Annotated in this window: 47 protein-coding genes and 1 pseudogene (2 of these 48 running past the window's edge); 13 read left to right on the forward strand and 35 right to left on the reverse strand. The window is 61.3% G+C overall.

The window, feature by feature from the left end; genetic code table 11:
• From KW062_RS03460 to KW062_RS03550, 20 genes and pseudogenes are all read right to left on the reverse strand, one after another.
• A protein-coding gene (locus tag KW062_RS03460; protein WP_027617584.1) for an urease subunit beta crosses the window boundary here: on the reverse strand, window positions 1-248 show its 5' portion. The gene continues 58 nt to the left of window position 1, outside the view; 248 of the gene's 306 nt are visible here — the first part of the coding sequence; its start codon is at window positions 246-248; the stop codon falls past the left edge of the window.
• On the reverse strand, window positions 245-781 hold the full coding sequence (locus KW062_RS03465; protein ID WP_027617585.1) for a GNAT family N-acetyltransferase: 537 nt from the start codon (window positions 779-781) through the stop codon (window positions 245-247). The genes KW062_RS03460 and KW062_RS03465 overlap by 4 nt, the downstream gene beginning before the upstream one ends.
• A gap of 6 nt (window positions 782-787) precedes the next feature.
• Complete coding sequence (locus tag KW062_RS03470; RefSeq protein ID WP_105753983.1) at window positions 788-1,321, reverse strand: GNAT family N-acetyltransferase; 534 nt, start codon at window positions 1,319-1,321, stop codon at window positions 788-790.
• Between the two features lie 9 nt (window positions 1,322-1,330).
• Window positions 1,331-1,633 (reverse strand): urease subunit gamma, encoded by a 303-nt coding sequence (ureA, locus tag KW062_RS03475; RefSeq protein WP_007907366.1) that lies wholly within the window; start codon window positions 1,631-1,633, stop codon window positions 1,331-1,333.
• A gap of 37 nt (window positions 1,634-1,670) precedes the next feature.
• Window positions 1,671-2,510 (reverse strand): urease accessory protein UreD, encoded by an 840-nt coding sequence (locus tag KW062_RS03480; protein ID WP_105753982.1) that lies wholly within the window; start codon window positions 2,508-2,510, stop codon window positions 1,671-1,673.
• A 30-nt stretch (window positions 2,511-2,540) separates the two neighbouring features.
• Window positions 2,541-3,239: an urea ABC transporter ATP-binding subunit UrtE gene (gene urtE / locus KW062_RS03485; RefSeq protein WP_027617588.1), complete on the reverse strand. Its 699-nt coding sequence runs from the start codon at window positions 3,237-3,239 to the stop codon at window positions 2,541-2,543.
• A gap of 27 nt (window positions 3,240-3,266) precedes the next feature.
• A complete protein-coding gene (gene urtD / locus KW062_RS03490; RefSeq protein ID WP_027617589.1) occupies window positions 3,267-4,127 on the reverse strand; it encodes an urea ABC transporter ATP-binding protein UrtD in 861 nt (286 codons plus the stop codon).
• Window positions 4,124-5,203 (reverse strand): urea ABC transporter permease subunit UrtC, encoded by a 1,080-nt coding sequence (urtC, locus tag KW062_RS03495; protein WP_027617590.1) that lies wholly within the window; start codon window positions 5,201-5,203, stop codon window positions 4,124-4,126. Before urtC ends, urtD begins: the two co-directional genes overlap by 4 nt.
• The gene (urtB, locus tag KW062_RS03500) at window positions 5,203-6,705 is read right to left on the reverse strand and encodes an urea ABC transporter permease subunit UrtB (protein WP_027617591.1); all 1,503 of its coding nucleotides are present in this window, start codon (window positions 6,703-6,705) and stop codon (window positions 5,203-5,205) included. Before urtB ends, urtC begins: the two co-directional genes overlap by 1 nt.
• Before the next feature lie 157 nt (window positions 6,706-6,862).
• A complete protein-coding gene (gene urtA, locus KW062_RS03505; protein WP_027617592.1) occupies window positions 6,863-8,128 on the reverse strand; it encodes an urea ABC transporter substrate-binding protein in 1,266 nt (421 codons plus the stop codon).
• A 353-nt stretch (window positions 8,129-8,481) separates the two neighbouring features.
• On the reverse strand, window positions 8,482-8,631 hold the full coding sequence (locus KW062_RS03510; protein WP_155953782.1) for a hypothetical protein: 150 nt from the start codon (window positions 8,629-8,631) through the stop codon (window positions 8,482-8,484).
• A 175-nt stretch (window positions 8,632-8,806) separates the two neighbouring features.
• Window positions 8,807-10,189, reverse strand: a complete 1,383-nt coding sequence (locus KW062_RS03515; RefSeq protein ID WP_027617593.1) for a PepSY-associated TM helix domain-containing protein — start codon at window positions 10,187-10,189, stop codon at window positions 8,807-8,809.
• A 102-nt stretch (window positions 10,190-10,291) separates the two neighbouring features.
• Window positions 10,292-12,421, reverse strand: a complete 2,130-nt coding sequence (locus tag KW062_RS03520) for a TonB-dependent copper receptor (protein WP_105753981.1) — start codon at window positions 12,419-12,421, stop codon at window positions 10,292-10,294.
• A 91-nt stretch (window positions 12,422-12,512) separates the two neighbouring features.
• Window positions 12,513-12,968, reverse strand: a complete 456-nt coding sequence (locus KW062_RS03525; protein WP_256350885.1) for a DUF2946 domain-containing protein — start codon at window positions 12,966-12,968, stop codon at window positions 12,513-12,515.
• 24 nt (window positions 12,969-12,992) lie between these two features.
• Entirely contained in the window at window positions 12,993-13,487 is a 495-nt protein-coding gene (locus KW062_RS03530) for a copper chaperone PCu(A)C (RefSeq protein WP_033866021.1), read from the reverse strand.
• Between the two features lie 47 nt (window positions 13,488-13,534).
• The gene (locus tag KW062_RS03535) at window positions 13,535-13,936 is read right to left on the reverse strand and encodes a DUF2946 domain-containing protein (RefSeq protein WP_105753979.1); all 402 of its coding nucleotides are present in this window, start codon (window positions 13,934-13,936) and stop codon (window positions 13,535-13,537) included.
• A gap of 111 nt (window positions 13,937-14,047) precedes the next feature.
• A pseudogene (locus KW062_RS28790) lies at window positions 14,048-14,134 on the reverse strand (addiction module antidote protein); the annotation flags it as partial.
• 85 nt (window positions 14,135-14,219) lie between these two features.
• Window positions 14,220-14,942: a cobalt-precorrin-6A reductase gene (locus tag KW062_RS03540; RefSeq protein WP_105753978.1), complete on the reverse strand. Its 723-nt coding sequence runs from the start codon at window positions 14,940-14,942 to the stop codon at window positions 14,220-14,222.
• A complete protein-coding gene (locus tag KW062_RS03545; RefSeq protein ID WP_105753977.1) occupies window positions 14,939-16,036 on the reverse strand; it encodes a cobalt-precorrin-5B (C(1))-methyltransferase in 1,098 nt (365 codons plus the stop codon). Before KW062_RS03545 ends, KW062_RS03540 begins: the two co-directional genes overlap by 4 nt.
• Complete coding sequence (locus KW062_RS03550) at window positions 16,029-17,240, reverse strand: bifunctional cobalt-precorrin-7 (C(5))-methyltransferase/cobalt-precorrin-6B (C(15))-methyltransferase (protein ID WP_027617600.1); 1,212 nt, start codon at window positions 17,238-17,240, stop codon at window positions 16,029-16,031. The genes KW062_RS03545 and KW062_RS03550 overlap by 8 nt, the downstream gene beginning before the upstream one ends.
• A gap of 118 nt (window positions 17,241-17,358) precedes the next feature.
• Between KW062_RS03550 and cobG the strand changes: the two genes are divergently transcribed.
• From cobG to KW062_RS03575, 5 genes are all read left to right on the forward strand, one after another.
• Window positions 17,359-18,681, forward strand: a complete 1,323-nt coding sequence (gene cobG, locus KW062_RS03555) for a precorrin-3B synthase (RefSeq protein ID WP_105753976.1) — start codon at window positions 17,359-17,361, stop codon at window positions 18,679-18,681.
• Window positions 18,674-19,300, forward strand: coding sequence for a precorrin-8X methylmutase (locus KW062_RS03560; protein ID WP_105753975.1), 627 nt, complete (start codon window positions 18,674-18,676; stop codon window positions 19,298-19,300). The genes cobG and KW062_RS03560 overlap by 8 nt, the downstream gene beginning before the upstream one ends.
• Window positions 19,300-20,031: a precorrin-2 C(20)-methyltransferase gene (locus tag KW062_RS03565; protein WP_027617603.1), complete on the forward strand. Its 732-nt coding sequence runs from the start codon at window positions 19,300-19,302 to the stop codon at window positions 20,029-20,031. Before KW062_RS03560 ends, KW062_RS03565 begins: the two co-directional genes overlap by 1 nt.
• Window positions 20,031-21,728 carry a precorrin-3B C(17)-methyltransferase gene (gene cobJ / locus KW062_RS03570; protein ID WP_105753974.1) on the forward strand — a complete coding sequence of 566 codons (1,698 nt, stop codon included), beginning with the start codon at window positions 20,031-20,033 and terminating at the stop codon, window positions 21,726-21,728. The genes KW062_RS03565 and cobJ overlap by 1 nt, the downstream gene beginning before the upstream one ends.
• Before the next feature lie 260 nt (window positions 21,729-21,988).
• Window positions 21,989-28,942: a TcdA/TcdB pore-forming domain-containing protein gene (locus KW062_RS03575; RefSeq protein ID WP_158261836.1), complete on the forward strand. Its 6,954-nt coding sequence runs from the start codon at window positions 21,989-21,991 to the stop codon at window positions 28,940-28,942.
• 43 nt (window positions 28,943-28,985) lie between these two features.
• On the opposite strand, the gene KW062_RS03580 is transcribed toward KW062_RS03575, so the two are convergent.
• The gene (locus KW062_RS03580) at window positions 28,986-29,633 is read right to left on the reverse strand and encodes a hypothetical protein (RefSeq protein ID WP_105753972.1); all 648 of its coding nucleotides are present in this window, start codon (window positions 29,631-29,633) and stop codon (window positions 28,986-28,988) included.
• Between the two features lie 185 nt (window positions 29,634-29,818).
• Between KW062_RS03580 and KW062_RS03585 the strand changes: the two genes are divergently transcribed.
• Window positions 29,819-30,655: a hypothetical protein gene (locus tag KW062_RS03585; protein WP_256350886.1), complete on the forward strand. Its 837-nt coding sequence runs from the start codon at window positions 29,819-29,821 to the stop codon at window positions 30,653-30,655.
• Between the two features lie 60 nt (window positions 30,656-30,715).
• Here KW062_RS03585 and KW062_RS03590 read toward each other — a convergent pair whose 3' ends face one another.
• The 13 genes from KW062_RS03590 to KW062_RS03650 all read right to left on the reverse strand — a co-directional run bounded on the left by KW062_RS03590 (window position 30,716) and on the right by KW062_RS03650 (window position 47,408).
• Window positions 30,716-31,312 carry a MarC family protein gene (locus tag KW062_RS03590; RefSeq protein ID WP_027617608.1) on the reverse strand — a complete coding sequence of 199 codons (597 nt, stop codon included), beginning with the start codon at window positions 31,310-31,312 and terminating at the stop codon, window positions 30,716-30,718.
• 60 nt (window positions 31,313-31,372) lie between these two features.
• Entirely contained in the window at window positions 31,373-34,153 is a 2,781-nt protein-coding gene (locus tag KW062_RS03595; RefSeq protein WP_105753970.1) for a hybrid sensor histidine kinase/response regulator, read from the reverse strand.
• A gap of 99 nt (window positions 34,154-34,252) precedes the next feature.
• On the reverse strand, window positions 34,253-35,548 hold the full coding sequence (gene purD / locus KW062_RS03600; RefSeq protein WP_027617610.1) for a phosphoribosylamine--glycine ligase: 1,296 nt from the start codon (window positions 35,546-35,548) through the stop codon (window positions 34,253-34,255).
• A 94-nt stretch (window positions 35,549-35,642) separates the two neighbouring features.
• Window positions 35,643-37,250, reverse strand: coding sequence for a bifunctional phosphoribosylaminoimidazolecarboxamide formyltransferase/IMP cyclohydrolase (gene purH / locus KW062_RS03605; RefSeq protein WP_105753969.1), 1,608 nt, complete (start codon window positions 37,248-37,250; stop codon window positions 35,643-35,645).
• Between the two features lie 82 nt (window positions 37,251-37,332).
• Window positions 37,333-37,653, reverse strand: coding sequence for a DNA-binding transcriptional regulator Fis (fis, locus tag KW062_RS03610; RefSeq protein ID WP_027617612.1), 321 nt, complete (start codon window positions 37,651-37,653; stop codon window positions 37,333-37,335).
• Window positions 37,650-38,660: a tRNA dihydrouridine synthase DusB gene (dusB, locus tag KW062_RS03615; protein ID WP_027617613.1), complete on the reverse strand. Its 1,011-nt coding sequence runs from the start codon at window positions 38,658-38,660 to the stop codon at window positions 37,650-37,652. Before dusB ends, fis begins: the two co-directional genes overlap by 4 nt.
• A gap of 186 nt (window positions 38,661-38,846) precedes the next feature.
• Window positions 38,847-40,103 carry a DUF3426 domain-containing protein gene (locus KW062_RS03620; protein ID WP_027617614.1) on the reverse strand — a complete coding sequence of 419 codons (1,257 nt, stop codon included), beginning with the start codon at window positions 40,101-40,103 and terminating at the stop codon, window positions 38,847-38,849.
• A gap of 30 nt (window positions 40,104-40,133) precedes the next feature.
• The gene (gene prmA, locus KW062_RS03625) at window positions 40,134-41,012 is read right to left on the reverse strand and encodes a 50S ribosomal protein L11 methyltransferase (RefSeq protein WP_027617615.1); all 879 of its coding nucleotides are present in this window, start codon (window positions 41,010-41,012) and stop codon (window positions 40,134-40,136) included.
• Between the two features lie 202 nt (window positions 41,013-41,214).
• Window positions 41,215-42,573: an acetyl-CoA carboxylase biotin carboxylase subunit gene (gene accC, locus KW062_RS03630; RefSeq protein ID WP_027617616.1), complete on the reverse strand. Its 1,359-nt coding sequence runs from the start codon at window positions 42,571-42,573 to the stop codon at window positions 41,215-41,217.
• 17 nt (window positions 42,574-42,590) lie between these two features.
• A complete protein-coding gene (gene accB / locus KW062_RS03635) occupies window positions 42,591-43,052 on the reverse strand; it encodes an acetyl-CoA carboxylase biotin carboxyl carrier protein (RefSeq protein ID WP_027617617.1) in 462 nt (153 codons plus the stop codon).
• A gap of 50 nt (window positions 43,053-43,102) precedes the next feature.
• The gene (gene aroQ, locus KW062_RS03640) at window positions 43,103-43,555 is read right to left on the reverse strand and encodes a type II 3-dehydroquinate dehydratase (RefSeq protein ID WP_027617618.1); all 453 of its coding nucleotides are present in this window, start codon (window positions 43,553-43,555) and stop codon (window positions 43,103-43,105) included.
• Between the two features lie 170 nt (window positions 43,556-43,725).
• Window positions 43,726-45,687 (reverse strand): methyl-accepting chemotaxis protein, encoded by a 1,962-nt coding sequence (locus KW062_RS03645; RefSeq protein ID WP_027617619.1) that lies wholly within the window; start codon window positions 45,685-45,687, stop codon window positions 43,726-43,728.
• A 50-nt stretch (window positions 45,688-45,737) separates the two neighbouring features.
• Window positions 45,738-47,408 carry a response regulator gene (locus KW062_RS03650; RefSeq protein WP_105753967.1) on the reverse strand — a complete coding sequence of 557 codons (1,671 nt, stop codon included), beginning with the start codon at window positions 47,406-47,408 and terminating at the stop codon, window positions 45,738-45,740.
• Between the two features lie 283 nt (window positions 47,409-47,691).
• Between KW062_RS03650 and KW062_RS03655 the strand changes: the two genes are divergently transcribed.
• The 6 genes from KW062_RS03655 to KW062_RS03680 all read left to right on the forward strand — a co-directional run bounded on the left by KW062_RS03655 (window position 47,692) and on the right by KW062_RS03680 (window position 54,562).
• Window positions 47,692-48,759 carry a DUF2333 family protein gene (locus KW062_RS03655; protein ID WP_027617621.1) on the forward strand — a complete coding sequence of 356 codons (1,068 nt, stop codon included), beginning with the start codon at window positions 47,692-47,694 and terminating at the stop codon, window positions 48,757-48,759.
• Window positions 48,760-48,762: 3 nt separating this feature from the next.
• The gene (locus KW062_RS03660) at window positions 48,763-49,320 is read left to right on the forward strand and encodes an NUDIX hydrolase (RefSeq protein WP_027617622.1); all 558 of its coding nucleotides are present in this window, start codon (window positions 48,763-48,765) and stop codon (window positions 49,318-49,320) included.
• A 204-nt stretch (window positions 49,321-49,524) separates the two neighbouring features.
• Window positions 49,525-49,896, forward strand: a complete 372-nt coding sequence (locus tag KW062_RS03665; RefSeq protein WP_105753966.1) for a translation initiation factor Sui1 — start codon at window positions 49,525-49,527, stop codon at window positions 49,894-49,896.
• Window positions 49,897-50,120: 224 nt separating this feature from the next.
• Window positions 50,121-52,034, forward strand: coding sequence for an arginine decarboxylase (gene speA / locus KW062_RS03670; protein ID WP_027617624.1), 1,914 nt, complete (start codon window positions 50,121-50,123; stop codon window positions 52,032-52,034).
• A gap of 234 nt (window positions 52,035-52,268) precedes the next feature.
• On the forward strand, window positions 52,269-53,783 hold the full coding sequence (locus tag KW062_RS03675) for a contractile injection system protein, VgrG/Pvc8 family (RefSeq protein ID WP_105753965.1): 1,515 nt from the start codon (window positions 52,269-52,271) through the stop codon (window positions 53,781-53,783).
• On the forward strand, window positions 53,780-54,562 hold the full coding sequence (locus KW062_RS03680) for a DUF4123 domain-containing protein (RefSeq protein ID WP_105753964.1): 783 nt from the start codon (window positions 53,780-53,782) through the stop codon (window positions 54,560-54,562). Before KW062_RS03675 ends, KW062_RS03680 begins: the two co-directional genes overlap by 4 nt.
• Here KW062_RS03680 and KW062_RS03685 read toward each other — a convergent pair.
• A complete protein-coding gene (locus KW062_RS03685; protein WP_027617627.1) occupies window positions 54,553-55,899 on the reverse strand; it encodes an MATE family efflux transporter in 1,347 nt (448 codons plus the stop codon). The genes KW062_RS03680 and KW062_RS03685 overlap by 10 nt on opposite strands.
• 141 nt (window positions 55,900-56,040) lie before the next feature.
• On the opposite strand from KW062_RS03685, the gene KW062_RS03690 reads away from it, so the two are divergent.
• Window positions 56,041-57,671 carry the start of an alpha-2-macroglobulin family protein gene (locus KW062_RS03690; protein WP_105753963.1) on the forward strand. 3,271 nt of this gene lie beyond the right edge of the window, so the window shows 1,631 of its 4,902 coding nt (coding positions 1-1,631); the start codon lies at window positions 56,041-56,043; the stop codon falls past the right edge of the window.

Genomic DNA, 57,671 nt, shown 5'->3' on the forward strand with positions numbered 1-57,671 from the left:
TCGACCAGCTCGACTTCTCGACTCTGCCCTGGCTCGAAGCGCACGGCGGTGCCGGCGGGGATGTTCAGGCGCATGCCACGGCTGGCGGCGCGGTCGAACATCAGCGCGTCGTTGGTCTCGAAAAAGTGATAGTGCGAGCCGACCTGGATCGGCCGGTCGCCACGGTTGGCCACGGTCAGGCTCAGGGTGCGGCGACCGGCATTGAGTTCGATCTCGCCGGGTTGGATCCGGTATTCGCCAGGAATCATGCAGGTTGTCCCAGGGTCTTGAAGTAGATGGCGGTCGGCGCGTAATGGCCGGCCGGACTTTGGCAGTAGTTCGGCAACTCGCCGACACGGGTATAGCCCAACGCCTGATAGAAAGCCTCTGCCGCCGAACCGGCTTCGGTGTCCAGATAAAGTAGGCCGCGCTGATGCTGGCGGGCGGCGAGCTCCAGGGTGCTCATCAATTGCTGTCCCAAGCCGCGCCGGCGCGCCTGGTGCAACACCAGGAGCTTCTGCACTTCGGCGCGATTGCGCCCGTTGGCTTTCTGGCATAGCCCCAGTTGCACGCTGGCGAGGACTTTTTCGTCGTCGACCACCACCACCCACAGCAACAGGCTGCCGTGCTCAACATCGGCCTGCACGCTGTTGATGTAGGCGTGCGCCTGGGTCTCATCGAAATCAGCGAGGAAACCAATCGACGCACCGTGCTCCACCGCATCAAGCAGCAGGTTGATAAGACCCCGGCGATACTGCGCAAAGCTCTCGGCGTTGACCCGGCGTAGTTGGGCAGCGTTCATCGTGGCTTACTCCTTGTTGAAGAAGGGAGGCTCTGAGCCTGGGTTGAGGGTCAGTTGCATGAAGGTCAGGTCCAGCCAGCGGCCGAACTTGGTGCCCACTTGTGGCATCTGCCCGGTGGTGATGAAGCCGATCCGCTCATGCAGACGGATGGACGCGGCGTTACCGCTTTCGATGGCCGCCACCATCACATGTTTGTCGCAGCCTCTGGCGCGCTCGATCAGTGTCTCCATCAGCCGTGGGCCGAGGCGGTTGCCGCGCTGGTCGCTGCGCACATACACCGAGTGTTCGACGGTGTGGCGGAAACCGTCGAACGGCCGCCAGTCGCCGAAGGAGGCGTAGCCCAGCACGCGCTCGGCGGTGTCGACGATCACCAGGATCGGATAGCCCTGGGCTTGGCGCGCACTGAACCAGGCCTGGCGATTGCCGAGGTCGACGGCCTGCTCATTCCAGATCGCCGTCGTATTGAGCACGGCGTCGTTATAGATGTCGCGAATCGCCGGCAGGTCGGCGTGCAGGGCATCGCGGATGGCATAAGTCATGAGCGGATCTCAGGCGATGGGTTGATGGACGGTGACCAGCTTGGTGCCGTCGGGAAAAGTGGCTTCGACCTGGATCTCGGGAATCATTTCCGGGATGCCTTCCATCACCTGTTCACGGCTCAGCAGGGTCGTACCGAAGTGCATCAACTCGGCCACGGTCTGGCCGTCGCGCGCGCCTTCGAGCAGTGCGGCGGAGATATAGGCCATGGCTTCCGGGTAGTTCAGTTTCACGCCGCGAGCCAGCCTGCGCTCGGCCACCAGGCCGGCGGTGAAGATCAACAGCTTGTCTTTTTCGCGTGGGGTCAGGTCCATCGTTGAGAATCCATGGTCGGCAGATAAAGGGGCATATTCAGGTGTTCCATATGCGTGGCGCGAGTGCTTCACGGCCCAGCAACGCCGGGCGCAACAGCCTCCACAGCGCAATCAGCCAGCCGCGCGCCAGCAATGCTTCACTGGCCAGGCAGCGCGCAACCAGCAGGCCCGGCAACTGGGTCAGGTCGCCGCGTACTGGATGATCCAGCGCACGGCAACGTTCCAGTAGTTCGCTGTCGATCTCGCCGGTGACCAGCAAGGTGGCGAACACCGGCTGACCGTCCAGGCCGATTGGCGAGTCGAGCAAACCGTCGTTGCCGACAATGCGTTGGCGCTCATGCCAGAGCAACTGGCCGTCGCGTCGGATGTTCAATTGCGACTGAAAGTGCCCGCGTTCGAAGCGTTCGTCACTGGCGGGGCGGCCGAGGGCAATCACGTCCCAATAAAACAATCGGGCGTCGCCCTGCAGGTCGATCGAAGTGCTCAGTTCCGCTTGGGCTGCGCTGAAGACGATGGTTTCCTGGGGCAACCATTCCAGTGTGGCACCGGCCGCCACCGTCACCTCGAGTTGCTGATAGGCGGGGCTGTTGGCGCGATACCACTTGGCGGCGCCGGGGCTGGTCAGTTGCGCCCAGGCGTCGCGCTCGACGCTGGCGCTGATGTCCAGCCGGTCGCCACCGGCGATGCCGCCAGGCGGGTGCACGATGATGTGCTGGCAGACCTGCGGGCCCTCGGCGTACAGGTGTTTTTGCACCCGCAGCGGTCCGCTGTGGCGGCGCAGGGTCGGCCGGGTGCTGTCACCGAAGCGGGCGTAGCCGAGTTGCAGTTCGGCGTGCCAGCTGGGCGTGAATAGAGCATGAGGGGCAGGGGCAGTCATATTTTCTAATTATCGTCAGGACGCTACAGACTAAATCGTTACCAGGCCGCGTACACCTTCGGCCTCCATGTTTTCGCCGCGACCTTGCTGGACGATTTCCCCGCGCGACATCACCAGGTACTGGTCGGCCAGTTCGGCGGCGAAATCGTAGAACTGCTCCACCAGCAGGATCGCCATGTCGCCGCGCGCCGCCAGTTGCTTGATCACCGCGCCGATCTCCTTGATCACCGAGGGTTGAATGCCTTCGGTGGGTTCATCGAGGATCAGCAGCCGCGGGCGGCTGGCCAGGGCTCGGCCGATCGCCAACTGTTGCTGTTGTCCGCCGGACAGGTCGCCGCCGCGTCGCTGCTTCATTTGCAGCAATACCGGGAACAGCTCGTAGATGAACGCCGGGACCTCCTTGGCTTCGCTGCCGGGGAAGCGTGACAGGCCCATCAGCAGGTTTTCTTCGACCGTCAGTCGCGGAAAGATTTCCCGCCCCTGGGGCACATAAGCGATCCCGGCCTGCACGCGCTGGTGCGGCTTGAAACCGGTGATGGCCTTGCCCTCCCAGTTCACCGCGCCTTCTTTGGCTGGCAACAGCCCCATCAGGCATTTGAGCAGGGTGGTCTTGCCCACGCCATTACGCCCCAGCAGGCAGGTGACTTCGCCGACTTTCACCTCAAACGTCAGGCCGCGCAGGATGTGGCTACCGCCATAGTATTGGTGCAGTTTTTCGATTTGCAGCATGTTCAAATTCTCCTCCTACAGATCGATTTATCGGCCCAGATAAACCTCAATCACCCGCTCATCATCCTGCACCTGCGCCAGCGAGCCCTCGGCCAGCACACTGCCCTGGTGCAACACGGTGACGTGGTCGGCAATCGAGCCGACGAAGCCCATGTCGTGCTCCACCACCATCAGCGAATGCTTGCCGGCCAGGCGCTTGAACAGTTCGGCGGTGAACTCGGTCTCGGCGTCGGTCATGCCGGCCACCGGTTCGTCGAGCAGCAACAGTTGCGGGTCCTGCATCAGCAGCATGCCGATTTCCAGGAACTGCTTCTGGCCGTGGGACAGCAGGCCTGCCTGGCGCTGAGCCGACGCAGTCAGGCGGATGGTGTCGAGCACTTCGTCGATGCGATCTTTCTGTTCGCCGCTGAGCCGCGCCCGCAGGCTGGCCCACACCGACTTGTCAGTCTTCTGCGCCAGCTCGAGATTCTCGAACACGCTCAGGGCTTCGAACACCGTCGGCTTCTGAAACTTGCGACCTATCCCGGCCTGGGCGATTTGCACTTCGCTCATCTGGGTCAGGTCCAGGGTTTCACCGAACCAGGCCTTGCCGTGAGTGGGCCGGGTCTTGCCGGTAATCACGTCCATCAAAGTGGTTTTTCCCGCGCCATTGGGACCGATGATGCAGCGCAATTCGCCAACACCGATGTACAGGTTGAGGTTATTCAGGGCCTTGAAACCATCGAAGCTGACGCTGATGTCCTCCAGCGTGAGGATGGTGCCGTGGCGGGTATTCAGGCCTTTTTCGGTGCGCTGGCCGAGGCCGATGGCGTCGCGGCTGCTGCCGGCATCCTTGTTCGGTTCGAGGATGGGTTCGAGCATGAACTCGGCGGTCGCGGTGACTCTCATTGCTCACCTCTTTTTTTCATCAGGCCAATCACGCCTTTGGGCAGGTACAGGGTCACCACGATGAACAGGGCGCCAAGGAAGAACAGCCAGTATTCGGGGAAGGCCACGGTGAACCAGCTCTTCATGCCGTTCACCACGCCGGCGCCCAGCAGCGGGCCGATCAGCGTGCCGCGACCGCCCAAGGCGACCCACACCGCCGCCTCGATCGAGTTGGTCGGCGACATTTCACTGGGGTTGATGATGCCCACCTGCGGTACGTACAGCGCGCCGGCCAGGCCACACAACACCGCGCTCAGGACCCAGACGAACAGCTTGAAGCCGCGTGGATCGTAACCGCAAAACATCAAGCGGTTTTCCGCATCGCGCAGCGCGGTGAGCACCCGGCCGAACTTGCTGCGAGCCAGGCGCCAACCGATGAACAGGCTGCCCACCAGCAGCAGCACCGTGGCGAGAAACAGCACGGCACGGGTGCCGGGTTCGGTGATGCCGAAACCGAGGATGCTGCGGAAATTGGTGAAACCGTTGTTGCCGCCAAACCCGGTCTCGTTGCGGAAGAAAAGGAGCATGCCGGCGAAGGTCAGGGCCTGGGTCATGATCGAGAAATACACGCCCTTGATCCGTGAACGGAAGGCAAAGAACCCGAACACCAGCGCCAGTAGACCCGGTGCCAGCACCACCAGGCACAGGGCCCAGAGAAAGCTGCTGGTGCCGGCCCAATACCAGGGCAGCTCGGTCCAGGACAGGAAGGTCATGAACGCCGGCAAGCCATCGCCGGCGGCCTGGCGCATCAGGTACATGCCCATGGCATAGCCGCCGAGGGCGAAGAACAGGCCGTGGCCGAGGGACAGCAGACCGGCATAACCCCAGACCAGGTCCAAGGCCAGGGCGACAATCGCGTAGCAGAGAATCTTGCCGACCAGAGTCAGGGTGTAGGCCGAGACGTGCAGCGCACTGTCGGCCGGCAACAGCGACAGCAGCGGCAAGCTCAGCAGCAGGGCGAGCACCACGATGCCCGTGGCGATCGTCAGCCGTGGTCCGGCTTTTTGCGTGGCGGTAATGAGCAGGGGCTGGTTCATCAGTCGATTACCCGTCCTTTGAGTGCGAAGAGGCCTTGCGGGCGTTTCTGGATGAACAGAATGATCAGCGCGAGGATCAGGATCTTGCCCAGCACCGCACCGATCTGCGGCTCGAGGATTTTGTTGGCGATCCCCAGGCCAAAGGCGGCGAACACGCTACCGGCCAGTTGTCCGACGCCACCGAGCACCACTACCAGGAAAGAATCGATGATGTAGCTCTGGCCGAGGTCGGGGCCGACGTTGCCGATCTGACTCAGCGCCACGCCACCGAGGCCGGCGATTCCCGAACCGAGGCCGAAGGCGAGCATGTCCACGCGCCCGGTGGGCACGCCGCAGCAGGCGGCCATGTTGCGGTTCTGCGTCACCGCGCGCACATTCAGGCCGAGACGGGTCTTGTTCAACAGCAACCAGGTCAGCACCACCACGAACAGGGCAAAGCCGATGATCACGATGCGGTTGTACGGCAACACCAGGTTGGGCAGCACCTGCACTCCACCCGACAACCAGGCCGGGTTGGCCACCTCGACGTTCTGCGCGCCGAACAGCAGGCGCACCAACTGGATCAGCATCAGGCTAATGCCCCAGGTGGCGAGCAGCGTTTCCAGAGGCCGGCCGTAGAGGTGGCGAATCACTGTGCGTTCCAGGGCCATGCCGATCCCGGCCGTCACGCAGAAGGCCACCGGCAGGGCGAGCAGGGGATAGAACTCGATGGCGTTGGGGGCGAAGCGTTGCAGCAACAACTGCACCACATAAGTGGAGTAGGCGCCGAGCATCAGCATCTCGCCATGGGCCATGTTGATCACCCCCAGCAAGCCGAAAGTGATGGCCAGACCGAGGGCTGCCAGCAGCAGAATCGACCCCAGGGACATGCCGCTGAAAGCCTGGCCGAGCAACTCACCTACCAGCAGCTTGCGCTTGACCTGGCCGAGGCTGGTCTGCGCGGCGGTGAGCACCCCGGCATCGCTTTCGACGCCTGGTTCCAGCAGGCCTTCGAGGCGCGTGCGGGCCAGTGGGTCGCCGGTTTCACCGAGCAGGCGCACGGCAGCCAGGCGCACTGCCGGATTACTGTCGACCAGTTGCAGGTTGGCCAGGGCCAGGCTCAGGGCGGCGTGAACGCCTTCGTCCTGCTCGGCGGCCAGACGTTGATCGAGGAACGGCAACTGCGCCGGTTTGGCGCTCTTCTGCAGTTGCTGCGCAGCGCCAAGACGCAATTGTGCGTCCGCCGCGAGCAGTTGATGACTGGCCAAGGCAGTGTCGATCAGACCCCGCAGGCGATTGTTCAGGCGCAGGGTTTTCGGCTGGCCATCGATGCTCATCTCGCCGCGCTGCAAGCCTTCGATCAGTTCGATGCGCGCCGGGTCGGGCTGTGCGGCCCAGGCTTCAAGCAGTTTGGCTTGCTGCGCGGGATTGGCGGCGGCGAAGTCTTCGGCGTCGCCGGCGTGGGCGGCCATCGGCAATAACAGGGCGATGGCGAGAATGAATCGGTAGAGGGCAGTGGGCATTTCAAATGTCCTGGTCATGCGCGGACCTTGTAGGAGCCGGCTTGCCGGCGAAGGGGACCTGACATTCACCATCAAGTCGCCTGTCAGGCCCTCATCGCGAGCAGGCTCGCTCCTACAGTAGGTGTATGTCGGCCTGAGGGGCCGACACCCAGTGGCTTCAGTTACTCTTCACCGCATAATCCGGCTTCTTGTCATTGCCGGCGATGAACGGGCTCCACGGCTCGGCGCGTACTGGACCTTCGGTCTGCCAGACCACGTTGAACTGCCCATCGGCCTGGATCTCGCCGATCATCACCGGCTTGTGCAGGTGGTGGTTGGTCTTGTCCATGGTCAGGGTGTAGCCCGACGGGGCGGCGAAGGTCTGGCCGGCGAGGGCCTCGCGAACCTTGTCGACATCGGTGGACTTGGCTTTCTCTGCGGCCTGCGCCCACATGTGGATGCCGACATAGGTAGCTTCCATCGGGTCGTTGGTCACCGCTTTATCGGCCCCCGGCAGGTTGTGTTTCTTGGCGTAGGCTTTCCAGTCGGCGACGAACTTCTGGTTCACCGGGTTATCCACTGATTCGAAGTAGTTCCACGCCGCGAGGTTGCCCACCAGCGGCTTGGTGTCGATACCGCGCAGTTCTTCTTCGCCCACCGAGAAGGCCACCACCGGTACGTCGGTGGCCTTCAGGCCCTGGTTGGCCAACTCTTTATAGAACGGCACGTTGGAGTCGCCGTTGACCGTGGAAATGACTGCGGTTTTGCCGCCGGCCGAGAACTTCTTGATGCTGGCGACAATGGTTTGGTAATCGCTGTGACCGAACGGGGTGTAGACCTCTTCGATGTCTTTGTCGGCGACGCCTTTGCTGTGCAGGAACGCGCGCAGGATTTTGTTGGTGGTGCGCGGGTAGACGTAGTCGGTGCCCAGCAGGAAGTAGCGCTTGGCACTGCCGCCTTCCTCGCTCATCAGGTATTCCACCGCAGGAATCGCTTGCTGGTTCGGCGCGGCGCCGGTGTAGAAGACGTTCGGCGACATTTCTTCGCCTTCGTACTGCACAGGGTAGAACAGCAGGCCGTTGAGCTCTTCGAACACCGGCAACACCGATTTACGCGACACCGAGGTCCAGCAACCGAAGACCACGGCGACCTTGTCCTGCGTCAGCAACTGCCGGCCCTTTTCGGCGAACAGCGGCCAGTTGGAGGCCGGGTCGACCACCACCGGTTCGAGCATCTTGCCGTTGACCCCACCCTTGGCATTGATCTCGTCGATGGTCATCAAGGCCATGTCCTTGAGCGAGGTTTCGGAGATCGCCATGGTCCCGGACAACGAGTGCAGGATGCCAACCTTGATGGTCTCGGCGGCCTGGACAGTCCAGGTCATGCCCATCGCGGCAATCGATGCCGATAGTGTGAAAGCCTTGAGCAAGCTGCGACGCTTCATTGTGCGATCTCCATGAACATTTTGAATTTTTCTGGGTTGGCAGATGCGGACTACTGAAGGGGCTTTAGCAAGGGTTGTGCCCGGTCGCGAAAAGACCGGGAAATGTCGCTTTGAAGCGAGAGGGAGGGCGCGCGGCGCACCGAGATGGGGCTTTCGCGGGGCCGCGTGCGCGGGTGTGCGCGGCATTGGTGCTTGGCGGTTGTAGAGCGCGCGATCAAAGGCGCCCGACGGTCGGCAGGGTTATTGTTTGATGCAGGTCTCCATGCCATGGCCGCCGCCTTCATACTCCGGGCCGTAATAGAACTTGCTGAAGGAAACGTTGCCGTCGGCCGTCGTTTCAACGATGGCGATACCTACGCCGTAGCTTTCAGCGAGGGATCGGTATGAGAGAAGTAAACCGCCAGGGCATTGTCCTTGCCGGCGGCAAAACCGTTGTAAAGCGAGTTGTCGGTAGGGGCGGGGAGTGAAATGAATGCAAGGGAGGCTGCGATCTTCTTTATCAAGTTGACCTCCTTTTTTTAGGAAAGATGGGGGTCAATGTTTGCGATCGCAGGTTATTAAGTTGAATTAAAGAGTGTCGAGAGCAAGCTCGCGACAAGATTTTTCTACCTCATTAAAGTTTACAAGTTGCATGGCCGGGCTTCTTCCAGCGCCGGCCATTGCAGATTTTTCGGCGGCTCAGGATGAAGAGGAAGCCGACTCGACTCGTCGATTGCCCCAAGCCTGCAGCATCCGATCCAGTACCCACACCACCACCAGCGAAGCGCCCACCAGCGGGAAGGCCACGGCCAGTGCAAGCATGATGAACACACCGGTTTTCCAGGTGGGCAGGTCATGCCGCAGCGGCGGTACGCCGAACTTGCCTTGTGGGCGGCGCTTCCACCAGATCACCACGCCGCTGACGGCGCTGAGCAGGATCATCAGGCAAATCAGCAACACAATGAGTTGATTGACCAGGCCGAACATCTTGCCTTCATGCAGCATCACGCCCATTTCCGTGGCGCGGGCCACCGGGCCGTAATGTTCCCAGCGCACGTCGGCCAGCACCTTGCCGCTGTACTGGTCAATGTGCAGGGTCGCATCGTTGCGCGGATCGTCGGCGAACACGGCGATGGTGAATACGCCGCTGGCCGTTGTCGGGAAGGTGATGCTGTAGCCCGGCTCGACCTGGCGTTGCACGGCAATCGCCTGGACGTCCTGCAGGCTGACGGTGGGTGCCGCCGGTGCATGGCTGGCGTTGTTGTGAGCCATGTGTTCGGCATGATCACCGGACATCGGCATCGGCGTATTTTCCACGGCCCAGGGCACGGTCTGGCGAGCGGCGGTATTGAGGTCGCGGGCTTGCTCATCGGAGGTCGGCACGTTGTCCCACATGGCGGCCGGAAATTTGTTCCAGACCTCTGAGTAAGTCTTGCCCCAGAAACCGGTCCAGGTCATGCCGCTGAGCAGCATCACCAGCAACAGCGTCGCGCCCCAGAACCCGGTGACGGCATGCAGGTCACGCCACAGCACCCGGCCACGACTGCTCAGGCGCGGCCACAAAATACCCGCGCCGCCCTTGCCCCGTGGCCACCAGAGGTAGACGCCGGAAACCACCAGCACCACGCCCCAGCCGGCGGCCATTTCCACCAGCCGGTCACCGACGGTGCCAATCATCAGCTCGCCGTGAATCGCCCGGGCGATGGCCTGCAGGTTGTACTTGGCGTCCTGATCGCCAAGGATCTCGCCCCGGTACGGATCGACGAACACATTGAGTTCACTGTCCGCGGTCTTGACCACAAACTGCGCGCTGCGCTCGGCGTCGACGGCAGGCAGGTACTGGGTGACCTGACCTTTCGGGTAAGCCGCTTGCACCCGGCTGAGCATGTCGTCGGCGCTGAGGCTGTGATGGCCGGCCGGTACATTCATCAGGTTGCCGTACATCAGCGGATCGAGTTGCGGCTTGAACAGGTAGAGGGTGCCGGTCAAAGCCAGCATCACCATGAAAGGGGCAACGAACAGCCCGGCATAAAAATGCCAGCGCCAGGCCAGGTTGTAGAAGGACACTTTAGGTTGGCTCATCATTAGCACTCCGCTCGGCTATGCATCTTTTATGTTGTTGTGTCGGTTCGCGAGTTACCCGGCGCCTGCGAACGGGATTGTCCGCAGGTGCCGGCGAAGCCTTTAGAAGCTCATATCCACCTTGGTCCAGAAGGTGCGCCCCGGTTCATTGATCGCTTGTGGATCGCTGGCCGGGTAGCCGAACCCGGCATTCCCGGCCAGGTTCAGATGTTCGGCGTAGTCCTTGCCGAACAGGTTGTCGATACCGCTGCTGACCTTCCAGTGCTGGTCGATGCGGTAAGCGCCATTGAGGGAGAACACCGCGAAGCCCGGACTCTTGTCATAGTCCTTGCCCACCACGTTGCCCTTGTTCTGATCGATACGGTTTTGCGGCGCGACTACCCGCCACAAGGCCCCGGCACTCCAGGTGTCCTGGCTGTAGGTCAGGCCGAAGCGCGCGTCCAGCGGCGGCATCTGTGGCAGTGCGGTGTCGTGGGTGGTGTCCTTGCCCCAGGCGTAGGCCAGGGTGGCGTCGGCTTTCCAGTTGCTGGTCAGGTTGTAAGCCGCACCGAGTTCACCGCCCATGATTCGCGCATTGATGTTTTCGGCGCGCGAGCTGGTGCCCATGGCAGTCGGGGTGTAGTCGAACAGGATGTAGTCATGCACGGTGCCGGCATAAGCCGAGACCCAGGCTTCGAGGTCGCGGCTTTTGTACTGCAGGCCGATGTCCAGTTGCGTGGTTTTCTCCGGCTTGATCGAGTCGAACGCATTCAACGAGCCCACCGGCCCCGAGTTCGGCGAGAACAGCTCCCAGTAATCCGGGAAGCGCTCGGCATGACCGAGGCCGGCGTAGAGCGTGGTCGGGCTGTCCGCCAGATCATGCTCGTAGCGGATGAAACCGCTGGGCAGGGTGTCGGCGCGGGTATCGTCGGCGGTCGGGTTGGGCATGCTCATCATCCCGGAGCCGATACTCTGGCGGAAATCCTTGGCCGAGGCGCGGTCCAGGCGCGCGCCACTGATCAGCCGATCACGCTCGGCGGCGTACCAGGTCAGCTCGCCGAACACCCCGTAGTTATGGAAGTCGGCGTCCTTGGTGTAGGGCAGGTCCTTGTAGGTGTCGATGCCCATGGCGCTGCGCTGGCGATGTTCGTTGGTCTGCGCATCGAGACCGCTGATCAATTGCAGATCGGCCCAGCGCCAGGTGGCCTTGACGCGGGCGCCGAGGGTGCGGCGGTCGACGTTGGAGGCCATGGGGCCGGCCATCATTCCGGTGCCGGACGGCGTGCGCAGGGTGTAGTTGTCCATGACGTGGTCGGCGTAGTTGTAGTAGACCTGCGCCTCGATTTGCTCCAGCACGTCGCTGATGTTCGACTGCTGGAAACGCAGACCCAGGCTCTCGCGTTTGAACTGCGAACCGTCCATGCCGCGTCCGGCATAACGTGCTTCGCCGTCGCCCTTGCCGGCGGTCAATTCGAGCAAGGTGTCGGCGTTCGGCGTCCAGCCCAGCGCCACGTCACCGTTCCACTTGTCGTAGCGCGACGGCACGGTGTCGTTGTTGCCGTCCTTGTAGTCGTCGGAGTGTGCGGTGTTGCCGATCACCCGCACGTAGCCCTGCGGACCGCCGGCGGCAGCGTCCACGACCTTGTCGAAGCGCCCGCTGGAGCCGCCCAGCACGCTGGCGTTGATCCGGCTGCCGAGTTCGCCGAACTGTTCCGGCTCACGGTCGAACAGGATGGTGCCGGCCGAGGCACCGGGGCCCCAGAGCACGGTTTGCGGGCCCTTGATCACGGTCAGGGTGTCGTAAGTTTCCGGTGAAATGTACGAGGTCGGCGCATCCATCCGCCCGGGGCAGGCGCCCAGCAGCATGCTGCCATTGGTCAGGATGTTCAGCCGCGAGCCAAACATGCCGCGCAGCACCGGGTCGCCATTGGTGCCGCCATTGCGCACCAGGGCAAAGCCGGGAATGGTTTTCAGGTAGTCGCCACCGTCGCTGGCCGGCACTGGTTGGCGCGGGTCCTTGGGGTTGGTGACGACGGTCAGTGGCGAGCTGGGAGCGATGCCGGTGATCACCGTCGGGCTCAGCTCTTCGCTGTGTCGGGCATGCTCGGCCGCGGTTTCGCCGGCATGGGCCATGGGCGCCAGCAGCGCGCCGCAGAACACCGCGAGGGCGTGTTTGAGGCGAATGCGTGCAGCATCCGGCTTGAGGGAAAGCTGAGCGTCGCTCAGCCGTGAGTCAGCAGAAAACCTGGACATTGAAGGTTCCATCAATCAGTCGTAAACACACGACCCGCAGCCCGTGGCGGTGATGCGCAACAGGTGGCCGTGTCAGTGGTGGCGTGGGTGTCTACGTGACGATGGGCGGGGCGCGGGTGCGAGCGCCGGGGAATACCGTTTGCCGGGCATGGCCCTGGCGCGGCGAGAGGCTGAGGAAGGTGTGGACCAGCGGCGAATCAAAGATCGCCAGCACTTGGCTGCCCGGCAGTGCAGGACAACTGAACAGCAGGCTGCAGTAGCCGCACTTTTCCCAGATGGCGTGGTGTTCGGCTTGCGGGGGGCAGTGCTCGGCAGAGGCTTGGGTGTCGTGTCCGGCGTGGGCATCGGACGGCATGTCCATGTCCGCGTGCATGTCCATCGACATGCTCATGGACATCGGCGCGCGCTGATCCATCGGCATCGACTGAGAAATCAGCGGACCGATAAAAATCATCAGCATGGCGAACAGGCTGACCCAACTACCACGCGCGACCGTCATCGAGGTCTGGCGTGGCGGGGTGCGCCTGTGGCCGGGTGAGCGCCGCATGTTCACGGACGGTTCAGCCTGTGGTTACTGAGCGTGCTGGTGGGCGTCGTTGCCGGCGGGCGGTTGCTTTTGCACCGCAACCTCGACCGTCACATCGCCTGAATGCTTGAAGTGTAGTGTCAGCGGGAAGCGCTTGCCATCCGTCAGCAGGCTGCGATCTTTCAGCTCCAGGAGCATTACGTGGTAGGCCATCGGGGCGAAGGTGACTTTGCCGCCAGCGGGGATTTCCACGTTGGCGACCTGCTGCATTTTCATCAGGTTTTCTGTCATCACGTGCTCGTGTAACTGGGCCAGACCGGCAATCGGCGAGCTGACGCTTTCCAGTTGATCGGCGCTTTTGCCGTTGTTGTGAATGACGAAATAGGCCGCCACGGTGGGGGCATTGGGTGGCAACTCTTGCGACCACGGATGGGCGATCTCGAGTTCGGCGAGTTTGTACTCGTGGGCATTGGCAAAACAGGCAGGCAGCAGCAGGGCGGCGAGCAGCAGGGCTTGCTTCACCAGGGATGGTTTCAACATGGCAGTTCTCCTGAACGATTTAAAACGCAGTAAGGGTGCGAATCGAATCAGGCGACGGGAGAGGCGCGGGGGTTGAGGCTCGGCCATTGCTGGCGGGGCGTCAGTGTATCAAGCGTCGATGCCGGCAAGCTTCGGTTGGATTCGAAGTGGGCAAAGTACAGTTGCGGTGAATGGCCGGGCAGCGCCACCAGCGGCGCGGAGCCGGAGCAGCACCAGCAGTGCTGCATGTTGGAGTGCTGCTCGTTCGACGGTGTTTTTTGTTCAAGGCTGCCGAGGGAGATCGCGACCATCCGCGTACCCGTAGACGAGCAGAAACTGCCCCACAACAATTGCTCGGTCGGTGACTGACTGCTGGCCTTGGCCATTGCACCGGACATCGGCATGGCGAGCATGTTGAACAGCACTGCGAAGCAGGCGATCCAGGCAAATGCTAGCCGTTGTCGGGACATGGTCACATCCGGTTATGGGGTCATCAGGCGGCGTATTTAGCCTGATTGGGGTGGATAAGTAAAAAACCGCTGTGCGGTGTGGTGTCGCAGCACCCTTGCACGGCGGTCAACGTGAAGCTTGAGGCCAAGGGCCTTCATGACCTTGATGATAGTCGTAAATTCCAGATTGCCACTACTGCCCGGCGCTTTGTGCAGGGTGGGGGACTGTAGTGCGGGCGATTGAGTCTTGCTATGCGATGCGCGCCGAAGGGCCTGTAAGAGTTTTCCGTTTTTTGACCTGCCGTCAGCGATGATCTGCCAGCGCCTTCAACACCTCGCCCACGCTGGCAAACGCCCGATCAACCTCCGGCAGTACCGGACGCTTGAGAATCAGCACCGGCACCTCGCGTTCACGGGCCACTTCCAGTTTGGGCTCGGTGGCGCTGCTGCCGCTGTTCTTGCTGATCAGCACATCGATGCGGCGACGCTCGAACAGGGCGCGCTCGTCTTCCAGGTGGAAAGGGCCGCGGGCGCCGATGATCTCGCAGCGCGGGTTGCCGGGGTAGACCTCCAGCGCGCGCAGGGTCCAGAACTGCTCGGCGGGAATGTCGTCGAGGTGCTGCAGTGGCTCGCGACCGAGGGTGAACAACGGACGCTTGAACGGCTGCAGGGCGTCGGTCAGCTCGGCCCAGTCAGCGACTTCGCGCCAGTCGTCACCGGCCTGGGCTTGCCACGCCGGGCGGCGCAGCGCCCAACACGGGATGCCACTGTGTTGCGCGGCGGTGACCGCGTTCTGGCTGATTTGCGCCGCGTAGGGATGCGTGGCGTCGAGCAGCAGGTCGATGCCCTGTTCCTCAATGAACCGGGCCAGGCCTTGGGCGCCGCCATAGCCGCCAACCCGTACCTGGCACTTCAGGTCGGTGGGCACGCGGCCGACCCCGGCCAGGCTGTAGATATGCGGCGCCTCCAGCGTGCGGGCAATGGCCAGGGCCTCGGTGACGCCGCCGAGCAGCAACAGGCGCTTCATTGCAGGACTCCGGCATGCCCGACAATCCCGCCCTGGCGGTCGATGGCAAACACCTCGACCTGAACCTGGGCCGGGACCACGCTGCGGGCGAAATCCAGGGCGTGCTGGCACACCGCATCACCGAGGGCGATCCCGGCGGCGCTGGCCATGGCCAGGGCCTGCTGACTGGTATTGGCCTCGCGAATCTCTTGCGCCAGGCCCTCTTCGGCGCCGCACTCCAGCGCCCATTGCGCCAGTTGCGGCAGGTCGATGCTTGAATGTCGGCTGTGCAAATCCATATGCCCGGCAGCGAGTTTGCTGATCTTGCCGAAACCGCCGCACAGGCTGAGTTTGTCCACAGGCACTTTGCGCAGGTGCTTGAGTACCGCGCCGACAAAGTCGCCCATTTCGATCAGGGCGATTTCCGGCAGGTTGTAGACCCGGCGCATGGTGTCCTCGCTGGCATTGCCGGTGCACGCGGCGATATGCAGGTAACCGTTGGTCTTGGCGACGTCGATGCCCTGGTGGATCGAGGCGATGTAGGCCGCGCAGGAAAATGGTCGGACGATGCCGCTGGTGCCGAGGATCGACAGCCCACCGAGGATGCCCAGGCGTGGGTTCATGGTTTTCAGCGCCAGGGCCTCGCCATCGCGAACATTCACCGTGACCTCGAAACCACCCTGATAGCCAAGCTCCAGGGCCAGCGCCGACAGGTGATCGCTGATCATCTTGCGTGGAACCGGGTTGATTGCCGGCTCGCCGACGGCCAGCACCAGCCCGGGGCGAGTGACTGTTCCGACCCCGCCACCGGCCACGAAACGAATGCCCGGTGCGGCCAGCAGCCGGACTTGGCTGTACAGCAGGGCGCCGTGGGTCACGTCCGGGTCGTCCCCGGCATCCTTGAGTGTGCCGGCTTCTGCGCCGGCTGGCGTCAGGCGGCAGAACTCCAGGCGCATCGTCACCTGCTTGCCCTTGGGCAGCGTGATCTGCACCGCATCACTGCTCACTCCGCCGAGCAGCAAGCGTGCTGCAGCGAGGCTGGTGGCGGTGGCACAGCTGCCGGTGGTCAGGCCGCTGCGCAAGGGCGCGGGTTGTTCGGCGGTTTCGTCACGCATCGAGAGGTTTGACCAGATCGAGCAGGGTAATCGGCAGCGCCTGGCGCCAGGTGTCGAACTCGCCCAGAGGCTGCGCCTGGGCGATATGAATCCGTGTCAGCTCACCGCCGTGGCGCTCGCGCCAGGCCATCAGGGTCATTTCGCTTTGCAGGGTGACGGCATTGGCAACCAGGCGGCCACCGGGCTTGAGCTGTTCCCAGCAGGTTTGCAGCACGCCGTCGCGGGTCACGCCGCCGCCGATGAAAATCGCGTCCGGCCGCTCGAGCCCGGCCAACGCAGCAGGTGCGCTACCGCGAATCAGTTGCAGCCCGGGCACGCCGAGGGTGTCGCGGTTGCGTTCGATCAGTGCTTGGCGGCCGGCATCGGTTTCAATGGCCAGGGCGCGGCAACTGGGGTGGGCGCGCATCCACTCGATGCCGATCGAGCCGGAACCGGCGCCGACATCCCACAGCAGTTCGCCGGGCGTCGGCGCCAGGCGCGCCAGGGTCACTGCGCGCACATCGCGCTTGGTCAATTGACCGTCGTGCTGGAACGCCGAGTCCGGCAAACCGGCCAGGCGCGACAGGCGTGGCGTGGCGGGTTCGGCAAGGCACTCGATGGCGATCAGGTTCAAGTCGGCCAGCGCCGGGTCGGTCCAATCGCTGGCGATACCTTCGATACGTCGCTCGGCCTCACCGCCCAAGTGTTCCAGCACCGTCAGACGGCTCGGGCCGAAACCGCGCTCGCGCAACAGGGCAGCCACCGCCGCCGGGCTGTGGCGGTCGTTGCTCAGGACCAACAGGCGCACGCCGCTGAAAAGTTGCGCATTGATTGCCGCCACAGGCCGGGCTACCAGCGATACCGTGACCGTGTCCTGCAGCGGCCAGCCCATGCGCGCCGCCGCCAGGGCGCAGGATGAAGGGGCGGGGAGAACCAGCATTTCGTCGCCGGGGATCTGCCGCGCCAGGCTGGCACCGACGCCAAAAAACATCGGGTCACCGCTGGCCAGCACGCAGACTGGCTCGCCGCGCCGCGCCAATAGCGGCTCCAGAGAGAACGGACTGGGCCAGAGTTGGCGCTCGCCACGAATGCACGCCGGCAATAGATCGAGCTGGCGCTGGCCGCCGACTATCCGCGTGGCACCCAGCAGCGCGCGGCGGGCGAGCTTGCCCAGCCCCTTGAAGCCGTCTTCACCGATGCCTACGACTGTCAGCCAGGGGGTCATCTAAATTCCTCAAACAGGCAGGATCCGACAGGCAGGCTTTTCATGCTGTCGGACAAAGCAGGCATAATACCGCGCCTTCGCCTGCGAAGCGCTTCAACCTCACAGCCGGTCGCCCCCTTTGAACGAGCCTCAGCAGCACACCACCTTACGCCCCTCGGCCTGCCCGGGGTTGCTGCGTATCGTCCAGGCACTGGATGGCGGGATCTGCCGGATCAAGCTCAACGGCGGGACGATCACGGCGGTCCAGGCGATCGCGGTGGCCGAGGCTGCCGAGCGGTTTGCCGGCGGTGTGATCGAGGCGACCAATCGCGGCAACTTGCAGATTCGCGGGGTTGGCGGCGAGTCCCAGTGCTTGATCGACAGCCTGCTGGCCGCCGGCCTGGGGCCGCGTTCGATGGCCGGTGACGATGTGCGCAACCTGATGCTCAGCCCGACGGCGGGGATAGATCCGCACAGCGTGTTGGACACCCGGCCATTGGCGGCGCGGATTCTTGCCAGCCTGCAAGACAACCCGGTGTTTCACGACCTGTCGGCCAAGTTCGCTGTGCAACTGGATGGCGGTGAGGCGCTGGCGATGCTTGAGCACCACCATGACCTCTGGTTGAGCGCCGTCGAGCGTGAGGGGGAAGGCATGCTGGCATTTGGTCTGGCGGGTTGCCCGACAGACATACCGCTGGCTGCCGTGCGCGTCGAAGACGGCCATGCCCTGGTGATCGCGGTACTGGAGCTGTTCCTTGAGCGTGCGCGACCGGAGCAGACCCGCATGCGCCATTTGCTGACGGAGTGTTCCGCAGAGTCGTTGCTGCAGTCTTTAGCCGAGCACGTCGCGGTGCATCCCCTCGATCAATGGCAGCGTGCGCCGGCCGAGCCCCATCGGCACATCGGCACGCATGCGCAACGCGAGGCGAGCCTGGTGCATGTCGGCGCGGTGCCGCCGCTGGGGCGCCTCAACCCTGCGATGCTCAAGGGCGCAGCGCGCCTGAGCGAGGCTTTCGGAGACGCCAGCCTGCGCCTGACCCCATGGCAGAGCCTGCTGCTGCCGAACATTCGCGTCCAGGATGCGCCGATGCTGAGTCAGCAACTGCAGGACCTCGGATTTGTCCTGGATGCTGCACAACCCCTGGCCCATATGCTCGCCTGCACCGGTTCGGCCGGCTGCGCCAAAGGCCTGGCCGACACCAAGCGTGACGCCGTGCAACTGGCCACGCTGCTGCAACGTCCCGACATCGAACGGCACGTGCACCTGTCCGGTTGCCCGCGTTCCTGCGCCTCGGCACATACGGCGCCCGTCACCTTGCTGGCGGTGGGCGCCGGTCATTACGACCTTTATTTTCGCGATGCGCGGCAGCCGGGTTTCGGCGCCCTGCACGCACGCAACCTTACTATCGACGCGGTCGGCGCCTTGCTCGACGCCCGCTCACGGAGCCCCCTTGATGCTTGATTACATCCGCGACGGTCAGGAGATCTATCGCAACTCCTTCGCGATCATTCGCGCCGAGGCGAACCTGGACCGGATCCCGGCCGACCTGGAAAAACTCGCGGTGCGGGTGATCCATGCCTGCGGCATGGTCGAAGCCATCGACGGTCTGCAGTTTTCCGAAGGTGCGGGCAAGGCCGGGCGCGCTGCGCTGGCCGCGGGTGCACCGATCCTGTGCGACGCGCGCATGGTCAGCGAAGGCGTGACCCGCGCGCGCCTGCCGGCCAACAACCCGGTGATCTGCACCCTGCGCGACGACAGCGTGCCGGATTTGGCCCGCGAATTGGGCAATACCCGTTCCGCAGCGGCGCTTGAGCTGTGGCGTCCGCACCTGGAAGGCAGCGTGGTGGTGATCGGCAATGCCCCGACCGCGTTGTTTTACCTGCTGGAAATGCTCGATGCCGGCGCCCCCAAACCGGCCTTGATCCTCGGCTTTCCGGTGGGCTTTGTCGGTGCCGCCGAATCCAAGGCCATGCTCGCGGCGGACAGCCGGGGCGTGCCATTTGTGATCATGCAAGGTCGGCTGGGCGGCAGCGCCATGGCTGCCGCAGCGGTCAATGCCCTCGCCACGGAGATTGAATGATGCAGCAACCCGGACGTTTGATCGGCCTTGGCGTCGGCCCCGGTGATCCCGAACTGATTACCGTCAAGGCCTTGCGTTTGCTGCGTGAGTCGCCGGTGGTGGCCTACTTCGTGGCCAAGGGCAAGAAGGGCAATGCCTTCGGCATCATCGAGGCCCATCTGCAGGACGCGCAGAACCTGCTGCCGTTGGTGTATCCGGTGACCACCGAGACGCTGGCACCGCCGTTGTCTTACGAACAAGTGATCAGCGACTTCTACGATGGCGCCGCCGAGCAACTGGCCGAGCATCTGGACGCCGGACGCGACGTGGCGGTGATCTGCGAGGGTGACCCGTTCTTCTACGGCTCCTACATGTACCTGCATGATCGCCTGGCCCAGCGCTACGAGGCGCAGGTGGTGCCGGGTGTCTGCTCGATGCTCGGTGGCGCTTCGGTGCTGGGGGCGCCGCTGGTGTATCGCAATCAGAGCCTGTCGGTGCTGTCCGGGGTGTTGCCGCATGAGGAACTCAAGCGGCGCCTGGCCGATGCCGATGCGGCGGTGATCATGAAGCTGGGGCGCAACTTGCCAAAAGTCCGTGAGGTCCTGGTAGAGCTGGGCCTGGCCGACCGTGCGCTGTACGTCGAGCGCGCGACCATGGCCAACCAGAAGATCGTGCCGCTGGATCAGGTCGAACCAATGTCGTCGCCGTACTTCTCGTTGATCATCGTTCCCGGCGAAAGGTGGCAAGGCTGATGACTGATTCCACGCCGGCCATTGTCATCCTCGGCCAGGGCAGCCTGGCCACCGCGCGCCGCATTCAGCAGCTCTATCCTGCTGCGCAGATCCACGGCCTCGCGGCTCGGGTCGAAGGCGCCGACAGCACTTATCTGGAGTTCGGTAGCACCCTGCGCAAGCTGTACCAGCACGACACACCGATCATTGCGCTGTGCGCGGCGGGTATCGTCATCCGCACCCTGGCCCCGCTGTTGCTGGAAAAGGGCGCCGAACCGCCGGTGCTGGCGGTGGCCGAAGACGGCAGCGCTGTGGTGCCGCTGCTCGGTGGCCTCGGTGGGGTGAATGACATGGCGCGGGAGATTGCCGCCGCCCTTGAAGTCGCGCCAGCCATTACCACCAGTGGCGAGCTGCGCTTCGGCACCTGCCTGCTCAATCCGCCCAGCGGTTATGCCCTGGCTGATCTGGAGCAGGGCAAGCGTTTCGTTTCCGACCTGCTAGCCGGCCACAGCGTGCGCATCGAAGGCGTTGCGCCCTGGCTGGATCAGGCGCAATTGCTTGAGGATCCGCAGGCACAGCGCTCGATTCACATCGGCAGCGCCGAGCGTGAAGCGAACCGTCATGAATTGCTGATTTACCCACGGAGTGTGGCGGTGGCGGTGAGCGCGGGTGCAGGGGCCGAGGACATTCGCGCGGCACTGCAACGGGCAGGCGTAGCGGTGCAGGCAGTGGCCTGTCTGCTCGCGTCCGAGGACGAAATGGCCAGCCCGGACCTGCGCGAAGCGGCGTCGGCGCTCGGCGTTTCGCTGCGTTTTGTCGCTGCAGCGAGCAGCGCTGGTGCGCTGGCCCGGTCTGCGGTGCCGGAAGCGAAGGTCATCGAGTCGGGAGAGGTGATTGCCATCGCGATTGCTGCCCAGCCATTGCAGGTGAACCAGGTCGGTCGTGCCCGTGGCCGTCTTGCGGTGATTGGCCTCGGCCCGGGGGCCGCCGAGCTGATGGTGCCGGCGGTGAAGGCCGAGCTGGCGCGGGCCACCGACGTCCTCGGCTATGAAACCTATGTGCGCATGGCCGGTCCGTTCCGTGCCGATCAGGTGCAGCATTGCACCGATAACCGCGAAGAAATGCAGCGTGCCCGCCATGCTTTCGAGCTGGCGGCGCAAGGGCGCTCGGTGGTCGTGGTGTCGTCCGGTGATCCAGGCGTATTCGCCATGGCAGCGGCCGTGCTTGAGGCGTTGCACGAGTCCAGCGAGCCGAGCTGGCACCGTGTCGAGCTGGAAATTTTGCCGGGCGTCTCTGCCTCGCTGGCCACCGCCGCGCAAGCCGGTGCGCCACTGGGCCATGACTTCTGCGTGATGTCGCTGTCGGACAACCTCAAGCCCTGGTCGATCATCGAAAAACGCCTGGACCTGGCCGCCGAGGCCGATCTGGCGCTGGCGTTCTACAACCCGATCTCGCGTTCGCGTCCCTGGCAGCTGGGGCGGGCCCTGGAAATCGTCGCCCAACACCGAACCGCTGCAACGCCGGTAGTACTGGGGCGTGATATCGGGCGTCCGGGTCAGACGTTGCGCACCACCACCCTGGGGGCACTGACCCCGGATCAGGTGGACATGCGCACCATGGTCTTGATCGGCTCGTCCACCACCTGCGTGTTTCCCCGTGCCGAGGGTGGCGACTGGGTGTATACGCCGCGTTGGTACGGTGAGAAGCCGCTCTCCTGAATGAAGACGCCCCTGAATAGGGGCGTTATTCAATGTCTAGTTATGTTTAGCGTTATGGGTGACTTTGAGTGAGTCGCGAAGCTGTACATGTGCTGAATTCAATCGAATTTGTCCTTGTTGGTTGGGTGCGTTAGTTTCGATTCGGTCCAAAAAGATAGGCTAATAAACTTGTCAATAAAGTGGTGGGTATCTTTCGATGTCGACCGCCTTGATCAGTGCCTGTGTTTATGGGGGATCGATTAACTTTCAAGGAAGATATTATGGGTGACAATTTAGTTGGCATTGGAGAGCCTGGTGATAATGCTTTTTCAGAGGCGATGTTTTATCAGCTGACGGTGGAGTTGGCGGAGTTTGAGGAAGATCCGGTTTATCAGGCGTTATTTCAATATTACAGGGGCGTAAATCAAAGCGCAGAAGTGGCGGATAAACTGGCGGCTGCAACACTTCTGAATAACTCGATCAATTCGCTGTTTCAACGTCGATCTTCACCCCCTGGCGATAGTGCCAAGCAAAGTCTGCAAGCGCTCGAGCAGTTAACCTCAAGGCTCAACGCGACAATGTCCATGCTGTCCCCGGCGCATGAGCCGGTTCCCAAAATCATGCATTTTGTCAGGGTGGGTGGCAGTAAGGTCACTGACATTCAGCGTGACTACATGAACATCTGGCGCAAGGTTCTGGCTGCCGAGGGCTATCGCTTCAATCTCTGGTATGACAGCGATGCGCTGCTGGCTTTCAAGATGAATCGAGTGATTCGCGATAGCGCCAAGGCGGATGCGATGGAGTCCGCTGCAACCGAGGAGACTGACCCTACACGGCTGGCGGAATTGATTGAGCATCGTGCCCGGGTTCTCAAACGACAAATGTGGGATTACCTGCAACAACCGCAGTGGGCCGGGCGAGCGGATGAGGCGCGTATTGATCTGATGGTCCGAGTCTATGGCGAGGATCGGGCGACGCTGGAAGCGTTTCGTCAAGACTGCCTGGACAGTCACCTGGCCCTGATTGGACCGGATCTGCAGCTGCGCGACGCCGGTCTGGAGTTCCGGGATCACCCGTTGCGAGATATCTATCAGCGTGAAGTCGCGATGCGTGGCAATTTTGCGGCGGCCAGTCATGTTGTGCGTTTGCAGGCTCTTTATAAGGAGGGAGGACGCTACAGCGATATGGAGTATTTGCCGCCGCTGGTCGATAAGCCGGGGGGCGTCGATATCAGTGAGTTCTCTGGTGAGGCAAAAATCGGTGTATTGCAGCTGTTGCTCAATTATGACGACAGCTTGATGCCCGGCCGGGGTCATCCAGACCATGCTGACAGGACGGCACTCATCCCCACAGAACTCCAGGAGCCCCTGCTGGCATTTGCACGTGGCAAGCCAGGGCTCGATAAAATATTTGTTGCACCCCGGGACCAATCGGCTCCGCACGATGGATTGCGCATGGGCACGGCATATGGTGCCGCCAGTGACGGGGAAATGAACGAGCATGTTCTGGCGCAGCCGAACAGCGCAATGATTGAGTCGACCCAGCAGGTGATTCGTTCCAATTATGATGTTCTGTTGGAAGTTGAGCGCCGACTGACTGAAGACGCTAGCAGTTGGGGCGATAACGATAGTCTGAACAAGGTCGTGGCCGACGTTATCAACGAGAAAGAGGTGGAAGTCTGGCCGACGCCTGCACGTCAGATGCACTTGAAGAAGTTGCGTGAGGCCTTGCTCAGCTACCACCAGGAAGGCATTCATGTCGATGCCCATAGTGCGATCTTTATGACCGGCTCGCCGGCCTCATCCAAGGGGATCGCTGACTACATTGAGGCGCATATCGAGGGTGAGCATGCGCTCGCTGTTCGCAGTCGGCTGAAGTTGTTAGAGGGCTACAACTATTACACCGAAGCAGCATTCAGCACCGACGGGGCCATAAACGGCGAAGAGCGGCGCTGGCTTGCCTCTGAGCAAGAGAGATGGACATCCGGCGAACTCACGTCGCGTTACTTGGGTAACCTGTCGGAATTGCTCAACGAACAAACCCTCGAATTCGATGGCGGCTGGCCTGTCGTCGAAGGTAAACCGGTGTTGCTGACTTCCGTCCTGCAGCAACTGCTCCATGAGCTGCATGGTCAATTCGTGGACGTGATGAATGAGCACGTGAGCGGTAAGAGACGCTTTCGCTACAGGTTTTTCATTGGTCCCATTGAGCGTGCCCAAATCCGCGCGCAGCCTGACGTAAAACTGCCACCCTCGACGGACACCCAGTCACTCGGCTATCTCAACGCAGCGTTCAGCCGGATGGCTGCCGGAGATCTGCTGATCGAACAATTGAGCCCCGCGCACCGCGTCGTGCTCGGCGGCTTGTTCGGGGCCACGAGTCTGGATGAGGTGGGTTTTGCTCGGGCGTGGGAGGCGGCTTGTTTGCTGGCGAAAAACACTGAGGGTCGCAGCAGCAGTGAACGCTACATGCAGATTGAGCAGCAGCTTCGCGAGCAATCCGGCGCTGACTTCATGCTCGGACTCAACACGGGCATGCCACTCACTTCGATCGAGTGGAGTTCCTGGACGTCAAGAGTTGGGATGTTGTTCGACCCCTTGAGTGTTCGTCAGTGGTTAGAAAACGCCAACGGGATTGAGTCCGCGGCCAGGCGAGAATATCGATTATCCATACTTCAACGTGGCGCTCCCGTTCGTAGGCGGATGTTGGGAGCCGGGGCTGTTTCGGTCAAGCAATTGCCCCAGGGATTGCTGGTAAGTGGCACTGGCGATCCGTGGCGGCGCTGCTATCCATTGGCGCTGGTCATGGCCGCAGTTCTTGAGCAGGGGGACGCAGTCGAGCTCACATGGATAGGTAAACTGGTCAACGCCGACCTGGCTCAGGATGATCCGCAAACCCATCATTTACTGCGAGTGCTGGATGACCTGCGCAGCGTTCCCATGTCGCAGTTTGGTCAGAAGCGCACAGCGATGGATTTGCCTCGGGTGATGCAGATCCTGGAGGAGAAAGCCGACGGTGCGAGCCTGATGCTCAACACTGACAGGCACTCACTGCTGATCAGCAAGCACATGGTCGACGACCACGCGGTCTATCGCTTCTATGACCCCAATTTTGGTCTCTACGGGTTTGAGCGAGCGGAGGATCTACAGCCAGGTATCGAAGCTTTTTTCGCCGACCAGAAACTTGCGCTGCTCTACGGGATTGAAGATCTGTCCAGCGCCACCTTCGACGTGCTTGAGCTCGACGGTTCGAGGATCTGCGCTGAGCCCTTGCCGTCACAGCTGACTGTCGGCGAGTTGTTGGGCGATCACACCGTTGAGCCTTGGCAGCATCACGCCGCGTTAAGCACCCTGGCGTTATCGCATCACCCGCATCTGGCACGTGCGATGACTGAGCTGGATGGTCGCCGCTGGGCGCAACGGATCAAGCAGGCCACCCGGGAATTGCTGGCCAGGCACGGCCTGAAACAGGAGTACGTGCCGCTGTACCAAACAGTAGAACCGGCCGGTGAAGGGAAATGGACAATGACGCTGGTCAATCGCCGAAGGCCAGGCGAAAGTTTGAGCGTAACGCTTGAGGACCCCATCTGGTTCAATGCCAGGAACTGGCTGCACGAACAGTTCATGGATATGGCCAAAACGCTGCCCGTTGACGTCACCCCTCAGGAGTCTGCGGCCATCCCAACGCTCGACGCCGGCTTGAGAATCGCGGCGCTGTTGCTGACTTTACGGCAGCAGGGAAGCGCTGGCGAGAAGGAGGGAGAATCGATGGTGTTGGGGGTGCGTCTGCAAAGCTATTTGACGTACATCCAGCAGGCTCATGGTCACATTTCCACTGTTGTCGAGGTTGTGACGCAAATACAGCAAGTACTGCTCGATCAGCGGTTGATCACGTCCACGGTCACCAGCGCAACGAAGCATTCCTTTCGACTTCTCGTGCTCGGAAAGGCGGGCTTTGTCTTGGGGCTTATTGGTGTCGGGTTTGATGTTTACGAGCTAGTGACCGCTAAAGATGCCACGGGCATAGCCGTGGCCGCGGTTAATCTGACCTTCAGTTTGACTACGGTTGCATTGCAGGGCTCTGCCCTGGTCGCAGGTGGAACCTTTGCCGCTGTTGCAGGCCCGCTGGCGGTTGTTGTGGGTGGCGTCGGCTTTGGTGTGGGGGCTCTGACCAGAAACTACAGCTCGAATCTGGCGCGAGCACAAGCCGTCGCGATTTACATCAACAAACTCAGACTGGCTCTCGCCGACGGCGGTGGCACGACACAGCAGGGCGTCTTCCACCCGATACCTGAGGCAGTCATCCTGCAACTGGACCTGCGCAGTCGCCAGGTCACACTCGGTAGCCACTGCTTATTCCGTGGCCGATCGGTGACTTTGGGACTGCCAATGGTGGAGGAAGATATAGCGACGGCAATCGATATGCGAGAACGCTGGGGTCTGACTGAGAGAGCTGAGTTCGTGAAGGGCGTTCACAGCGCCATCTTGCCGGTTACACCAAAATGCTACTTCAATTATGACTATCAACTCCTGCCGGGAGGGGCTAATCGCCACGACCTGGGCTTTGATGACTTCCGCGACCTGGAGTACGACAGCGACGGCAATCGCACCTTCTGGTTCGACCCCTGGATACCTTTCGAGTACGTCGTTTACAAACTCTTCCCGGTCTATAAGCCGACCCTGATCAAGGTCCTGCTTGATGAGCAGTGCCGGTCTTTGTATGTCCCGCAAATCCCTAAAGAGTGGCGAGGGAAAGTGTCGTATGAAATTGAGGCGTCGACAGGGCAATATTCACTGTCATTGAACGAGGGCGTGTCGAGGGTAGACCTGCGCTCGCAACAGGCGCCCGAAGCAGTTGATTGGGTGATTCGTGTGACTTGGTTGAGCGAAAAGGATGTGTTTTTCGTGGCGCAGGGTCTGGATCTGTCAGGCGGCATCCAGGTGCGTGTGGCGCCGGATACCAAGCTGATCCTGGAACTGGATGAAGGGCTATTTTGCCAGGTGGATTGGGTCACTCAGCAGTTGATCCCGGCGGCCCAGCAGCTACCGGACAACAACAAGGTGGATGCAGTGCGCAAGCGCTTGAATCTGCTGACCCGCGAACATCACCCAAGCAGCCCTTATCTGTCACTGCATCACCTCAAAGTACCTTTTACCCATCCAGACTCTTCTGTCTATACCCATGCCTATTACGAGGTGGCGAAAGAGCGCATTCTGTACGGGCGCGACTTCCCTCAGTCGTTCGCCAAAGAGGTTCGCTTGGCGGCGGTCATGGCTGATGGCGCCTACTTCTACCACCTTGAAGCCCCCACCGTATGGCGGGTCGATACCGTCAGTGCCCAGGTCACTCGACGCTATCGGTTGCTCAATACCCAAAATCCTTCGCAGATCCTGTCGTGCAAAGATGTGGGAGGCGCGTTACATGTTGTTCAGCAATTCGCCGACCCTGAGGGTTATCAATTTCAACTCGAATACCTGATTCGCCCCGATTCCGTGGAACTGACTGCCAGTTCGGTTTCAAGCAAAGATCCTGAATTCAGCGGCGATGAAAAAGACGTTGAGTTTGTCTGGAAGAACTTTGTATCGAAGTACGCCGCGGACGAAGTGCCAAACGATGGTTCGCCCGCGATGGGTGGAGATATCAAAACATGGACGGCTGCGGCATGTGTCTCTTACCACATTCATAACGGCACCCAGACCTATGCTGCCTGGCGCCGTAGCCGAGATGATTGCTGGGTCCATGGCAAGAGTCTGAGCATCAAAAATCCGATTCTGCTTGCCTTCCAACCCGATGACAGCAACACCATGCTGTTTTACGACGTGCTGGAAAAGGCCGTGTGGGCCTGGCAGCGGGTGCCGAACAGCACGCATGGAAAGTTGAGTCTGCTGGTAAAGGATGTGGATAGCGAGCAATCCGTCTTCGCAAGCCACTTGATGCCCACAGTGCCGGGCCTGGTGTTCGACGTGCGAACCTCTCCCGCGAGGTTGCGCCTGCTCAGCGAAAAATGGTTGCGCGACCAACCCGACTGGCTTGCGACGTTACCGGCCGTGCTTGAGCAACATCAAGTTTCGACCCTGGATATTGTCGGCTTGTTCGATAAGCACGGCCGACCTTTCGCGGCACGTTACATGGAGCAGCAGATTCTGCTGGTTGATTCGGTCCATGGACCAAATGTGCAAATCGTGGGACTGACTCCCGACGAAAAAGCCGTATGGTTGTTTGCGCCTGAGTCCGCTGTGCTCTTGCGCCATCCGCTCTTGAGCCTTGCCCAGGTGAAGGTATTGTTCGGTACAGGCTTGAAGTTGTCGGGGCACATCGAAGGGATTTCGCCGCAGCGTGTCTGGCGAGATTGGTCGTTTGCTGATGTCACCATTCAGGGCGGTGGGTTGCGAGGGCGAACCCGTGAGGGTGTCATTCTTTCGCTGGTCGAAGGTGAGCCGGCTCGGATTATTGGGGTAGATCGAGCCTTCATTGATGCGCGGCCTTCCACGGGCACCCTGGAGGAGCGGCTGCATCGCTTGATTTCCAATCAGTCCCATGCACCCATTCTTACCGCAGGCCGTAGTCCTTCTCGTGATCAATGGTACGACACAGTTCGCCGGCGGCTATTCGCCGTAGCTGGAAGAATGGACGATCAATGGACGACTTGTCTCGGTGTGCTGTCGGATGGGTCATATCTGCTGTACGACCCTGTCGATCAGCGGCTGTTCAGCAGCAATCGAAAGATCTGGAGCCAGAAAGTCAGCGCCTATCGGAATGAGCAGGTGCTGACCATCTGCTGCTCCGAACCTGTTACTGACTTGCAAGCGATGCTTCCCGAGGGCATCGATAAGCTGATTCTGGGGTTTGGTGACGGGGGCGCGAGCTGTGAAGTTTCGCTGGACGATTGGGCCCGGCTGGATTGCATTGCAGTCGATCTGGCCGAGTCGCAGAGCTCGCAACCGCCAAGTCCTGGCAAGCTGGTCCTGCTGCTGCCGGGGCTGGATAACTGGTGGCTATCCTCGGGGAGTGGACATCTGGTGCTGACGGATCCTGATAACGCCCATACGCTGATTGTTCGTAATGCCCTGACGATGCCGGCAACATCACGGCGCGCCTTGACGCTGACGCTTCATCTGCGAGGACAGCATCAGGCGATAGGATTGGAGAAGTTGGTTCTGGCTTGGCAGGCTCACGGCAAGGAGGGCCAGTTGCATTTGCTAAGTGAGATTCTGGATCAGTCTAACGAAGATTGATTAACGCCGCCGTCAGGGATCTGGTATCCCCTGACGGCGGCCCTTAAGGCTGCTGTTTTCTCAAGGCAAATCGTTTCATCACATGCTCGCGAAGTTTGGACTCCATGAGAGGTCTTTTCTGATCGAGTTTGTCCCTGTCGAGTTTCAAAAAGGCGCGTGACTGGATAATTTTGGCCGACTGCTCCTCCCACGACCAAAACAGAAAGTTACTCTTCTCGATAGAGGCCTTCAGCTCAATGTTGAATACCGCGATATCGAGATTTCCGCGCTTGTCGTAGCGGGCTGGCAGTACCTGGAAGCGACGTCCTTTGAGGCTTTCCGTGTCCAATGAATGGGTGGCTGGATGATTGGTCTGCAAGGCGTCGAGGGTATCAATCATGGCGTTGCCTTGTTGGCGGTCCTGGGTGGTTTGTGCACGCTTCACCAGCAAATCAGCAAGGGTTCCGCAAACATCAATGCTGATGCGCGTGCTGATGCTGCCCTCGTAAAGTTTCCAGCCCAGGAACTGCAACGTGCGTACATATTCCTCCAGCCACAGGGGTGAGCTGGCATGGCGATTACTGACAAGGTCGGCGGAGCGCGTGGCAATGCGCGTGCAGTCGTTCAAGTCGTCATAATCTGGCGAAGATAGTTCGCCAATGCAGGAAATAAGATTGTGTCCTGTTACGCAACCTGCGGGCGTGTCTGTCATCTTGATTAACTCCTGTGGACTCATGGAATGATTAGTGTTGGTGAGTGTAAGTTGCAGGAGTGCTTTTGTGTGGCTGTTAAGTGTCACGCTATTTTTAGTGGTGTGTTGTTCTGGTACATGTTCTGAATTTAATAAGTGCTTTTGGAGAAAAGCGGGATGCATTAGTTTTGGAGTTGGTCAAATGAATGACCCATTTATCTGGAAGAGGTTTTTATATGGAAATTTCACGGTGTGTAGAGCTGGTCAGGGCGCGAGTGGAGAGGCGTCAGCAGTCCCAGCGCGCTGAAACCAGAATAAGGTCGTTTGCACCCGCCGACGCCTCCAGCCCGACCAAGGAGCTGGATGCAGTGGTATTGGCCAATACCTTGGTGGGTTATGGCGACAAGATTACCCTTGAGAACATGGCGATCATTGAAAACCTGATCAAGTTTGCCAAGTTGGAAGCAAACGACCTCGCGCCGAAGGATGATCCGAAACAATGGTATCTGGAGTTTCTGGAATGCATGGATCACTGCGGTTGTTTCGTCGCGGACTCCGGTTATACCGAGTACCACAAGAGCTCGCATCAGTTGACCATGGACAGCATTGTCGCTGATATCGTCAAGGTCGCCGTCGATGCTGCCCAGGCCGCTATTCCCGCTGCCGGAGTGCTGAACCTGGTGGCTGACTCGACCTTGAGTGCCTTGAAGAAAGAGCCTGATTCCATCAAGTTGTTCCAAAGTCAGGTGGTCGATAGCAAGGGGGTCAGGCTGGCGGTCATGCCTTGCGATCAACTGGAGAGCGGTATCATCATGACTTCGTTGACATCGATCGACAGCAGCGGTGGCGAAAATGAAAAGGATGTTGCCTTCTTCGACTGGAAAACTTCGGACCGTACTATTTTCCGGGCAACCGCCTACATCACCTTCAATCCGCTGAACTATGCGAAGGTGAAGAAAGAGCTGGAGGGGTGTCTCGGGGAGTATTACAACGATAACCTTAGTAAGCGGTTCCAGCGCCGCAGAAGAAATCTCGGCAACTAAAAAAAGGCCAGCGATAACACCATCGCTGGCCTTTTTCAGTTTTGCCAAGAGTAAAAGGACTCAGGGAACCAGGTACCCCCTGACTCCGGTGAAGATAATCTGCGCCGCCAGTGCACACACGAACAATCCCATCAACCGACTGACAATCTGCAAGCCCTGATCGCCGAGAATGCGCTCGATGCGGTTGGACAGGTAAAGCACGACACCCACCGTGAAGCTGGCGAGAGCGATGCTGAGAATGGCGGTAAGCTTGTCATCCCAGTGTGGTTGACCGACACCCATGACGAGCAGGGCGCCGATGGTGCCAGGGCCGACGGTCAGCGGAATGGTCAGGGGGACGATGGTCACGTCCTGCTGCACGTTGTCGGTCTGCACCGCCGATTTGCCTTGGGCCATCCCCAGCGCAGAGATGAACAACACGCTGCCGGCCCCGATGCGGAAGGCGTCCACGGTGATGCCGAACACATTGAAGATCACTCGTCCGAACAGATACAGCAGGACACTGGAGACCAGCGTCGCGAGGGCGACTTTCCAGGCCAGGCGTCGGCGTTCCTTGTTGGAATAGCCGCGAGTCAGGCTGATGAAGCAGGACAGGACGAAGAATGGGCTATAGAGCACCAGCATCTTCAGGTAAACGCTGAACAACACATGAAGCATGGTCAGGCTCGCTGGCGATAGAAGACGTCATGGAGTCTATCAGGGGTTGTGACAGACGGCTCAGGAAGGTTGCGTCGACGACTGGACGAGTTGGTCACGCTGGGCCACCCAGTGTTCGATCAACTCACGCAGTTGCGACAACTCCACCGGCTTGGCCATGTGTCCGTCCATGCCTGCCTGGCGTGCGCGCTCTTTGTGTTCGGCGAGGATGTGCGCGGTCAGGGCCACCACCGGGGTGCGGCTGCGTTGATTGCCGACTTCCCAGGCGCGTAGTTGTTGAGTGGCTGAAAACCCGTCGAGGATCGGCATTTCGCAGTCCATCAATACCAGGTCATAGCGCTGGGCCTTCATCGCTTTCAGGGCTTCTTCACCGTTGCTGGCGGTGTCCGGCTGCAGGTTGAGCTTGCCGAGCATGCCACGGATGACTTTGGTCGAGATGCTGTTGTCTTCGGCCACCAGGATGCGGAAGTCGCTGGGTACACTGACTTCGACCGGCACTTTACCGGGCAAGGCGGGCGGGACCGCCGGGCCCTTGTTGCGCTGATTCAGTTCGTCCGCAAGCGTGGTCTTGAGGGTGTAGCCGGCCACCGGTTTGGCCAGGATGCGCTTGATCCCGGCGTTACGCGCGATGATCTTGCTGGGGGCGTTGCTGATACCGGTCAGCATGATCAGCAGGATGTCGTGGTTAAGGCTCGGGTCTTCCTTGATCTTGGCGGCCAGTTGCATCCCGGTCATGCCGGGCATGTTCTGGTCGAGCAGGACCACATCGAAGTAATCACGCAGGTGCGCCTTGGTCCGCAGCAGGGCCAGCGCTTCTTTGCCGGATGACACGGCGCTCACATTCAAGCCCCAGGCGCTGCATTGCTGTACCAGTACCTTGCGACAGGTGTCGTTATCGTCCACCACCAGCACCCGCGCATCCTGCAGCGGTCCGTCGAGGTCCGAAGTCGGGTGCTCGAGGCGATCAGGGTCCAGCGGCAAGGTCAGCCACAGGGTGCTACCCCGATTGCTGCCGCATTTGATGCCGAACTCGCCGTGCATCATCAGTACCAGCCGTCGTGCGATCACCAGCCCCAGGTTGCCGCCCAGGCGGGTAGCGGCGAGAAAGTTCTTGCTGTGCAGTTCAGCGTGCATCAGCAACTCGCGCTCCTCGGCATCCATCGGCTCGCCGCTGTCCTGCACGGCAATTCTCAGGCGAGGGGTGGTGGTGCGTTCATCGAGGGCGACGACAATCAGGATCTCGCCTTCCTCGGTATTCTTCATCGCGTTTTCCAGCAGGCTCAGCAGCGTCTGGCGCAGACGTGTCGGGTCGCCGCTGATAACACGCGGTACCTGCGGCTGGACGAAGCTGATGAGCTCGACATTCTGTTGCTCGGCCTTTGCCCGGAAAATGCTCAGACAGTCTTCGACCAGGGCGTTGAGGTCGAATTGCACATCGTCCAGTTCAATCTGGCCGGATTCGAGTTTAGAGATGTCGAGGATTTCGTTGATCAGCGTCAGCAACTCGTTACCGGCGCTATGGATCGTTTGCACGTAGTCGCGCTGCTTGACCGAGAGTGGCGTGCCCAGCAGCAGCTCGGTCATGCCCAGCACGCCATTCATCGGGGTGCGGATTTCGTGGCTGATCTTCGCCAGGAACTCGGCCTTGGCATTGATTTCGGCATTGCTCGCCGCCAGGTCGCGGCTGATGCTGAAACGACTCTCCATAATGCTGCGCTGGCGCTCGCTCAATGACACGCCCATCAGCAGCCCGCTGAGGCCAATCAACGCCAGCAGCGTGGTGATCAAACCTTGCGGCGCGACCAGGGTCAGTCCAAGCAATGCCGGAAGGATAATCAGCGTGCCCGCGTTGAAAACCAACATGGCCATGACGAAGAAGCGTGCCGGTCGGTAGCCTTTCTGCCAGTGAAAGGCGCTGACGAACAGCATGCTCAGGCCAGCGAGCGCGACGAGGGCAAAGGTCATCAGGTTCAGCGGCAGAGTGTCTACGAACAGCATCAGCAGACTGCAAAGGGAAATCAGCAGGATATCGCCCAGCAGCAGTTTGTTCAGTGGGTGTGGGCCGCGCGGGGTGAAGAAGCGGTAGGTAAACATCAGGCCGCAGGGCGCGGTCAACAACAGGGCCAGGTAAGCGGCGGGGGAACGCAGCGCGCTCCAGTCCGGCAGCCAGGGTCCGGCCAGGTTCAACAGTTGCAACATTCCCAGCATCAATAGCGCTTCGCACGCCGCCAGCCACAGGCAGGTTTGCGAGCGGGTGTAGGCATAGCGAGTAAAGTTATGCAGGATCAGCATCGCGATACAGCCGAACAATAAACCGTAGATCAGCGTCTGGGTCTGATTGGCGGCGGTCATCACGGCTGATTGCAGGGTGATGTAGGGGCGCAACTGGTGTTCCGATACCAGACGCAAATACACGTCCAGCGGTTGTTCACGCTGCGGCAGCGGTACCATGAGGTCGGTGCTGGGCAGTGGGCGGGCGCTCAGGGGCTGATCGCTGCCATTGTGACTCTGCTCGACCAGCGTATCGCCATCCAGAACGTAGAGGTCCAGTTGCGCTAGATCGGGCGCGAAGATGCGCAGCAGTTGTTCGTGTTTGCCGGGATTGAGCTGAAAACGCAGCCATAGCGCGCCACCGGGATTGGCTGCAGTGATCCGGTCAAGTTCAATCGGGCTGAATTGGTTGGTGTAGCGGGTCGAGCGGATATCGCTCAGTTGCAGGGCACCTTGATCGTCAAACAATACCGCCCAGCCACTGCCTTGCGCACCAGCCTGAGCCGGGAGCATGCAGAGCAGGGTCAGCAGAGTGACGCATAAGCCTATGGCGTTCCTGAGCCAGCGCACGGCGAAATCCCTTCGTAGATTGATGCCAGATTACAACTATGCGCGGGCCGGAAGCAGGACGGCAAGGACCGTGGGTCCTTGCCTGGCCGAATGGCTGGTTTATTCCTGATTTTCGCCACGCTCGCGGGCAATGGCACGGTAGCCAATGTCTTTGCGATAGAAGCAGCCTTCCCAGTTAATCGCTGCAGCCAGCTTGTAGGCTTGCTGCTGGGCCGCACCGACACTGTCGCCCATGGCGGTGGCGCACAGCACGCGGCCACCCGCGGTGACGACGTTGCCGTCCTTGAGCGCGGTACCGGCGTGGAACACCTTGCCTTCCAGCTCGGCGGCAGCATCCAGGCCTTCAATGACAGCGCCCTTGGCGTAGTCGCCAGGGTAGCCGCCAGCCGCCAGCACGATGCCAACGCTTGGGCGTGGATCCCATTGCGCTTCGACCTTGTCCAGGGCCTGGGCCAGGGCTGCTTCGACCAGCAGGACCAGGCTCGACTGCAGGCGCAGCATCACCGGTTGGGTCTCCGGGTCGCCGAAGCGGCAGTTGAACTCGATGACTTTCGGGTTGCCGGCCTTGTCGATCATCAACCCGGCATACAGGAAGCCAGTGTAGACATTGCCTTCCTCGGCCATGCCGCGCACGGTTGGCCAGATCACCAGGTCCATGACGCGCTGGTGTACTTCGCTGGTGACCACCGGAGCAGGGGAGTAGGCACCCATACCGCCTGTGTTCGGACCAGTGTCGGCGTCGCCAACACGCTTGTGGTCCTGGCTGGTGGCCATCGGCAGGACGTTCTTGCCGTCGACCATCACGATGAAGCTGGCTTCTTCGCCGTCGAGGAACTCTTCGATGACCACGCGCGAACCGGCGTCGCCAAAAGCATTGCCAGCGAGCATGTCGCGCACCGCGTCTTCGGCTTCAGCCAGGGTCATGGCGACGATCACGCCTTTACCGGCGGCCAAGCCATCGGCCTTGATCACGATCGGTGCGCCTTTTTCACGCAGATAAGCCAGGGCCGGCTCGATCTCGGTGAAGTTCTGGTAGTCGGCGGTCGGGATTTTGTGGCGTGCCAGGAAGTCCTTGGTGAAAGCCTTGGAACCTTCCAGTTGGGCAGCGCCTGCGGTCGGACCGAAGCAATCCAGGCCGCGGGAGCGGAACAGGTCGACCACGCCGGCGACCAGTGGGACTTCCGGACCGACGATGGTCAGGGAAACGTTTTTCTCGGCAAAGTCGGCCAGTTGCTCAAGGGCCAGCACGTCGATCGCGACGTTTTCGCACTTGGCTTCAATGGCGGTGCCGGCATTGCCCGGGGCCACGAAAACTTTCTGCACGCGCGGATCCTGAGCCACTTTCCAGGCCAGGGCGTGTTCACGGCCACCGCTGCCAATGATCAAAACATTCATTTCAAAAACCTCGGATGACGCTAATTCTGTGGGCAGCGTTGAAGCTGCTTTTCTGTGAGAGCGAGCTTGCTCGCTCCCACAGTTGATCGTGCACTTAGTGACGGAAGTGGCGCATGCCGGTGAAGACCATGGCGATGCCGGCTTCATCAGCAGCAGCAATCACTTCAGCATCACGCATCGAGCCACCCGGCTGGATCACCGCCGTCACGCCTGCCTTGGCCGCATTGTCCAGGCCATCACGGAACGGGAAGAACGCGTCGGAGGCCATTACCGAACCCACCACCTGCAGGCCAGCATGCTCGGCTTTGATTGCAGCAATACGTGCCGAGTTTACGCGGCTCATCTGGCCGGCGCCGACACCGATGGTCTGGCGGTTCTTGGCGTAGACAATGGCGTTGGATTTAACGTACTTGGCCACTTTCCAGGCGAAGATCAGGTCGTTGATCTCTTGCTCGGTGGGTGCACGCTTGGTGACGACTTTCAGGTCGTCGGCGCTGATCATGCCGATGTCACGGCTCTGCACCAGCAGGCCACCGTTGACACGCTTGTAGTCCCAGGCAGCAGCGCGGTCAGCCGACCACTCGCCGCAAGCCAGCAGACGCACGTTGGCCTTGGCGGCGACGATGGCGCGGGCTTCTTCGCTGACGCTTGGCGCGATGATCACTTCGACGAACTGACGTTCGACGATGGCCTTGGCGGTTTCAGCGTCCAGCTCGCGGTTGAAGGCGATGATGCCGCCAAATGCCGATTCGGTGTCAGTGGCATAGGCCAGGTCGTAGGCCTTGCGGATGCCGCCTTCGGCGTCCGGGCTGACGGCCACGCCGCATGGGTTGGCGTGCTTGACGATGACGCAGGCCGGCTTGACGAAGCTCTTCACGCATTCCAGCGCGGCGTCGGTGTCGGCCACGTTGTTGTACGACAGTTCCTTGCCTTGCAGTTGGGTCGCGGTGGCGATCCCGACTTCGGCCGGCTTGGCTTCCACGTAGAACGCCGCGCTCTGGTGCGGGTTCTCGCCGTAGCGCATTTCCTGGGCCTTGATGAACTGGCTGTTGAAGGTGCGCGGGAATTCGCTGCGGCCTTCAGTGCTCAGGAGTTCGGCAGCCTGGTTCACGGTGCCCATGTAGTTGGCGATCATGCCGTCGTAGGCGGCGGTGTGCTCGAACGCCTTGAGCATCAGGTCGAAACGCTGGGCGTAGGTCAGGCCACCGGCCTTGAGGTTTTCCAGGACGTTGGCGTAGTCGCTGGCATTCACCACGATGGCCACGTCTTTATGGTTTTTCGCTGCCGAACGGACCATGGTCGGGCCGCCGATGTCGATGTTCTCGATGGCGGTCGGCAGGTCGCAGCCTGGCTTGTTGATGGTGGCTTCGAACGGGTACAGGTTGACCGCGACCAGGTCGATCGGCTTGATGCCGTGCTCGCTCATGATGGCGTCGTCGATGCCGCGACGACCGAGGATCCCGCCGTGGATTTTCGGGTGCAGGGTCTTCACCCGACCGTCCATCATTTCAGCAAAACCGGTGTAATCCGCGACTTCCACAGCGGCAACACCATTGTCCTGCAGCAGCTTGAACGTCCCGCCGGTGGAGAGGATCTCAACGCCCAGGGCTTCGAGCTCCTTGGCGAATTCGAGGATCCCGGTCTTGTCGGAAACGCTGATCAAGGCGCGGCGAATCGGCAGGCGGGTGGTCTGGTCGGTCATTTCAATTTCCATTAAAGCAAGGGAAGTCAGCAAAAAAGGCGACCGGTTTTTACGCGGGCGCCTTTCTGGTTTGATTGAATGCTTACAGCAAATCGTACTGTTTGAGTTTCTTGCGCAGCGTGCCGCGGTTGAGTCCGAGCATCTCGCTGGCCTTGGTCTGGTTACCCTTGACGTAGTTCATCACGCTTTCGAGCAGGGGAGCCTCGACTTCGGAGAGCACCAGGTTGTACACATCCGTGACGGCCGCGCCCTCAAGGTGGGCGAAATAATTGTGCAGCGCCTTCTCGACACTCCCGCGAAGGGTCTGGCCTTCTTCGCTGGGGGTATTGAGGTGCTGTTTCAAATTCACGTTGTCGCTCACGGGTGTTGTTCCACTCACTAAAGTCTCGCTCATCATCGTCATGCGGCCACCCCTTTTTCGTCCCCTGTCAGGCTCTTATAACGCTCGGCGAAAAACTCCCGGACGTTGGCGCATTGTGTTTCCGTTCCATCCAAACGATTGAAGTGGGCGCGAAACTCCCTGGCGCCCGGCAGGGTTGCGAGATACCAGCCGACATGCTTGCGCGCGATTCTTACGCCCATGACATCGCCATAGAAGGCGTGAAGTGCGGCCAGATGCTCAAGCAGAATACGTTCCACTTCGCTCAATTCCGGTGTCGGCAATTTTTCGCCGGTACGCAGGAAGTGCTCGATCTCACGAAAAATCCATGGCCGCCCCTGGGCAGCCCGACCGATCAACAGGCCATCGGCTCCGGTGGCGTCCAGCACATGCCGGGCCTTTTCCGGGGAATCGATGTCGCCATTGGCAAAGACCGGAATCGACACCGCCTGCTTGATCGCGGCAATGGTGTCGTATTCGGCTTCCCCGGTGTACAGGTCGGCACGGGTGCGGCCATGCACCGCCAGCGCCGTGATCCCCGACTGTTCGGCAATCTTCGCCACCGTCAGGCCGTTCTTGTTCGCCCGGTCCCAGCCGGTACGAATCTTCAGGGTCACCGGCACATCCACTGCGGCCACCACGGCCTGCAGGATCTCGGTGACCAGTGCTTCATCTTTCAGCAACGCGGAGCCGGCGGCCTTGTTACAGACCTTTTTCGCCGGACAGCCCATGTTGATATCAATAATCTGTGCGCCCAGTTCGACGTTGGCCCGGGCCGCGTCCGCCAGCATCTGCGCATCACCGCCGGCAATCTGCACCGAGCGCGGCTCGGGATCACCTTCGTGGATCATGCGCAGACGTGATTTGCGGGTGTTCCACAAACTCATGTCGCTGGTGACCATTTCCGAGACAACCAACCCTGCACCCAGGCGTTTGCACAACTGCCGAAATGGCTGGTCGGTGACGCCCGCCATCGGGGCGAGAATCAAGCCGTTGTGCAATGTATATGGGCCGATGCGTACCGCCGACATAGGACTTCCCTGTTGTGGGGTCGGATCATGAGAGTTCGAAAAAGGGTTGGCATGATACCCGCTCTCGATGACTGGATAAAGGCTGAATTGGATAAAATCTGAACAACTATTTTGTTATTGCCAGGAGTTTGGTTCGTCCGCGAGGGCGTCAGAAAGTCGCCGCCAATGGCGCGTGACTGAACCGATTCACTCGGGCGAGTGAAAGCTGAGGCTGTAATTCACCGCCTTGGAGCCGGGGTCGAGGATGTCCAGGGCAATGTGAATGGGGGTTTGCGGAGGCATCTCGGCCATCCCGGCGAGGTCGCCGTTGAGGTATTCACCAGGCTTGAAGCGGCGGCTGGCGATCAGGTGGCCGTTGAGGTCGGCAAAGCGCAACTCCAGCAGCGGAAAGGGTTGGGAGAAGGGGGCGCGATTGTAGATGATGGCATCGACCACCAGTGCACCGCTGAAGTCAGGGTGACTGCGGACCACCAGGTTGCTGCTCTTGATTTTCGCGATGTCGACCTTGGAAGGCACTTCGCAGCCGATCTGCGGGCACAGCTGCTGGAACCATGGACGGTACTGATCCTGGCGCGCCAGTTCGTCGAAGTGGTAGGTAATGTACTGGCCGGCCAGCGCGGCTGCACCCAGCAGCACCAGCAATCCCCAGAACAGTCTTCGGCCCCAGGGTGAGCGGCGTTTTTGCCAATCGAGCTGCAGCGGGTCGTCGACCAGGTCCTGCAGCACCTCCTCATGTGCGGCGGGTTCGGCGCGCGCGCGTTTTTTGCGTGCAGGCTCTACGGGCTCCGGGTGCTCATCGAAGTCGTCATCGACAGTCGCCGACAGGCGTTCATGACGTGGGTCGGCTTGCAGATCGTCGTCGAGCGCTTCCAGTCGCAGTTGCGGGGCGTCGGGCTCGTCATCATCGAGATCGACCAGCGACAGCGAAGGTTCGGTGCGCGTAGAAGCATCCAGGTCGTCGAGATTGCCGAGCGCCGGAGCGTCAGGTGTTGGCGGCATCTCATCGATCTCGCCACGCTTTTCGGCCGGTTCGCTGAACAGGCTGTCGGACCAGGGTTCGTCGCTCTCGCTGCTGTCGCGGCGGGCGCTCAGCGACTCTTCCCGAGGTTTGCGCGGCTGTCCGAACGCCTGGGTCGGCTGAATCTCGCGCTGTTCAAGCCGGGCGAGCTCCTGATCGAGGTCCAGGTGGTCCAGATCCAGCTCGGCGGCGCTCCATTGTTTCTGGCTGATGGCGCGCTGTTCAGGCTCCGGGATGACGGCGGGCGGCGGTGTGAGCGCCTGTGCTTCCTGGCCCATGCGCTGTTCGAGCAACTGCCGTGCAGCATTGAACACCTGCAGGCAGGAGCCGCAGCGAACCACTCCGCGGGCCACGCTCAATTGAGCGTGATTGACGCGAAAGCGGGTCTGGCAGTGTGGGCATTGGGTGACGAAGCTGTCGGTCATGCGGCCATCCGGAGTCTGCAAGCGCTCATCTTAGCGCCGACGACCGGTAATGCGCACCCAGCCTTCGCGATTGGCGATCGGATCCAGGTTAAAGTCCTTGGCATAAGCTGCCGCGACTTCTTCGCCTTGTTCGGCGAGGATGCCGGACAGCGCCAGGCGACCGCCCGACTTGACCAGGCCAGTCAGTTGCGGTGCCAGGGCCACCAGTGGGCCGGCGAGGATGTTGGCCACCAGTACGTCGGCCGGTTCCTGCGGCAGGTCTTCGGGCAGGTACAAGGGGAACAGCGCCTCGGCAATGTTGTTGCGACCGGCGTTGTCGCGGGAAGCTTCCAGCGCCTGCACATCGATATCAGTGCCGACCGCCTGTTTGGCCCCCAGCAGCAACGCCGCGATGGCGAGGATTCCCGAGCCGCAGCCGAAGTCGAGGACGTTGCAGTCCTTCAGGTCCTGGCCGTCGAGCCATTCCAGGCACAGAGCGGTGGTCGGGTGGGTGCCGGTGCCAAACGCCAGGCCCGGGTCCAGCAGCAGGTTGACGGCGTCGGGCTCCGGCGCGGCGTGCCAGCTCGGCACGATCCATAGGCGCTGGCCGAAACGCATCGGCTGGAAGTTATCCATCCAGCTGCGTTCCCAGTCCTGGTCTTCGATGATTTCGCTGTGATGCTCGGGCAGCGGGCTGCCGGTCAGTAGCTCCAGGTGCGCGAGTACCGGCGCGGCCTCGGTGCCGCCTTCGAACAAGGCCAGCAGATGGGTGTGCGACCACAGTGGGGTGGTGTTCAGCTCGGGTTCGAAGATCGGCTGGTCTTCGGCGTCCATGAACGTCACCGAGACGGCGCCCACTTCAAGGAAAGCGTCTTCATAGGTTTCGGCTTGTTCTGGGCTGATGGCGAGACGGACTTGCAGCCAAGGCATGGCGGGCACCTTTGAAAAATATTGATGGCAGCCTGGTGGGCTGCGAGAAGGGCGCAAGTTTACGCCAGAGTGCGGGTTTTGTGGGAATGGCATGCTTGCCTCAATCTCCTGTAGGAGCAGCCGGTCGACGCTCGACTGCTCCTACAGGGGGCAGAAACAACAAAGCCGCCCGAAGGCGGCTTTATCTGGTGCGGGCTGAAGCTTAGTGCTTGTCGCCAGCCAGTTTGTGCTCGAGGTAGTGAATGTTCACGCCCCCTTTGCAGAAACCTTCGTCGCGAACCAGGTCGCGGTGCAGCGGGATGTTGGTCTTGATGCCATCGACCACGATCTCGTCCAGCGCATTGCGCATGCGCGCCATGGCTTCGTCACGGGTAGCCCCGTAAGTGATCAGCTTGCCGATCAGCGAGTCGTAGTTCGGCGGCACCGCATAACCGCTGTACAGGTGCGAATCGACGCGAACGCCGTTGCCGCCTGGGGCGTGGAAATGCTTGACGGTGCCCGGGCTCGGCATGAAGGTTTTCGGGTCTTCGGCGTTGATCCGGCACTCGAGTGAGTGACCACGGATAACCACGTCATCCTGAGTGAACGACAGCTTGTTGCCAGCGGCGATGCTGAGCATCTCCTTGACGATGTCGATGCCAGTGACCATTTCCGAAACCGGGTGCTCTACCTGGACACGAGTGTTCATCTCGATGAAGTAGAAGCGACCGTTTTCATACAGGAACTCGAAAGTACCAGCGCCACGGTAGCCGATGTCGACGCACGCCTTGACGCAGCGAGCCAGGACTTCCTGACGCGCCTTCTCGTCGATGCCCGGTGCCGGCGCTTCTTCGAGAACCTTCTGGTGACGACGTTGCAGCGAGCAATCGCGGTCACCCAGATGGATCGCGTTACCCTGGCCGTCGGACAGGACCTGTACTTCGACGTGACGCGGGTTGGTGAGGAATTTTTCCAGATACACCATCGGGTTGCCGAACGCCGCGCCAGCTTCGGTGCGGGTCAGTTTGGCGAAGGCGATCAGGTCTTCTTCCTTGTGCACCACGCGCATGCCGCGACCACCACCGCCGCCAGCGGCCTTGATGATCACCGGGTAGCCGACTTCACGGCCGATGCGCAGAGCGGTTTCTTCGTCTTCCGGCAGCGGGCCGTCGGAGCCCGGAACGGTCGGTACGCCAGCTTCGATCATCGCGTGCTTGGCCGATACCTTGTCGCCCATCAGGCGAATGGTGTCGGCTTTCGGGCCGATGAAGGCGAAGCCGGAGTTCTCGACCTGCTCGGCAAAGTCGGCGTTTTCCGCGAGGAAACCGTAGCCTGGGTGAATGGCGGTTGCGCCAGTCACTTCAGCGGCCGCAATGATTGCCGGGATGTGCAGGTAGGAGTGCGCGGCAGAAGCCGGGCCGATGCAGACGGACTCGTCCGCCAGGCCCAGGTGCATCAGCTCTTTGTCGGCCTTGGAGTAAACGGCGACGGTCTTGATGCCCATCTCTTTGCAGGCACGCAGAATCCGCAGGGCGATCTCACCGCGGTTAGCGATCAGAACTTTTTCCAACTTCGCAGTCATCAAAGGCTCTCCGCAGTTCAAACGATGGTGAACAGCGGTTGGTCGTACTCAACCGGCTGGCCGTCTTCAACGAGGATGGATTCGATCACACCGCTGGTTTCAGCTTCGATGTGGTTCATCATCTTCATGGCTTCGACGATGCACAGGGTGTCGCCTTTCTTCACGGTCTGGCCGACTTCAACGAAGGACGGCGAGGTTGGCGAAGACTTGCGATAGAAGGTGCCTACCATTGGCGAACGGGCAACGGTGCCGTTCAGCGCAGGGGCGGCCGGAGCAGCAGGCGCGGCAGCGGCAGCCGGAGCGGCAGCAGCCGGGGCAGCGGCAGGTGCGGCCATTGGCGCTGGCGCGTAGTACTGCTGGGCCGGAGTCTTGCTGTGGCGGCTGATGCGTACGGACTCTTCGCCTTCCTTGATCTCCAGCTCGTCGATGCCGGACTCTTCCAGCAGTTCGATCAGTTTCTTGACTTTACGGATATCCATGAATCATCAACTCCCAAGGGTCGGTCAGGGGGGCGTTCAACGCTTGTGGTTCAAGCTGTTGCCTGTAGTTCAAGCTGTTCCAGGGCGGCCTCCAGGGCCAGTCGGTAACCGCTGGCGCCAAGGCCGCAGATCACTCCCACCGCTACGTCGGAGAAGTAAGAGTGATGGCGGAAAGGTTCGCGTTTGTGCACGTTGGACAAATGCACTTCGATGAATGGGATGCTCACCGCCAGCAGCGCGTCACGTAATGCGACACTTGTATGCGTAAAAGCTGCTGGATTGATCAGGATGAAGTCCACGCCTTCGCCGCGAGCGGCGTGAATCCGGTCGATTAATTCGTACTCGGCGTTGCTTTGCAGGTAGAGCAAATGGTGGCCAGCGTCACGTGCCCGCCGTTCCAGGTCCTGATTGATCTGAGCCAGGGTCACGGCCCCATACACACCCGGTTCGCGGGTGCCGAGCAGGTTCAGGTTGGGTCCGTGCAGAACCAGTAAGGTCGCCATCTGCTGTTCCTTGTTGTCTATGCGCAGTTGTCAGAACCCGGCGACTATGCCGCAAAGCCTTTGTGACTGTCCAGTTCTCTGCAATAGCCGGCACGATGTCCGATGATTGCGCGAGATAAATGACCGGCGGCTTGAGTTTGGTCATTAGAACGCGCGTTCGGCGCCTGGTATCAGACGCGGAACGCCTGCACTGCGGTATGCAGCCTGCCGCCCAAGACCAGCAAGTTCTCTCCCTGCTCGCGACCTTCGCCAATGCGCAGCAGATTATCCCCGCCCAACTGATGAATTCGCTCGCTGTGATCGCGAATCTCGCTGACCGCGCCGCTTTGTTGGGCGGTGACATCGGCGATGCGTTCGGCGGTGTCGGCAATGGTCTGGATCGCCTCGACGATTTTATCCAGTGCACCGTCAGCCGCTTGCGCCTGACTGGCGGTGGCTTCGGCATGTTCGACCTGGGCGCGCATGCCTTCAACCGAGGCTCGTGCGGCCTGTTGCAGGCCGGCGATCAGGCCCTGAATTTCCGCGGTGGCGCCGGCCGTGCGTTGCGCCAGTGAACGGACTTCCTCGGCGACCACGGCAAACCCGCGGCCCATTTCTCCGGCGCGGGCGGCTTCGATCGCGGCATTGAGGGCCAGCAGGTTGGTCTGGTCGGCGATCGAGCGAATCACCGTCAGCACACCACCGATGGTTGCCGACTCCTCGGCCAGGTGTTCGATCATCTGCGCATTGCCCTGCACCTCACCGACCAGCGCATGCAGCCCGGTCAGACTGTGGCCAATGACCTTTTGCCCCTGTTCCACCGCCAACCCGGCATGCCGACTGGCATCCGCAGCCTGACTGGCATCGCCGGCCACTTGAACAATGGTCGCCTCCAGTTCGCCCAGGGAATCACGAATCAGCGCCGTATCCCCGGCCTGGTGTTCGGCGCCGCTGTGCATGTCGTTGCTCAGATCCGCCAGCACCCGACTGCTGCCTGCGACCTGTTCGGCGTTCAGGCGAATGGTGCCCACCAAGTCCACCAGATAGGCGCGCAAGCGATTGAGGGACTCCTGGATGTCATGCAATTCGCGGTTGGTCGCGCCGAGCTGGATTTCCCGGCTGAAATCGCCTTCAGCCCAGATCGAGAGGGCCGGTGCCAGATTGCTCAGAACCCGGGCGAGGCGCCGTTGCAGCGTGTCGATCAGCAAGGCGATCAGCAGAATCAGGCCGATCATCACGCCCTGCAGCAGCCGCACTTCGCCTTGAATCTGTGCGTGTTGCCCGCGCACCACGGGCTCCAGGCCGGCAATGGCCTGTTGCACCGCGTCGATTTTCAGGTGGGTGGCGGCACTCAAGTCAGTCCGTTGCCGGATCTGCTCGCGGGTGCGCGCCAACTCGGCGGGGTAGCGCGCCAGCAGGCTCGTCAGTTCGCGTTTGTAGTTGCCGCCGGCGTCTTCGGCGACTGTTTGCTCGTTGCCCTGCAGGCCCATCATGGCGGCAAAATCGTCGCTGTTGGAGGCTTGGGTGCTGGCAACGCCGAGCAAGGGCAGGGCGTCGAGCGCTTCAGCCTGGCTGCGGATGTTGTTCACTTCGCGCTCGACATCGGCGGCCAGTTCACTGCGGCCACTGCTGACCAGCTTGTCGCGGGCCAACGACAGCTTGCCCAGGTGCCGGGAGGCCGCCAGCAGCGCCGGAAGGTATTGCGCGGCGGCAGGCGCTTGACTGCTGCTGGCGTATTGGCTGAGTTGTTCGAGGCTGGCGCCCATTTCACGCTCGGCCTGCAGCAACAGGGCCTGGGGGTCGCCTGCCAGTTTGCCGGCGGCGAGCAGTTCGGTCTTGCTGAACTGGTCCAGCTCGACCAGGCTCGGGCGCATGCTCTGGGCCAGCGTCTCCGGCATCTCGGTCAATTGCTGCTGCAAGGTGTCGAGGCTCTGGTTGGCACTGCTCAGGCGCAAAGCGTCACCGCTGGCCAGGTAATCGGCAATGTTGCGTGCCACCTGATTCTGGAACTGCTGCGACAACCCCAAATAACGCTCCATCAATAGATAGGGGCGCTCCAGGGCTCTTTGCGACCACCACAACGTGGCGCCGAGTGCGAAGCACACCGCAACTAATAGCAGCGTGTTGAGATTGGTCAGCAACTTCAGGCGCATCGGCTTCTACCAACGACAAAATGGCGAAGGCTGAAGTTATTGCGTTTGTATTACAGGGTTATGACCGAATCGGTGGCTTCCGCAGAAAGGCTGGCACTTTGCCTTGATTGTCGCGCAGCCTGCACCCGATTGCGTCCTGCGGCCTTGGCGCGGTACAGCGCTTCGTCGGCCTGGCTGGCCATCATCAGGCTGTCGCAGTCGTCGTGCAGGTCGACAATCCCGGCGCTGAAGGTGCACCACAGATCCTGCGGCTGAGCAGGGTAGTGAATTTCGGCAAAGCGCCGACGGATTTCGTCGAGCACCTTGCAGGCCGATTCGCAGTCGGTGTCGGGCATGACGATGGCGAACTCTTCACCGCCGTAGCGGCCAATGAAATCGGTCTTGCGCAGACGTTGCTTGAGGAACAGTGCCAGGCTTTTGATCACGCGGTCGCCCATGGGATGGCCATGGCTGTCGTTGACCCGCTTGAAGTGATCGATGTCGAGCATCGCGAAGCTCAACGGCTTGTTCTCGCGGCGGGCGCGGAAGCTGCAGTCTTCGAGCAGTTGCAGGATGTGGGTGTGGTTATACAGCCCGGTCAGGCTGTCACGGATCATCCGCGCCTTGAGATTGCGCGCCCGGGCAGCGCGATTGCGCACCGTGGTGATCAGGTGGCGTGGTTTGATCGGCTTGGTCAGGAAGTCGTCGCCGCCCTCGCTCATCGCGTCCAGCTGCTTGTCCAGGTCATCCTCGGCCGACAGGTAGATGATCGGCACGCTGACGTAACGGTCGTTGTGGCGAATCACCTTGGCCAGTTCGGTACCGGTGCAGGCCGGCATGTACATGTCGAGAATGATCAGGTCGGGCTGGAAGTCCGCCAGTACCGCCATCGCCTGGATCGGTTCGATCAGGGTCCGGGTCACAATCCCGGCACTGTTGAGCAGGCGCTCGGTGTGCATGGCCTGGGCGCGCGAGTCATCGATGATCAACACCTTGAACGGCTCGTACTGAGCGACGCAGGTCAGGACTTCGATTTTTTCCAGCAGGCTCGAGGCTTCGAGGGCTCCGGTCAGGAATTCCTGGCCGCCGGCGCGAACAGCGGCGAGGCGGGTCGGGGTATCGGTTTCAAGCAGGCTGAAAAACAACAGTGGCAGTTTCTGTTCCAGTCCTTGCTGGGCATCGGCCGCCAGTTGCAGGCCTTGGCCCGGGCCGTTGAAGTCGACGTCCATGACGATGGCGGCGGGCAGGCGCTCGACCATCGAGGATCGAAATGCCGCGACGCTGTCGAGGGATTGTGCGCTGAGGCCGAAAAATTCCAGCTGGCGGGCCAGGCGTTCAGCGCGCTCATGGTCCTGGAGGAGGATGTAGACCGGTTTGCGCAGCGGCGGCAGCAAGGTCTCTTCAAGCTGATCGCCCTCGCGCAAGCCGGTGCGCGACAAACGCTGCATCAGGCGATTGAGGTCAGTGATCAGGGTGCTGCTCAGGCGTCCGCGATTGGCATCGACCGCCTGCAGTGCCTGGCTGATGCTGTGTGCCAACCGGGTGTGTTCGGGTTGGGCGAAACGCTCGGCGAACCGCAGCAAGCGCAAGTTGGCTTCGCCGAGTTCGGAAAGGTCGGCGCTTGACCATTCGCTGCCCTGCAAGCGTTGCCAGATCTCAAGAATTTGACGTGCCTGATGAATTACCCGCTGGGCAAAGTGCTGTTTGAGGCGCTCACGGCTGGGGTCTTCTGGCTCGGTCATATCCTGACTACTAGTTAGGGTGCATGCTGAGATCGACTGGTGGCTCTATGCTAGCACCACTTTCTCATTGCATGAGTGTCGTAAGTCAATAATGTGCAAAGCGCCCCGATTCAGTTTATGACCGACCAGTCTCATAGGCTCGCAGCGCTCCTTCATCTATAGTGCTCGCTCGACCGGGCCAGACAGGTGTCATGCCTTGTAGGATTAATCCGCGCAGCCAAGGCACGATGGAGTCGGGTTGTGGTCGAAATCGATGAACTCAAGTGATTGAAAGGATATCGCCATGCTGGACTGGAAGAACCGCGCAGGCAGCGCGCCTGAACGTGCCGCCGAACCCAAATCGGCCACCCGCAGCTACGTTGGCGGTCTGCTGTTCAGCCGCGCCCTGGCCACCCTGATTGGCTTGTACTTGCTGGTAACCATCGCCCTGGGTTGGTACTGGAGCGAAGAGCCGGCGCTGTTCCCGGTCCAGCAGAACGCGCAAGTTGCCGCCGAAAAAGACGGCAAACAGATGGTCGTCGGCTACACCACTGTGGAAACCCTGAAAACGGTCGCGGGCACCCTGCTGAACAAGCCGGGCGGCTATATTTCCAACGACCGGTTCCCGCCGGGCCTGTGGATGGACAACATGCCGAGCTGGGAATACGGCGTACTGGTGCAGGTGCGTGACCTGACCCGTGCCCTGCGCAAGGACTTCGCTCGCTCGCAGTCGCAGTCGGCGGAAGATGCCGACCTGGCCAAGGCCGAGCCACGTTTCAACTTCGACAACAAGAGCTGGGTGCTGCCGTCCAGTGAGTCGGAATACCAGGAAGGCATCAACTCTCTGAGTCGTTATCAGGCGCGCCTGTCGGATCCGTCGCAGAAAAACGCACTGTTCTATGCGCGCGCCGACAACCTGAACAACTGGCTGGGTGATGTCGGTACACGTCTCGGCTCCCTGTCCCAGCGACTGTCGGCCAGTGTAGGCCGGGTCAAGCTCAACACCGCGCTGAAAACCGAAGTCATCGCGCCGGGCCAGGTTCCGCAGGTCGATGAAGAAGTGGTCGAAACACCGTGGATGCAAATCGACAACGTGTTCTACGAAGCCCGTGGCCAGGCTTGGGCTCTGTCCCACCTGCTGCGCGCCATCGAAGTCGACTTTGCCGACGTCCTGGCCAAGAAGAACGCCACCGTCAGCGTGCGTCAGATCATTCGTGAGCTGGAGGCCTCGCAAGAGCCGGTATGGAGCCCGATGATCCTCAACGGCAGCGGTTTCGGTCCATTGGCCAACCACTCACTGGTCATGGCCAACTACATCTCGCGAGCCAACGCAGCGGTGATCGATCTGCGCCAACTGCTCAACCAGGGCTAAGTGATGGTCGATCAATCCCGTGAGGCCGCCCACCGTGCGGCCTCCGACGCCGAACAAATTGCCTGGGTCGACGATCAGGACAACCTGCTCGGCTCGCTGGTGCGCTCGGAGTTGCGCGAGCGCGGGCTGATTGGCCGGGGCACCTACATCATGCTGTTCAATTCGGCCGGCGAGTTGTGCGTGCACCAGCGCACGTTCAGCAAGGCGATTTATCCGGGTTTCTGGGATGTGGCGGCGGGCGGCATGGTCGGCGCCGGCGAAAGCTACGCCGAGTCGGCGGCCCGGGAGTTGGCGGAGGAGTTGGGCGTGAGCGGGGTCGAACTGACCGCCCATGACCACTTCTATTTCGAAGATACCGGCAACCGTCTGTGGTGTTCGGCGTTCTCTGCGGTCTGGGACGGACCGTTGAAACTGCAGCCCGAGGAAGTGCTGCAGGCGCGCTTTATGCCTATCGAGCAGGTGCTGGTGGAAATCCAGCAAAAGCCTTATTGCCCGGACTCTTTGGCAGCGTTGAAGCGCTATCTGCGCTCGCGTGGGGGCGACGTCGCAAAAGAGCTATAAATTGGCGCCGATTGGCTCTTAGCAAGTAGGCTTTTTGCCGTTACACTGCGCGACCTTTTAAAGCTGGACCGGATTGCCCGTCTTTTTTATAGGAGCGAGGTAATCCGGTCCAGTAGCGCTGCCCCTGCCTGAGTGGGGCTTCGCGGTCGATAGCACGTGGCAACGTTGCTGCGACCAGTCTTTGTCCTCCCAAGAGGATTGCCGGTGGCCAAAAAAGCCGCATCCTTCGCCGCCCTAGGTGGCCTGGTATTTTCCACCGACGCAGGTCGACATTGCCCGGACTGTAGTCAGCCGGTGGCAGCCTGCATCTGCAAACAAACCGTCATCCTGGCCGGCGACGGCATCGCGCGCGTGCGCCGCGAAAGCAAGGGCCGTGGCGGTAAGACCGTGACCACCATCAGCGGCGTGCCGTTGGCGGAAGACGCGCTCAAGGAACTGGCGACGACGCTGAAGAAGCGCTGTGGCACCGGTGGTGCGTTGAAAGACGGGGTCATCGAAATCCAGGGCGATCATGTCGAGCTACTCTTGGCTGAACTGACCCGACACGGTTTCAAAGCGAAGAAGTCCGGCGGCTAGCAGCCTCTGTGAAGACCACCCCGACTTGATATTCACCTGCCACACGCCAGGTTCAATGTCGTCCCCATGGTTTTCACAGAGCCTGTTCTGACCGGTTTCTAAACTCAGCGCTGCTTGTGGGGTCTATGGACCTTGCATGCAGGCTAATCGTCATTTTCATTCCTTAGAATGCGCCAGCCCTCAACCCGGATGGCGCTCTTCGACTTCATTTATAGGGGACTTCAATGTCCGTACGACGCACACGCAAAGACGATGGCAGCCAATGGACAGTTGCGGACAGCCGCAGTGTTTACGGGATTCGCCATTGGGGGGCCGGGTATTTCGCGATCAATGACGCCGGTCGCGTCGAAGTTCGTCCGAACGGTCCGAACAGCTCGCCTATCGACCTGTTCGAGCAAGTCGACCAGCTGCGCAAGAGCGGCCTGTCCTTGCCATTGCTGGTTCGCTTTCCGGACATCCTGCAAGACCGCGTGCGTCAGCTGACGGGCGCGTTCGACGCCAACATCGAGCGTCTCGAGTACCAGAGCAAATACACCGCGCTGTACCCGATCAAGGTCAACCAGCAGGAAGCGGTGATTGAGAACATCATCGCCACGCAGAACGTCTCCATTGGCCTGGAAGCCGGTTCCAAGCCGGAGCTGCTGGCGGTCCTGGCCCTGGCGCCGAAGGGCGGCACCATCGTCTGCAACGGTTATAAGGACCGTGAGTTCATCCGCCTGGCGCTGATGGGCCAGAAGCTGGGTCACAACGTGTTCATCGTGATCGAGAAAGAATCCGAAGTCGGCCTGGTGATCGAAGAAGCCGCCTCGCTCAAGGTCAAACCGCAGGTCGGCCTGCGCGTGCGCCTGTCGTCCCTGGCATCGAGCAAGTGGGCCGATACCGGTGGCGAGAAATCCAAGTTCGGTTTGTCCGCCGCGCAATTGCTGTCGGTGGTCGAGCGTTTCCGTGGCGCCGGCCTGGATCAGGGCATCCGCCTGCTGCACTTCCACATGGGCTCGCAGATCGCCAACCTGGCGGACTACCAGCACGGCTTCAAGGAAGCGATCCGCTACTACGGCGAACTGCGCAACCTCGGCCTGCCGGTCGATCACATCGACGTCGGTGGTGGTCTGGGTGTTGACTACGATGGCACGCACTCGCGCAACGCCAGCTCGATCAACTACGACATGGACGATTACGCCGGTGTCGTGGTCGGCATGCTCAAGGAGTTCTGCGACGCGCAGAGCCTGCCGCATCCGAACATCTTCTCCGAGAGTGGCCGTTCCCTGACCGCTCACCACGCCATGCTGGTGGTACAGGTCACCGACGTCGAAAAACACAACGACGACGTGCCGCAGATCGAGAACAAGGAAGCCCTGCCGGAAACCGTGCAATGGCTGGTGGACCTGCTGGGGCCGACCGACATTGAAATGGTCACCGAAACCTACTGGCGCGCCACTCACTACATGAGCGACGTCGCCGCGCAGTACGCCGATGGCAAGCTGACCCTGGCGGAAAAAGCCCTGGCCGAGCAGTGCTACTTCGCCGTTTGCCGCCGTCTGCACAACTCCCTGAAAGCCCGTCAGCGCTCCCATCGCCAGGTGCTGGACGAGCTCAACGACAAGCTGGCCGACAAGTACATCTGCAACTTCTCGGTGTTCCAGAGCCTGCCGGACACCTGGGCCATCGGCCAGGTTCTGCCGATCCTGCCGTTGCACCGCCTCGACGAAGAGCCGCTGCGTCGCGCCGTGCTGCAAGACCTGACCTGCGACTCCGACGGCAAGATCAAGCAGTACGTCGACGAGCAGAGCATCGAGACCAGCCTGCCGGTACACGCCCTGAAGGACGGTGAGGATTACCTGCTGGGGATCTTCCTGGTCGGCGCTTATCAGGAAATCCTTGGCGATATGCACAACCTGTTTGGTGACACCGACTCGGTGAACATCTACCAGAACGCCGATGGCAGTGTGTATCACGCGGGTATCGAAACCCACGACACCATCGAAGACATGCTGCGCTACGTGCACTTGTCGCCGGAAGAGTTGATGACCCATTACCGCGACAAGGTTGCCAGTGCGCGGATCAGCGCTACGGAGCGTACCCAGTACCTCGATGCGTTGCGCCTGGGTCTGACTCGCTCGTCTTATCTGTCTTCTTGAGGTAACGAACGGCTGCTACCGGGCTGTCTGAAAATATCCCGCGTCCTACGGGTGATTCGGATAGTTCGGTAAGGCTTTTCTGATTTCTTGCAGTGCTTTTCCAAGCTGCAGCACTTTCAACGATGCTGCATCTTTATTTCGCGTAGTCCTTTTCCCAAGTTGTATTTCGGTACTCTACTCGGCCATGTCTCTCAGCGAGAATCCCCGGCCCGCCCCTCCTGTAGAGAAAAGCCGATGTTCGATCCCCTTCACGAGCCGTCATTTCACCTGGAGCTGACGGGCCACGCCAAACCTCTTCCCGTCCTGTCCTTCACCGGCAACGAAGCCATCAACCAACCTTTTGAGTTTCTGCTGGATCTGCACCTGGACGATTGCCTGCTGGACACCGGCAGCTTGCTGTTTCGTACGGCCTATTTCAGTTTTGGCGCGGCGGGGGGCGGTATCCATGGACTCATTCAAGACCTGGTCCCCTTGCACGATCCGTCGACGCCCGGACTCTGGCGTTTGACCCTGGGGCCCAGGCTGGCATGCCTGTCCCGGCGCAGTAATCAACGGCTATTCAGTGAGTGCACGGTGCCGCAGATTCTGACGCAGGTCCTGAAGGAGCATGGGATTGGCGCAAACCTTTGTCGGTTCGAGTTGCAGGGCAATTATCCGACGCTGGAGCTATGCACTCAGTACCGTGAAACGGACCTGGGGTTCTTCCAGCGCCTTTGCGAGCAACACGGAATTCGCTATCACTTTCACCATCGGCGTGACACCCACTGCCTGGTCTTGATCGACAGCTGGCCCGAGGACTGTGCGGCCGACAGCCTGTGGATCGACGGTGAGGCAAGCCATGCCGTCAGCCATTTTGAGGTGCATGTCGAAGGGCTGGGGGGCGGGGCGCGGGCGCGAACCGAAGAGGCCGCTGTCCGGGCGGGAGGGCATCTGCTGGTTTCGGGGTACGCCGACGCTGCCAGCCATGGCCAGTGGTTGATCAGCCGAGTCGAGCATGCCGGCACGCGAGCGTCGCCAGTGCCGTATCACAATCAGCTGTGGCTGCGCCCTTGGGGGGCTTCGCTGGCGCCGACGCAGGCGTTGCAGAAACCACAGATGACCGGCGTACAGCGTGGGAGGGTGGTCAGCATAGATGGCGCTCACCGTGATTCGCGGCAAAGGGTCGCGGTGCAATTCGATTGGCTGTATCAGGGTGAAGGGAGTGCTCCCAGCCACTGTTGGCTGCCAATCTCCGAGCGATTCAGTGCGCAAGCGCTTGCTGGCCTGATGGTCGGCGCCGAGCTGTGCGTGAGTTTCATCGAGGGCGATCCGGACCGGCCAGTGATCAGCGGGATATTCCGCTCGCCGACCTATCCCCTCGACAACCGGTCAGCGCCAGAGGCGCCGCTATTGCACCTGCAGATCAGCCGTGCCGCCTTCATGGCGCAAGCACCGCAGGTCGAGGTGGTGGGCGCCGGGCCGGCCCTGCAGGAACAATTCAGGCTCGGTAGCAGCGAGGTACGCTTTGAGCCAGCGCAGGTGATCCTCTCAAGTCCCAGCATCCACTTGCAGGCTGCGCCCCTCGACACCGTTGCCGAAGCCGGGGAGGGTACGGAGCAGGAGCACCAGGACTGGCTCAAGCAGGTTCAGGACGGTCAGCCATTGACCCTGTTGTGCCTGATACCGGGTGGCGGCAGCTTCAGTCATTGCCGGCAGGGTGCCTGTGCTTGCCGAATGGTCGTGGGGCCTGGCTTGAGTGGTGCGGCATGAATGTGGCCCGTACGGCTCAGTGGATAATATTGGATGTACCGGGGGCGCCGCCCATGAAAGAAAAGCTGCAGCAATTTGCCCCCGCCGCAGCACATGCCGTGTTTGCCAGCACTGACTTGCACCCGTTACGCGAGGACGGTCCGCAGTTGGTCGAGCTCTTGCCCCATTCGCAGCTGGCGCAATGTGTTCATGAGCAGCCAGGGGAATGGGCGGGTCTGCTGTTGCAGGCTGACGTTTCAACGCCGAGTCTGCTCAAGCATTTGCGACGCATGCTGACGGTCACTTTCGGCCTGCATTACAAAGGCCTGCTGAACTACTACAACCCCTGTACCGCCAGCTATTTTTTCGATGCCTGCGATGCCCGTGAGCTGAGTCGTTGGTTAGGTCCGATTGATCGGCTGTACTGGTACGGTGGGACCTGGGCCGACCGGGCGCTGGGCAGCCTGGGCTGGCAGCAATTGGTCAATCCGCACCTGGCCGTGGAGCCGCTGGCGGTTGACGACTACCTAAGCCTGCACCAGCAGGGACGGTTGCAGGCGTGCATGCTCGAGCGGCATGCATGGTTCTGGAGTCGCTCCACCGAACGAGACTACGAGGTGATCTGGGCCAATCTCCAGGAAGGTCTTGAGCAGGGCTTCACCCAGCCCGCCGTGCTGGACGGCTGGCTGCGCCTGCGCTTGCAACACCCCACTGCCACCTTGCTGCCGACGCAGTCCGGGCGGACACAGCAGGAACGCCTCGACAGCCTGCGCCAACACTGGCGCAACGATCATTTTTGAGCGGTAAACCACCTGTCCTGACTGCGCAGCTGCCAGGCGATCACGCCGAGCGTCACGCTGCGCAGCACCATGAACAGCAGAAACGCCAGCCACAAGCCATGGTTACCCCACCCTTGCAGCAACCACGCAAACGGTGCGGCGATGATCACGGTCAACAGCATGCCGTTACGCATTTCCCGCGCCCGGGTTGCGCCGATGAACAGGCCATCGAGCAGGTAACTCCAGACCGCAATCAATGGCAGCGCCGCCAGGTACGGTAAATAGTGGTAGGCGGTGTCGCGCACGTTCTGGATGTCCGTCTGCATATCGATGAACAGGTGCCCGGCGCACAAAAACAGCAGGGCAAAGCCGGTGCTGGCGAGCAACGACCAGCCGCACGACACCACCATTGAACGGCGGAGCGCCTGGCGATCACCGGCGCCAATGGCGTGCCCGCACAATGCCTCGACCGCATGGGCCAGGCCATCCAGGGCGTGCGCCGTGAGCAACAGGCCGTTGAGCAACAGGGCGTTGGCGGCCACTGTGGCATCACCGAGCCGTGCGCCTTGCACGGTAATCATGAAGAACACCGATTGCAGGGCCAGGCTGCGAATGAAGATGTCGCGATTGACCGCCAGCAGTGGTCGCCAGTTGTGCCAAAGCGCCAGGGCGGCCCACGCGATGTGCCCGGGGTAGGCGCGCAAGGCGCCGCGAGTGAGCGCCAGGCCGAGCAGCGCGCCGGTCCACTCGGCAATCACCGAAGCACGGGCCGAGCCCACCACGCCCCAGTCCAGGCCGATCACGAACCACAGGTTGAGAGCGATGTTCACCAGGTTGGTGGTCAGCAGGATGGCCAAGGGCGCGCGGGCATTCTGGGTGCCGAGGAACCAGCCGACCAAGGCATAACTGGCCAGTGCCGCCGGCAGACCAAAGAGCCGGGTGTGGAAAAAGTCCCGGGTCAGCTGTTCGAGTTCGACCGACGGCTGCATGAAGTGCAGAGCCACCCCGCTCAAGGGCACGCCGACGATGCCGAGGGCGAGCGCCAGGCCCAGCGCCAGCAACAGCCCTTGCAACAGAATCTGCCGCAGTGCCGCACCGTCGCCACGCCCGGCGGCCTGGGCGGCGAAGCCGGTGGAGCCCATGCGCAGGAAGCCCATGGCCCAAGCCAGGAAGGTGTAAAGGCTGGCGCCCACGGCGACGGCGCCCAGTTGATGGGCGTGGGGCAGGTGACCGATCACGGTGCTGTCGACCAGCGCTACCAGGGGCACGGAAATATTCGAGAGAATCATGGGCGCGGCGAGCGCCCAGACCCGGCGGTGGGTTGGGCGATCGCGCCAGTCGGTGATCAGCGTGGACATGCAGGCTCCTTGCGAGAGCGGCCATTGTAGCGGCAGAACCGGCGCCGAGAACCAATCGGCCAAACGTCGGTCAATCAGTCCAGCCCGACAGGTGCTTGGGCTATAGTTCAACCCGTCGATACTTCTGCCATCGAGTGCCCCATGCTTAACAAAGGATTGTTCCTGGTCTGTGCGCTGGCCTTGCTTAGCGCCTGCGATTCGTCGACTTCCGAAAAAACCACGGCCAGCGCCACTGCGCCGGCAGCCGCCAGCGTGCCCAAGGCGCCTGTGGTGCAAGACGTCGCGACCTTGAAACAGCGCTACGCCGGCCGCGAGCTGAGCGTGGTGGATGTCTCGGAAATCCAGGTCGACGGTGCCAGCACCCTGTCGGTGAGTTTCTCGGTGCCGCTGGACCCACAGCAGAAGTTCGCCGAAAAACTGCACCTGGTCGACAGCAAAAGCGGCAAGGTCGACGGTGCCTGGGAACTGTCCGATAACCTCATGGAGCTGCGCCTGCGCCACCTCGAGCCGCAGCGCAAGCTGGTGCTGACCGTGGATGCCGGGCTGGTGGCGGTCAACGACAGCAAGCTCGCCGCCGAATACGTCAGCCGCCTGGAAACCCGCGACCTGCAACCGACCGTCGGTTTCGCCAGTCGTGGCACCTTGCTGCCGACTCGCCTCGCCGAAGGCTTGCCGGTGATCGCGTTGAATGTCGACAAGATCGATGTCGAATTCTTCCGCATTAAGTCCGAAGCGCTGCCGGCCTTCCTCGCCCAATGGGGACGCAGCAACAGCCTGCAGAGCTATGAATCCCGTGAATTGCTGCCGATGGCCGAGCTGGTCTACGGTGGCCGTTTCGACCTCAACCCGGCGCACAATACTCGCGAAACCCTGCTGCTGCCGATTGCCGGCCTCAAACCGTTGCAACAGCCCGGCGTGTACCTGGCAGTGATGCGCGCTTCCGGCACCTACAACTATTCGCAACCGGCAACCCTGTTCACCCTCAGTGACATCGGCCTGTCGGTGCACCGCTACCAGAACCGCCTCGACGTGTTCACCCAGGCGCTCGAAGGCGGTAAGGCGCTGGAAGGCATCAGCCTCGAACTGCTCGACGCCGAAGGTCGGGTGGTCGGCCAGGGCAAGACTGAAAGTGGCGGTCATGCGCAATTGCCGCTGCCGAAAAAAGCCGAGGTGTTGCTGGCCCATCAGGGCGAGCAGACCAGCCTGCTGCGCCTCAATAGTGCGGCGCTGGACCTGGCCGAGTTCAATATCGCCGGGCCCCAGGCGCACCCCTTGCAGTTCTTTGTGTTTGGGCCGCGCGATCTCTACCGTCCCGGTGAAACCGTGCTGCTTAACGCGCTATTGCGGGACGCCGACGGCAATGCGGTGAAGCCGCAGCCGGTGAGTGTCGAGGTCCGTCGTCCAGACGAGCAGGTCAGTCGCAAGTTCGTCTGGGACGCCGATGCGTCCGGACTCTATCAATACCCGCTGCAACTGGCCGCCGAGGCGCCAACCGGGCGTTGGCAGTTGCTGTTCGACCTGGGGGACGGCAAGCCCCAGCTCTATGAATTTCTGGTCGAAGACTTTCTGCCCGAGCGCCTGGCCCTTGAACTCAAGGGTAATGATGCGCCAATCAAACCGACTGAGACCGCGCAAATCAGCGTCAATGGCCGTTACCTTTACGGCGCTCCGGCAGCCGGCAATCGTCTGAGCGGCCAGGTCTACGTGCGGCCCCTGCGTGAAGCGGTGAAAAGCCTGCCGGGCTATCAGTTCGGTTCGGTCACCGAGGAAGA

It is taken from the genome of Pseudomonas fluorescens (assembly GCF_019212185.1).
GTDB lineage: Bacteria > Pseudomonadota > Gammaproteobacteria > Pseudomonadales > Pseudomonadaceae > Aquipseudomonas.

Excerpts from the sequence above, each read along its gene's own strand:
- KW062_RS03465 (WP_027617585.1), bottom strand. The coding sequence starts at position 781 with ATGAACGCTGCCCAACTACGCCGGGTCAACGCCGAGAGCTTTGCGCAG.
- KW062_RS03470 (WP_105753983.1), bottom strand. The coding sequence starts at position 1,321 with ATGACTTATGCCATCCGCGATGCCCTGCACGCCGACCTGCCGGCGATT.
- ureA (WP_007907366.1), bottom strand. The coding sequence starts at position 1,633 with ATGGACCTGACCCCACGCGAAAAAGACAAGCTGTTGATCTTCACCGCC.
- KW062_RS03480 (WP_105753982.1), bottom strand. The coding sequence starts at position 2,510 with ATGACTGCCCCTGCCCCTCATGCTCTATTCACGCCCAGCTGGCACGCC.
- urtE (WP_027617588.1), bottom strand. The coding sequence starts at position 3,239 with ATGCTGCAAATCGAAAAACTGCACCAATACTATGGCGGTAGCCACATC.
- urtD (WP_027617589.1), bottom strand. The coding sequence starts at position 4,127 with ATGAGAGTCACCGCGACCGCCGAGTTCATGCTCGAACCCATCCTCGAA.
- urtC (WP_027617590.1), bottom strand. The coding sequence starts at position 5,203 with ATGAACCAGCCCCTGCTCATTACCGCCACGCAAAAAGCCGGACCACGG.
- urtB (WP_027617591.1), bottom strand. The coding sequence starts at position 6,705 with ATGCCCACTGCCCTCTACCGATTCATTCTCGCCATCGCCCTGTTATTG.
- urtA (WP_027617592.1), bottom strand. The coding sequence starts at position 8,128 with ATGAAGCGTCGCAGCTTGCTCAAGGCTTTCACACTATCGGCATCGATT.
- KW062_RS03515 (WP_027617593.1), bottom strand. The coding sequence starts at position 10,189 with ATGAGCCAACCTAAAGTGTCCTTCTACAACCTGGCCTGGCGCTGGCAT.
- KW062_RS03520 (WP_105753981.1), bottom strand. The coding sequence starts at position 12,421 with ATGTCCAGGTTTTCTGCTGACTCACGGCTGAGCGACGCTCAGCTTTCC.
- KW062_RS03525 (WP_256350885.1), bottom strand. The coding sequence starts at position 12,968 with ATGCGGCGCTCACCCGGCCACAGGCGCACCCCGCCACGCCAGACCTCG.
- KW062_RS03530 (WP_033866021.1), bottom strand. The coding sequence starts at position 13,487 with ATGTTGAAACCATCCCTGGTGAAGCAAGCCCTGCTGCTCGCCGCCCTG.
- KW062_RS03535 (WP_105753979.1), bottom strand. The coding sequence starts at position 13,936 with ATGTCCCGACAACGGCTAGCATTTGCCTGGATCGCCTGCTTCGCAGTG.
- KW062_RS03540 (WP_105753978.1), bottom strand. The coding sequence starts at position 14,942 with ATGAAGCGCCTGTTGCTGCTCGGCGGCGTCACCGAGGCCCTGGCCATT.
- KW062_RS03545 (WP_105753977.1), bottom strand. The coding sequence starts at position 16,036 with ATGCGTGACGAAACCGCCGAACAACCCGCGCCCTTGCGCAGCGGCCTG.
- KW062_RS03550 (WP_027617600.1), bottom strand. The coding sequence starts at position 17,240 with ATGACCCCCTGGCTGACAGTCGTAGGCATCGGTGAAGACGGCTTCAAG.
- KW062_RS03560 (WP_105753975.1), top strand. The coding sequence starts at position 18,674 with ATGCTTGATTACATCCGCGACGGTCAGGAGATCTATCGCAACTCCTTC.
- KW062_RS03565 (WP_027617603.1), top strand. The coding sequence starts at position 19,300 with ATGCAGCAACCCGGACGTTTGATCGGCCTTGGCGTCGGCCCCGGTGAT.
- cobJ (WP_105753974.1), top strand. The coding sequence starts at position 20,031 with ATGACTGATTCCACGCCGGCCATTGTCATCCTCGGCCAGGGCAGCCTG.
- KW062_RS03575 (WP_158261836.1), top strand. The coding sequence starts at position 21,989 with ATGGGTGACAATTTAGTTGGCATTGGAGAGCCTGGTGATAATGCTTTT.
- KW062_RS03580 (WP_105753972.1), bottom strand. The coding sequence starts at position 29,633 with ATGACAGACACGCCCGCAGGTTGCGTAACAGGACACAATCTTATTTCC.
- KW062_RS03585 (WP_256350886.1), top strand. The coding sequence starts at position 29,819 with ATGACCCATTTATCTGGAAGAGGTTTTTATATGGAAATTTCACGGTGT.
- KW062_RS03590 (WP_027617608.1), bottom strand. The coding sequence starts at position 31,312 with ATGCTTCATGTGTTGTTCAGCGTTTACCTGAAGATGCTGGTGCTCTAT.
- purD (WP_027617610.1), bottom strand. The coding sequence starts at position 35,548 with ATGAATGTTTTGATCATTGGCAGCGGTGGCCGTGAACACGCCCTGGCC.
- purH (WP_105753969.1), bottom strand. The coding sequence starts at position 37,250 with ATGACCGACCAGACCACCCGCCTGCCGATTCGCCGCGCCTTGATCAGC.
- fis (WP_027617612.1), bottom strand. The coding sequence starts at position 37,653 with ATGACGATGATGAGCGAGACTTTAGTGAGTGGAACAACACCCGTGAGC.
- dusB (WP_027617613.1), bottom strand. The coding sequence starts at position 38,660 with ATGTCGGCGGTACGCATCGGCCCATATACATTGCACAACGGCTTGATT.
- KW062_RS03620 (WP_027617614.1), bottom strand. The coding sequence starts at position 40,103 with ATGACCGACAGCTTCGTCACCCAATGCCCACACTGCCAGACCCGCTTT.
- prmA (WP_027617615.1), bottom strand. The coding sequence starts at position 41,012 with ATGCCTTGGCTGCAAGTCCGTCTCGCCATCAGCCCAGAACAAGCCGAA.
- accC (WP_027617616.1), bottom strand. The coding sequence starts at position 42,573 with ATGACTGCGAAGTTGGAAAAAGTTCTGATCGCTAACCGCGGTGAGATC.
- accB (WP_027617617.1), bottom strand. The coding sequence starts at position 43,052 with ATGGATATCCGTAAAGTCAAGAAACTGATCGAACTGCTGGAAGAGTCC.
- aroQ (WP_027617618.1), bottom strand. The coding sequence starts at position 43,555 with ATGGCGACCTTACTGGTTCTGCACGGACCCAACCTGAACCTGCTCGGC.
- KW062_RS03645 (WP_027617619.1), bottom strand. The coding sequence starts at position 45,687 with ATGCGCCTGAAGTTGCTGACCAATCTCAACACGCTGCTATTAGTTGCG.
- KW062_RS03650 (WP_105753967.1), bottom strand. The coding sequence starts at position 47,408 with ATGACCGAGCCAGAAGACCCCAGCCGTGAGCGCCTCAAACAGCACTTT.
- KW062_RS03655 (WP_027617621.1), top strand. The coding sequence starts at position 47,692 with ATGCTGGACTGGAAGAACCGCGCAGGCAGCGCGCCTGAACGTGCCGCC.
- KW062_RS03660 (WP_027617622.1), top strand. The coding sequence starts at position 48,763 with ATGGTCGATCAATCCCGTGAGGCCGCCCACCGTGCGGCCTCCGACGCC.
- speA (WP_027617624.1), top strand. The coding sequence starts at position 50,121 with ATGTCCGTACGACGCACACGCAAAGACGATGGCAGCCAATGGACAGTT.
- KW062_RS03675 (WP_105753965.1), top strand. The coding sequence starts at position 52,269 with ATGTTCGATCCCCTTCACGAGCCGTCATTTCACCTGGAGCTGACGGGC.
- KW062_RS03680 (WP_105753964.1), top strand. The coding sequence starts at position 53,780 with ATGAATGTGGCCCGTACGGCTCAGTGGATAATATTGGATGTACCGGGG.
- KW062_RS03685 (WP_027617627.1), bottom strand. The coding sequence starts at position 55,899 with ATGTCCACGCTGATCACCGACTGGCGCGATCGCCCAACCCACCGCCGG.